The organism is Clostridium sp., from assembly GCF_036569345.1.
Taxonomy (GTDB): domain Bacteria; phylum Bacillota; class Clostridia; order Clostridiales; family Clostridiaceae; genus Clostridium_AD.
This window is the reverse complement of the sequence record NZ_DATCQT010000016.1, coordinates 1-47,805: the sequence shown is the minus strand read 5'-3', so window position 1 is coordinate 47,805 and position 47,805 is coordinate 1. Positions and strand designations below refer to the sequence as shown.

At 30.1% G+C, this 47,805-nt stretch carries 46 protein-coding genes; 10 read left to right on the top strand and 36 right to left on the bottom strand.

Going from position 1 to position 47,805, the window contains the following annotated elements; translation table 11 throughout:
- Positions 1–94: 94 nt before the first annotated feature.
- The 5 genes from VIM70_RS00760 to glyA form a co-directional block, all read right to left on the bottom strand.
- A complete protein-coding gene (locus VIM70_RS00760; RefSeq protein WP_331943123.1) occupies positions 95–865 on the bottom strand; it encodes a histidinol phosphate phosphatase in 771 nt (256 codons plus the stop codon).
- 112 nt (positions 866–977) lie between these two features.
- Positions 978–2,054 (bottom strand): GerMN domain-containing protein, encoded by a 1,077-nt coding sequence (locus tag VIM70_RS00755; RefSeq protein WP_331943121.1) that lies wholly within the window; start codon positions 2,052–2,054, stop codon positions 978–980.
- 197 nt (positions 2,055–2,251) lie between these two features.
- Entirely contained in the window at positions 2,252–2,653 is a 402-nt protein-coding gene (locus VIM70_RS00750) for a hypothetical protein (RefSeq protein ID WP_331943119.1), read from the bottom strand.
- 78 nt (positions 2,654–2,731) lie between these two features.
- Positions 2,732–4,465, bottom strand: a complete 1,734-nt coding sequence (locus tag VIM70_RS00745; RefSeq protein WP_331943117.1) for an ABC transporter ATP-binding protein — start codon at positions 4,463–4,465, stop codon at positions 2,732–2,734.
- Between the two features lie 131 nt (positions 4,466–4,596).
- On the bottom strand, positions 4,597–5,826 hold the full coding sequence (gene glyA, locus VIM70_RS00740; RefSeq protein WP_414648633.1) for a serine hydroxymethyltransferase: 1,230 nt from the start codon (positions 5,824–5,826) through the stop codon (positions 4,597–4,599).
- Positions 5,827–6,251: 425 nt separating this feature from the next.
- On the opposite strand from glyA, the gene VIM70_RS00735 reads away from it, so the two are divergent.
- Together VIM70_RS00735 and VIM70_RS00730 are read left to right on the top strand one after the other, a co-directional pair.
- On the top strand, positions 6,252–7,025 hold the full coding sequence (locus VIM70_RS00735; RefSeq protein ID WP_331943113.1) for a threonine/serine exporter family protein: 774 nt from the start codon (positions 6,252–6,254) through the stop codon (positions 7,023–7,025).
- A complete protein-coding gene (locus tag VIM70_RS00730) occupies positions 7,022–7,447 on the top strand; it encodes a threonine/serine exporter family protein (protein ID WP_331943111.1) in 426 nt (141 codons plus the stop codon). The genes VIM70_RS00735 and VIM70_RS00730 overlap by 4 nt, the downstream gene beginning before the upstream one ends.
- Positions 7,448–7,490: 43 nt before the next feature.
- On the opposite strand, the gene VIM70_RS00725 is transcribed toward VIM70_RS00730, so the two are convergent.
- From VIM70_RS00725 to VIM70_RS00635, 19 genes are all read right to left on the bottom strand, one after another.
- On the bottom strand, positions 7,491–7,778 hold the full coding sequence (locus VIM70_RS00725) for a metal-sensitive transcriptional regulator (RefSeq protein WP_331943109.1): 288 nt from the start codon (positions 7,776–7,778) through the stop codon (positions 7,491–7,493).
- A 44-nt stretch (positions 7,779–7,822) separates the two neighbouring features.
- Positions 7,823–9,604, bottom strand: coding sequence for an aspartate--tRNA ligase (aspS, locus tag VIM70_RS00720; RefSeq protein WP_331943107.1), 1,782 nt, complete (start codon positions 9,602–9,604; stop codon positions 7,823–7,825).
- Positions 9,605–9,696: 92 nt separating this feature from the next.
- Positions 9,697–11,124, bottom strand: a complete 1,428-nt coding sequence (locus VIM70_RS00715; RefSeq protein ID WP_331943105.1) for a coproporphyrinogen III oxidase — start codon at positions 11,122–11,124, stop codon at positions 9,697–9,699.
- A gap of 63 nt (positions 11,125–11,187) precedes the next feature.
- Entirely contained in the window at positions 11,188–11,790 is a 603-nt protein-coding gene (locus VIM70_RS00710) for an MBL fold metallo-hydrolase (protein WP_331943103.1), read from the bottom strand.
- 10 nt (positions 11,791–11,800) lie between these two features.
- Positions 11,801–12,247, bottom strand: coding sequence for a D-aminoacyl-tRNA deacylase (gene dtd / locus VIM70_RS00705; RefSeq protein WP_331943101.1), 447 nt, complete (start codon positions 12,245–12,247; stop codon positions 11,801–11,803).
- Positions 12,248–12,283: 36 nt separating this feature from the next.
- Positions 12,284–14,464 (bottom strand): bifunctional (p)ppGpp synthetase/guanosine-3',5'-bis(diphosphate) 3'-pyrophosphohydrolase, encoded by a 2,181-nt coding sequence (locus VIM70_RS00700; RefSeq protein WP_331943099.1) that lies wholly within the window; start codon positions 14,462–14,464, stop codon positions 12,284–12,286.
- Between the two features lie 129 nt (positions 14,465–14,593).
- Entirely contained in the window at positions 14,594–15,112 is a 519-nt protein-coding gene (locus tag VIM70_RS00695; protein ID WP_331943097.1) for an adenine phosphoribosyltransferase, read from the bottom strand.
- A gap of 75 nt (positions 15,113–15,187) precedes the next feature.
- The gene (locus tag VIM70_RS00690; protein ID WP_331943095.1) at positions 15,188–16,066 is read right to left on the bottom strand and encodes a DHH family phosphoesterase; all 879 of its coding nucleotides are present in this window, start codon (positions 16,064–16,066) and stop codon (positions 15,188–15,190) included.
- Between the two features lie 249 nt (positions 16,067–16,315).
- Positions 16,316–17,185: a protein translocase subunit SecF gene (gene secF, locus VIM70_RS00685; RefSeq protein ID WP_331943093.1), complete on the bottom strand. Its 870-nt coding sequence runs from the start codon at positions 17,183–17,185 to the stop codon at positions 16,316–16,318.
- Between the two features lie 4 nt (positions 17,186–17,189).
- Positions 17,190–18,428: a protein translocase subunit SecD gene (gene secD / locus VIM70_RS00680; protein ID WP_331943091.1), complete on the bottom strand. Its 1,239-nt coding sequence runs from the start codon at positions 18,426–18,428 to the stop codon at positions 17,190–17,192.
- A gap of 79 nt (positions 18,429–18,507) precedes the next feature.
- Positions 18,508–19,872, bottom strand: coding sequence for a thioether cross-link-forming SCIFF peptide maturase (gene scfB, locus VIM70_RS00675; RefSeq protein ID WP_331943089.1), 1,365 nt, complete (start codon positions 19,870–19,872; stop codon positions 18,508–18,510).
- A gap of 59 nt (positions 19,873–19,931) precedes the next feature.
- On the bottom strand, positions 19,932–20,069 hold the full coding sequence (scfA, locus tag VIM70_RS00670; protein WP_071612985.1) for a six-cysteine ranthipeptide SCIFF: 138 nt from the start codon (positions 20,067–20,069) through the stop codon (positions 19,932–19,934).
- Positions 20,070–20,137: 68 nt separating this feature from the next.
- Positions 20,138–20,506, bottom strand: coding sequence for a TIGR04086 family membrane protein (locus VIM70_RS00665; RefSeq protein ID WP_331943073.1), 369 nt, complete (start codon positions 20,504–20,506; stop codon positions 20,138–20,140).
- A 100-nt stretch (positions 20,507–20,606) separates the two neighbouring features.
- Positions 20,607–20,897 carry a preprotein translocase subunit YajC gene (gene yajC, locus VIM70_RS00660; RefSeq protein ID WP_331943071.1) on the bottom strand — a complete coding sequence of 97 codons (291 nt, stop codon included), beginning with the start codon at positions 20,895–20,897 and terminating at the stop codon, positions 20,607–20,609.
- A gap of 135 nt (positions 20,898–21,032) precedes the next feature.
- Positions 21,033–22,157: a tRNA guanosine(34) transglycosylase Tgt gene (gene tgt / locus VIM70_RS00655; RefSeq protein WP_331943069.1), complete on the bottom strand. Its 1,125-nt coding sequence runs from the start codon at positions 22,155–22,157 to the stop codon at positions 21,033–21,035.
- Positions 22,158–22,214: 57 nt separating this feature from the next.
- Positions 22,215–23,240: a tRNA preQ1(34) S-adenosylmethionine ribosyltransferase-isomerase QueA gene (queA, locus tag VIM70_RS00650; RefSeq protein ID WP_331943067.1), complete on the bottom strand. Its 1,026-nt coding sequence runs from the start codon at positions 23,238–23,240 to the stop codon at positions 22,215–22,217.
- Between the two features lie 32 nt (positions 23,241–23,272).
- On the bottom strand, positions 23,273–24,340 hold the full coding sequence (gene ruvB, locus VIM70_RS00645) for a Holliday junction branch migration DNA helicase RuvB (protein WP_414648632.1): 1,068 nt from the start codon (positions 24,338–24,340) through the stop codon (positions 23,273–23,275).
- A 14-nt stretch (positions 24,341–24,354) separates the two neighbouring features.
- The gene (gene ruvA, locus VIM70_RS00640; protein WP_331943065.1) at positions 24,355–24,954 is read right to left on the bottom strand and encodes a Holliday junction branch migration protein RuvA; all 600 of its coding nucleotides are present in this window, start codon (positions 24,952–24,954) and stop codon (positions 24,355–24,357) included.
- 219 nt (positions 24,955–25,173) lie between these two features.
- Positions 25,174–25,941 carry a hypothetical protein gene (locus VIM70_RS00635; protein ID WP_331943063.1) on the bottom strand — a complete coding sequence of 256 codons (768 nt, stop codon included), beginning with the start codon at positions 25,939–25,941 and terminating at the stop codon, positions 25,174–25,176.
- Positions 25,942–26,121: 180 nt separating this feature from the next.
- Between VIM70_RS00635 and aat the strand changes: the two genes are divergently transcribed.
- A complete protein-coding gene (gene aat, locus VIM70_RS00630) occupies positions 26,122–26,790 on the top strand; it encodes a leucyl/phenylalanyl-tRNA--protein transferase (protein ID WP_331943061.1) in 669 nt (222 codons plus the stop codon).
- Positions 26,791–26,862: 72 nt separating this feature from the next.
- On the opposite strand, the gene splB is transcribed toward aat, so the two are convergent.
- The 5 genes from splB to VIM70_RS00605 form a co-directional block, all read right to left on the bottom strand.
- The gene (gene splB / locus VIM70_RS00625) at positions 26,863–27,873 is read right to left on the bottom strand and encodes a spore photoproduct lyase (protein WP_331943059.1); all 1,011 of its coding nucleotides are present in this window, start codon (positions 27,871–27,873) and stop codon (positions 26,863–26,865) included.
- 83 nt (positions 27,874–27,956) lie between these two features.
- Complete coding sequence (locus tag VIM70_RS00620) at positions 27,957–28,190, bottom strand: hypothetical protein (protein WP_331943057.1); 234 nt, start codon at positions 28,188–28,190, stop codon at positions 27,957–27,959.
- A gap of 22 nt (positions 28,191–28,212) precedes the next feature.
- Positions 28,213–29,961 carry a DUF4153 domain-containing protein gene (locus tag VIM70_RS00615; RefSeq protein WP_331943055.1) on the bottom strand — a complete coding sequence of 583 codons (1,749 nt, stop codon included), beginning with the start codon at positions 29,959–29,961 and terminating at the stop codon, positions 28,213–28,215.
- Between the two features lie 83 nt (positions 29,962–30,044).
- Positions 30,045–30,905 (bottom strand): methyltransferase domain-containing protein, encoded by an 861-nt coding sequence (locus VIM70_RS00610; RefSeq protein WP_331943053.1) that lies wholly within the window; start codon positions 30,903–30,905, stop codon positions 30,045–30,047.
- A 66-nt stretch (positions 30,906–30,971) separates the two neighbouring features.
- Positions 30,972–32,012: an AI-2E family transporter gene (locus VIM70_RS00605; protein ID WP_331943051.1), complete on the bottom strand. Its 1,041-nt coding sequence runs from the start codon at positions 32,010–32,012 to the stop codon at positions 30,972–30,974.
- 328 nt (positions 32,013–32,340) lie between these two features.
- On the opposite strand from VIM70_RS00605, the gene VIM70_RS00600 reads away from it, so the two are divergent.
- Positions 32,341–32,601 (top strand): thioredoxin family protein, encoded by a 261-nt coding sequence (locus VIM70_RS00600; RefSeq protein ID WP_331943049.1) that lies wholly within the window; start codon positions 32,341–32,343, stop codon positions 32,599–32,601.
- 103 nt (positions 32,602–32,704) lie between these two features.
- On the opposite strand, the gene VIM70_RS00595 is transcribed toward VIM70_RS00600, so the two are convergent.
- Both VIM70_RS00595 and VIM70_RS00590 read right to left on the bottom strand, forming a co-directional pair.
- Positions 32,705–33,424 carry a hypothetical protein gene (locus VIM70_RS00595; RefSeq protein ID WP_331943047.1) on the bottom strand — a complete coding sequence of 240 codons (720 nt, stop codon included), beginning with the start codon at positions 33,422–33,424 and terminating at the stop codon, positions 32,705–32,707.
- 371 nt (positions 33,425–33,795) lie between these two features.
- On the bottom strand, positions 33,796–35,073 hold the full coding sequence (locus VIM70_RS00590) for a DEAD/DEAH box helicase (RefSeq protein WP_331943045.1): 1,278 nt from the start codon (positions 35,071–35,073) through the stop codon (positions 33,796–33,798).
- 420 nt (positions 35,074–35,493) lie between these two features.
- Between VIM70_RS00590 and VIM70_RS00585 the strand changes: the two genes are divergently transcribed.
- The gene (locus VIM70_RS00585) at positions 35,494–36,363 is read left to right on the top strand and encodes an SDR family oxidoreductase (protein WP_331943043.1); all 870 of its coding nucleotides are present in this window, start codon (positions 35,494–35,496) and stop codon (positions 36,361–36,363) included.
- Between the two features lie 125 nt (positions 36,364–36,488).
- Here VIM70_RS00585 and VIM70_RS00580 read toward each other — a convergent pair whose 3' ends face one another.
- Positions 36,489–37,574 (bottom strand): HD-GYP domain-containing protein, encoded by a 1,086-nt coding sequence (locus VIM70_RS00580; RefSeq protein ID WP_331943041.1) that lies wholly within the window; start codon positions 37,572–37,574, stop codon positions 36,489–36,491.
- A complete protein-coding gene (locus VIM70_RS00575; RefSeq protein WP_331943125.1) occupies positions 37,567–41,070 on the bottom strand; it encodes an ATP-binding protein in 3,504 nt (1,167 codons plus the stop codon). Before VIM70_RS00575 ends, VIM70_RS00580 begins: the two co-directional genes overlap by 8 nt.
- Positions 41,071–41,455: 385 nt before the next feature.
- Between VIM70_RS00575 and VIM70_RS00570 the strand changes: the two genes are divergently transcribed.
- From VIM70_RS00570 to VIM70_RS00550, 5 genes are all read left to right on the top strand, one after another.
- Complete coding sequence (locus VIM70_RS00570) at positions 41,456–42,388, top strand: M15 family metallopeptidase (protein ID WP_331943039.1); 933 nt, start codon at positions 41,456–41,458, stop codon at positions 42,386–42,388.
- Positions 42,389–42,403: 15 nt separating this feature from the next.
- Positions 42,404–43,519 carry an amidase domain-containing protein gene (locus VIM70_RS00565; RefSeq protein WP_331943037.1) on the top strand — a complete coding sequence of 372 codons (1,116 nt, stop codon included), beginning with the start codon at positions 42,404–42,406 and terminating at the stop codon, positions 43,517–43,519.
- A 38-nt stretch (positions 43,520–43,557) separates the two neighbouring features.
- Complete coding sequence (locus VIM70_RS00560) at positions 43,558–43,857, top strand: hypothetical protein (RefSeq protein WP_331943035.1); 300 nt, start codon at positions 43,558–43,560, stop codon at positions 43,855–43,857.
- Between the two features lie 274 nt (positions 43,858–44,131).
- Positions 44,132–44,578, top strand: a complete 447-nt coding sequence (locus tag VIM70_RS00555) for an Rrf2 family transcriptional regulator (protein WP_331943033.1) — start codon at positions 44,132–44,134, stop codon at positions 44,576–44,578.
- A 195-nt stretch (positions 44,579–44,773) separates the two neighbouring features.
- Positions 44,774–45,268 carry a hypothetical protein gene (locus tag VIM70_RS00550; RefSeq protein WP_331943031.1) on the top strand — a complete coding sequence of 165 codons (495 nt, stop codon included), beginning with the start codon at positions 44,774–44,776 and terminating at the stop codon, positions 45,266–45,268.
- Between the two features lie 97 nt (positions 45,269–45,365).
- On the opposite strand, the gene VIM70_RS00545 is transcribed toward VIM70_RS00550, so the two are convergent.
- The 3 genes from VIM70_RS00545 to tnpC all read right to left on the bottom strand — a co-directional run.
- Positions 45,366–45,785, bottom strand: a complete 420-nt coding sequence (locus tag VIM70_RS00545) for a hypothetical protein (protein ID WP_331943029.1) — start codon at positions 45,783–45,785, stop codon at positions 45,366–45,368.
- 383 nt (positions 45,786–46,168) lie between these two features.
- Entirely contained in the window at positions 46,169–46,447 is a 279-nt protein-coding gene (locus VIM70_RS00540; RefSeq protein ID WP_331943027.1) for a hypothetical protein, read from the bottom strand.
- A partial coding sequence (tnpC, locus tag VIM70_RS00535) for an IS66 family transposase (protein ID WP_331943025.1) occupies positions 46,434–47,805 on the bottom strand: 1,372 nt, incomplete at its 5' end. The genes tnpC and VIM70_RS00540, both read right to left, overlap by 14 nt.

Genomic DNA, 47,805 nt, shown 5'->3' with positions numbered 1-47,805 from the left:
AAATAATAATAATAATAATAATAATTACAATAACTTAATATAAAATGGCAGTATTAAGACCTCTTAATACCGCCATTTCACTTAATCAAGCTTTTTAAATGGACATATACTCCATTTTTCTCTTTTTAAAATACACTGGTTTCAGATTACATATCTCACATATTTTAATAGCTTCCGTAAAATAGTTACCAATATTCTGGGCACTATGAGCATCTGAGCCAATTGTTACATATTTCCCACCCATTTGATTATATGCTTTATAAATATTAATTAAATTATTATATGCTTGCTTATTATCTAATCTTCTAGTGTTAATCTCCATTATTTTTCCGTTATGTAATATAGTTTTTATAACTTCATTAATATATTCATCAAATTCATGATAATGTATTTCATTATCCTCAAAAGTAGCATACCGAGATATATAGTCAATATGCCCTAAACTATCAATAAAGTCGTATTGTTTTACGTTATCAATCATACTTGAAAAATATTGCTCAAAGGCTTCTTTTTTAGTTTTACCTTCATAATATTCGGGATAATAAATATCTTCTCCCTTTGCTGCATGTATAGAGCCAATTACATAGTCAAAAGAATATTTTCTCAAGATTTCTCTATTTTCCTCTAAGCAGTTTTGCTGCATTCCAATTTCAATTCCAAGCATAAACTGACTACTCCTATACTTCTCGTAGTCATTAAAATATTTATCCATATCAAATATATTGTCTATTCCCGGCGGAAATTTTAAATCTAGATGTTCTGTAAGCGTCATACCTATGCCTAAATTTCTTGATTGCTTAAGCGCATCCTGAAGTTTCATTTGAGAATCGTCTGAAAACTCTGTATGTACATGTGAGTCTATCATAATTCATCCCCCTAGTATTACTTTATATTATTTAATAACTATATGCACGTTAACGTTTTTAATTATATCAAAATTTAGTATAAAAAGATACAACCATAAATTACTCTTATAATTATTTTGTATTCTTATAATCTACAATAAAAGCTTCACCCTTTTTCATTAAAACATGTCCAGAACTATAAGGCTTGCCTTCAACAGTTATATAAACCTTTTTCACCATATAATAATCACCCAATGTATTCGTAATGCATTGAAGTATTTGGCTTTCATAACCACTGCCAGCATTCATTTCCTCTGTAAATTCTTTTGAAAAATCTACGTGTACCATACCATCTATATTTAAATAAAGACTTTTAATTTTTGTGTTAGGGCTAATTACTTTGCCTACATTTTTATTTGGGACTTCCTTGAAAACTTTTTCAAAAATTGTTTTAGTTATATAATTTGTATTGAATGAAAGTTTTTCATTAGTAATGTAATTAACACCATCATTGCCGTTTGGAAAATAAAATTTAACTATTTGAACAAATGACACATTTTTCTCTATCTTACTCAAAGAAGAACTCACCTTAGTGCCATTGGATTCCAATATGGTTTTAACTAATCCAATATTCGGAGCGTAATAATCTTTTACAATGCCATCCTTTCTCACTGTAGAGACCTCGATACATTTATAATTACCTAATGGTGTAGTAATAACAACATTAACATTGCTTATGCTCCTCACATTACCATCTAGCAATGTCCATGAGTTACCCTTTATAAGAGGTTCCTTTAATAAAATTTCAGGTTTAGCATTATTTTTCAAAGTGAAATTTTCTCTATAATAAATTTCTGATTTTAAAAATATAAGTCTTAATTCACCATCTTTATTTTCAATTACCTTTACAGTTTCTGTACCACCATTGTTAGTTCTTATCTGTTCTCGATTTGCACTTACATAATCTACATTATAATAATAGGTTGCATATTCATTACCATTTCCAACATAACTATATTTCACATTTTTTTCAAAGGGATAATAATTTTCTATCTTAGGTGTAGCAATAGATATTTTTAAATTATTATTTTGCACATTAGAATTACCACTTCTCGCTGGAGTAGTATTTTCAGATGATATTTTTTTATTACAACCAGTAAAAAAAACAAATGTAAATAAAACTAATATAACTAATATGTTTTTTCTCATATTATTATGTACCCCCTATTTTTAATTTCGCTTATATTTAAGTATAATGTAATTTAAATATAATACAATTTAATATTTAAAATTTAGTTTAACTTAAAATAACAGCACTTAGAAAGTATGAATCATTTTCTAAGTGCCGTTAATTATATATAATGTTACTATTTCTGTTTTTAACATTAATAATTTATTTTGATATGTTATGAAATGACCTTATGGTATGTCTTTAGAATATCCCCTCCACCAGATATTGTGGCATCATATGTGCCTGCCATGCTTTCCATGCCAACTATCCAATTAAATGTAGTAACTCCTGTTCGATCTGTAGTTCGCCATTGTACAACATAAATTGTTTTATTACCTGATTTATATGAAGTTTTTATGTTATATAAAGTGTTCGGAACTCCTTGTATTGTTATAACCCCTGTTTGCCCCAGCTTAACGTCAGTTACAGAATTTATGATTTTCAATTGTCTTTGAGCTACTATGTTTTGTTTTTGAGACATATTTATTCCTTCTACCATTGTACTTGCCTCAGCAGTGCGATTGTATCCAATCATACACATACCCAATAATAAAATACATGCTACCTTAATTTTCATAAAACCACCTCTTCTTATATTAAGGTGTCCATAATTATATTAAAATATCACATAATATTAAGTTGCAATTATAATAACTTAAAGTATATCAAACTGCATATTATAGAGCCTTGCATATGTACCATTTTTTTCTAGAAGTTCAAAATGCGTCCCTTCTTCTGCTATTCCTTCCTCTGTCAAAACTAAAATAGTATCCGCATTTTTTATTGTACTAAGTCTGTGGGCTATTATTATAGTGGTGCGATGACGAGAAAGTTTCTCTAAAGAATTTTGTATCAGCCGCTCACTCTCATTGTCTAGAGCAGATGTTGCTTCATCTAATATCAAAATAGGAGGATTTTTTAAAAATACTCTAGCTATGGATATTCTCTGTTTTTGACCTCCAGATAGCTTAACTCCTCTTTCTCCAACATAGGTGTCATAACCTTCTTCAAGCCCCATAATAAATTCATGCGCATTTGCACGTTTTGAAGCCTTTATCATATCCTCATCAGTGGCACTTGGTCTACCGTAAGCTATATTTTCTCTTATTGTTCCTGCGAACATATAAACATCCTGCTGCACTATACCAATATTATTTCTTAATGATTTTAATTTAATATCTTTAATGTCAATATCATCTATTTTTACAGCGCCTTCATCTATTTCATAAAATCTTGGAATTATACTACAGAAAGTAGTCTTACCTCCCCCTGATGGACCTACTATAGCTACTGTCTTTCCAGCCTCTACAGATACATTAATATTACTAAGTATAGTATTCTTATTATCATAACTAAAAGATACATTATTAAAACTAATCTTTCCTTTGATATTATCAAGTTCTATTGCATCCTTCTTGTCTACAATGTCTGGAAGGGTGTTTATTACCTCTAAAAATCTTTCAAACCCTGTTATGCCTCTTTGGTACTGCTCAGTAAAATTCACCAACTTCTCAATTGGATTTAAAAAGATGTTAATATATAAAATATAAACAACTAAGTCTGTTGTATTTAAGCTACCAAAACTTATAAAAACTCCTCCAAATAAAACTACGCAGAGATATAAAATTCCTTGAAAGAAACCATTCATACTAAAGAATCTTCCCATTATTGTATAACCTACTTCCTTTGTATTAAGGAATTCATCATTACCTCTTTTGAATTTGTTTCTCTCAATCTGTTCATTTGAAAATGATTTTACAACTCTTATCCCCGAGAGACTATCTTGAATTTGAGCATTTACATTTGCTATTTTCTCTCTATTCTTTTTAAATATTGATTTCATTTTTTTGTTATAGGTAATTGAAAAATATGCCATGAAGAGAGTAATAAATATTAATATGGCAGTTATATTAACATTAATGCTCATAAGAATAACAAAAGAACCTACTATTTTCAATATAGATATAAAAATGTCCTCAGGTCCATGATGAGCGAGTTCTGATATATCAAACAAGTCGGTGACTATTCTTGACATAAGTTTTCCAGTATTGGTATTGTCATAATAAGAAAAACTTAATCTTTGAAGATGGCTGAATATATCATTTCTCATATCGGCTTCCATTCTTGCCCCCATTATATGTCCCCAGGATGTTATATAATACTGACAAAAATACCTAATAATATACATAACAAGTAACGCACCACCAATCAATGTTATGTATCTTAATATTTGGGCTTTACCCAATGTGTACACATTATTCAACAGAAATCTCACAATTATAGGAAAGACAAGATCTATTGATGATAATATAAATGCACAAAACATGTCCATAAAAAACATGCCCTTATATGGCTTATAGTAACTAATAAATTTTTTTATAATATTCATAACTTAAGTATTACCTTCTTTCATAATTGACCTAAAATAGTAACAATGAAGTATACATCGCACATCTATCATACAAAAAAGGCCGAATGGAATCATTTAGCTATTCCACTCAACCTTTTTTAAATTATGTATTAATATAATGGATACATGCTACATAACTTCACTACTTTCTCTCTAATTGGTTCTAAATTTCCTTCTCTACCTTCTATAGTTTCATTTATAAGCTCAGCTATTTTTTTCATTTCTTCTTCCTTAAATCCTCTCGTAGTTACAGCAGGTGTTCCAATTCTTATACCACTTGTAACAAATGGACTTAAAGTTTCATTCGGTACAGTATTTTTATTCACAGTAATACCCACAAGATCTAATAGCTTTTCAGCTTCTTTACCAGTAATATTTTTATTTGTTAACTCTATAAGTAAAAGGTGATTGTCAGTACCCCCTGATACTAATTTAAAACCATATTTAAGAAGCTCTTCTCCAAGCACCTTTGCATTTTTAACCACTTGTTCAATATAAACTTTAAATTCTGGTCTAAGAGCTTCCCCAAAACAAACTGCCTTAGCTGCTATAGTATGCATTAATGGTCCGCCTTGCATACCTGGGAAAATAGATTTATCTATTTGTTTTGCATATTTTTCTTTACATATAATTGCTCCACCTCTAGGTCCTCTTAGAGTTTTGTGGGTTGTAGTAGTAACAAAATCAGCATATGGCACTGGAGACTGGTGTGCTCCCGTTGCAACAAGCCCTGCTATATGAGCCATGTCTACAAACATATATGCCCCCACTTCATCACAAATTTCTTTAAAACGAGTAAAATCTATAGCTCTTGGGTACGCACTAGCACCAATAACTATCATTTTAGGATTGTGTTTTTTAGCGAGCGATCTAACTTCTTCATAGTCTATAGTCTCTGTTTCTAAATTAACGCCATAAGAAATGAAGTTATATAACATTCCTGAAAAATTCACTGAACTTCCATGAGTTAAGTGTCCACCATGACTTAAATTCATACCGAGTACCGTATCTCCTGGTTTGAGAACTGAGAAGTATACAGCCATATTAGCTTGAGAACCTGAATGAGGTTGCACATTAACATGATCTCCCCCGAAAAGTTCTTTCATTCTATCGCGAGCTAAATTTTCTGCTTTATCAACTACTTCACACCCTCCATAATATCTTTTAGCGGGATACCCTTCTGCATATTTATTAGTTAATATAGACCCATTTGCCTCAAGTACTGCTCTACTAACAAAATTCTCAGAAGCAATTAGTTCAATATGATCCTCTTGTCTTTTATTTTCCTCTTTAATAATTTCATAAATCTCTAAGTCACTGTTTTTTAAATATTCTTTCATATTCATAACCATCCTTTCATCTTTTAAGTTAATTAATCCATTAAAATGATTGCAATAATAATATTATAAATCAATAAAAAAAATATTCTAAAATCTTAAAATATTTATTATGTTTATATTATAAAATTTAATAACAATTTTATCAACTAAAACATGAAAATTCCCCTAAATCTTCCCGATTTTTTATTTATTATTACTAATATTGTTTATTAAAACAAATGAAAACGATTATAATATAATATATTTTAATCTTTAAATAATTATAAATAATTTAATTTTCTAACTAATACAAATCTAACGGATTTATGGTATATACTAATAGAGCAATTTTATTATTTTATGCTTTTCAAAATTTAATGTATAATATTTTTTATTTGTAATAATCAACAAAAATCTAAAAGTGTTTTTTAGCGAAAGGAGACCTAATGCATATTGATGATATTATTCATATAGCTGCTGAAGCTGGTAAAATCATATTAGAAAATGGTGGAGAAACATATAGAGTTGAACAAACAATTACTATGATATGTAGCTCTTATGGCATACCACGAACTGAATGTTTTGTTACTCCTACAGGTATTATGATTTCAATAACTAATAGTGAAAACCAGACCATTTCTATAATTAGAAGAATACACCTTAGAACAGTTAACCTTAGTAAGGTTTCCATGATTAACAATCTATCTAGAGAATTAGTACTCAGCCCAATGTCCATAAGTGATGTAAGAAAAAAAATCGATTATATTAATAATTTGACACCTTATTCTCAGAAGACCACAACTTTTTTTTCTGCTTGTTCTGCAGGATTTTTTACTTTACTTTTTGGTGGGAATTATAAAGATTTTTTTGTGGCCTTTATAATTGGAGCTCTAATAAATTATTTAAGTTTATCTTTAGATAAATTAGGTGTGAATAGTTTCCTGAAAAATATGCTGGGTGGTTCTTTAGCTGCATTCATAGCCCTTTTAGCTACCTCACTAAATGTAGTAGGAAATATGGATACTATAATTATAGGTTCTATAATGCTACTAGTACCTGGCATCGCAATAACTAATGCCATACGCGATACTATTGCGGGTGATTTAGTTTCAGGAATCTCTAGGTCAATAGAAGCTTTATTTATAGCCATTGCAATAGCTGCAGGCACAAGTATAGTTTTCAAAATATGGTTTTTGTTGTTTGGAGGTAATTTTATATGATTCTTAATTCTTTATATGCTTTTTTAAGTTCTTTTGGTTTTGGAATACTGTTTAATATAAGAGGTAAACTCCTAATAATTGCTTCAATTGGAGGAGGACTTTCATGGCTAACCTATCTTATTTCAGGAAGACTACAACCTTCCATTATTTTTTCATTGTTTCTTGCATCTATTGTTGGAAGTATTTACTCAGAAATAATGGCAAGAGTATATAAGAATCCCGTGACAATGTTTATTATCTGTGCAATTATACCCCTTGTGCCTGGTGGTGGAATGTATTACGCTACTCTTGAGGCTGTAAAGGGAAATTTAACTGTGGCTCTAACTAAGGGTACTGAAACATTGTTTAGTGCAGGTGCAATTGCAGTTGGAATAGTTTTCGTAGCTTCCATAAGTACAATTTTTAAAAAAATAAAGAAGTAAAATTTAACATCAAATTTTACTTCTTTATTTTTATTTCTTTTATTTACTTTAAAAACATAAGGAAAGTTGAAACCAATTCTTCTATTTTTTCTTCCTCTACTTTGTTATCTTCATGAATAAGGCAGTTCTTTGTATACCTCTCTAAAACAAGCCCACCAACACTGTTCATAGCAGCTCGTACTGCCGCAACCTGTACCAATATATTTTTGCAACAGGCATCACTGGACACCATTTTCTCTATACCTTTTACCTGCCCCTCAATTTTTCTAAGCCTTACTTGGATGTCTTTCACTAGTTCATCATTTATTGATTTGTCTTTTTCGTTTATCATTTTACCACTCCCAGACATAGTATAGTGGACTTTAACAGCTAATTCTATTTGATCTCTGCTTTTGTAATACTAAGCTCTTTGAGCTGTTTGTCATCAACTATATTTGGAGCTTCACTCATAGGGCAGTAAGCATTTTGATTTTTAGGGAAGGCAATTACGTCTTTAATGTTTTCCGTTCCTGCTAAGAACATTATCATTCTATCGAGTCCAAAAGCAAGTCCGCCGTGTGGTGGTGGTCCATATTTGAACGCTTCGAGAAGGAATCCAAATCTTTCCCATGCTTTCTCCCTCGTAAACCCTAAAACTTTAAACATAGTTTCTTGCAATGAAGAATTATGTATTCTAATACTTCCGCCACCTAATTCTTCTCCGTTTAGCACTATGTCATAGGCCTTAGCACGAACTCTACCTGGCTCTGATTCTAAGTATTGTAGATCCTCATCCATTGGCATTGTGAAAGGATGATGAGCCGCTACATATCTACTTTCTTCTTCACTATAATCAAATAATGGAAACTCTGTTACCCATACAAAGTTAAACTCTGTGCTACCACTTAATATCTCAAGTTCTTTAGCAACTCGTAATCTTAATGCACCTAAAGACTGTAAAACGACGCTATCTTTATCTGCAACAATAAGTACTAAATCCCCTGTTTTTGCATCTACCTTTTTTAAGATAGCTTGCATTTGTGTATCATTAAAAAACTTAGAGATAGGTGATTTAATTCCATCTTCTTTAAATGCAATCCATGCAAGTCCTTTTGCTCTGTAAGTCTTAACAAACTCACCTAATTTATCTAATTTCTTTCTGCCCATATCAGCAGCATTATCAACCTTTATAGCTCTTACTGATCCACCATTTTCAATGGCATTATTAAATACTACAAATTCACTCTCTCTTACCTCACTCGTAATATCTGTTATTGTCATGCCAAATCTTAAATCCGGTTTGTCTGACCCATATTTGTCCAGTGCCTCTTTGTATGTAATTCTTTTTATAGGGAGTTTTACATCTTCATTTACCACTTCTTTAAATACTTTTTTAATCAACTCTTCATTTACAGCTATAACATCGTCTTCCTCGACAAATGACATTTCTATATCTATTTGTGTAAATTCCGGTTGTCTATTAGCTCTTAAGTCTTCATCTCTAAAACACCTTGCTATTTGGTAATACTTATCATATCCAGACACCATCAGTAATTGTTTAAATAATTGTGGTGATTGTGGAAGTGCATAGAACATACCTGGGTAATTTCTACTTGGTACTAAATAATCGCGAGCACCCTCTGGAGTACTTTTTGTAAGCATTGGTGTTTCAATTTCTAAAAAACCATTTTCATCGAGAAAATCTCTAACTACTTTAGATGTTTTATGACGTATCATAAATATTTTTTGCATATCTGGCCTTCTTAAATCAAGGTATCTATACTTTAAACGTATATTTTCTGACGCATCTAATCCTTCTTTTATATATATAGGTGGAGTTTCTGATTCAGACAATATCTTTATGTTTTCCCCTTTAACTTCTACAAGTCCAGTTGGCATATTTTCATTTGGAGATTGTCTTTTAATAAGCTGACCAGTTACAGCAATGCAATATTCAGGTTTAACTAAATCTGCCTTTTCAAAAGCTTCTTTATTTATTTCTTCCCCAAATACTAATTGTAATAAACCTGTTCTATCTCTTAAATCTATAAAAACAAGTCCTCCTAGATTCCTTTTTCTTTGAACCCATCCCATAACGGTTACTTCGTTTGATATATGTGATTCCCTAAGATCGCCACACATATTGGTCCTTTTTAAACCATCTAATGCCTCTGCCATTTTATTTACTTCCTTTCACCTTAATGCGCTTGTCTTAATATTTAATTGTAAGACTTAAGCCCTAATAATATTAAATAAATCCAATTAATTCTTTAACTATATAAAGTCTCGAGCAGAATAATTTTCTTTTCAATCATTTCATCTACTCTTTTTATGTATTCCCGAACATCTTTAACATTTGCAAATCTTTCATGCCTGTTTTCATCTAAAAAAACAACTTTAGATACTGCGTCCGCACCTAGTGCAATAACAGTTTGTTTTTCTTCAATCATTTGAATATTGTATATCCCCTCTTTACCTGGAATCGCATAACCAACATTCTCCATATTACCCACCATATTTTTCTGCTTATACATATAATAAGGTTTCATATTAAGTTTTTTAGATAATTCAACAGTAAGTCCATACATTTTGTTTAATTCCTCTTGAGCTGGAACTTCAAATCTATAATTATTAAGCATATTTTCATGGAGCCTTGATGCCCTTTTTATAGACATACCATGAATTGTAACACTGTCAGGTTTAATTCCAAGTATTTTGTCGCAAGTTCTTATTATATGTGAAATTTTTTCTCCTGGAAGTCCCACTATTAAGTCCATATTTATGTTATCAAAACCTAATTCCCTGGCCATGTCAAATTTCTCATAAACATCATTAACATTATGGTTTCTACCAATCAATTCCAATGTATCATCATTCATAGTTTGTGGATTAATACTTATTCTATGAACTCCATATTTTTTCATAGTAATTAACTTTTGACGTGTAATACTGTCAGGTCTTCCGCACTCTACCGTAAATTCTTTCACCTTGCTATTTTCAATAAATGCCTCATAAACACACTCCATTATCTTCTCAAATTGCTCATCATTTACAGACGTTGGGGTGCCCCCTCCAAAATATATACATTCAATATTTAGATTCTTTTCCTTTATGTAATTACTAATACTTTTAATCTCATGCGATAATGCTTCAAGATACGGTCCTACTATGTTTTTGCAACTTCCAATAGGATTAGATGTAAAAGAACAATATATACAACGCGTAGGACAAAACGGCATATCAATATAGATACTTATATTGTCCTTTTCTTTATTAACAATATTTCTTTCAAACTTTGCAACATCAATACAAAGTCGTGCCTTATCCTCTCTCGTAACATGTTTATCTTTAAAGTATGCTATTATATTATCTTCAGAAACTCCCTTTTGTAAAAGTTCAAGGGCTTTTTTGGAAGGCCTAATTCCTATTACGGTACCCCAAGGAAGCTCAAGGGTTGTATTTTTTGAAAAATATAAAAAAACAGCTTTTTTAACTTCATCCTTAAGTTTATATGACTTATTAATTAAATACTCAAAACTTTCAGATCCCTTTTGCAATTCTATAACATTTTCTTTTACATCAATATTAAAATCATAATTTTCTTCAACAAATTTAATATCAGGAAAGAAAAAGAATAGATTTATAATTTGAAATACATCATAATTAAATTGTGTGTTATTTACTTTTACCTTAATCATCTTAACTCCTTAGTAAAACATAGTATATAAAATTCTTAATGTTATTATAGTTCTATTCTAACCCTATAAAAAAGGATTGTTTAATTTTTCATTATTTATTGTGCTATATGGTCCATGGCCTGGATACACTATTGTATCACCATCTAAACATAAAAGTTTTGCTTTTATACTAGTAATTATAGTATTAAAATCTCCTCCTGCAAAGTCTGTTCGTCCTATTGAACCCGCAAACAGAGTATCTCCAGTGAAAGCGCAGTTTTTTATTAAAAAGCTCATTCCCCCTGGAGTATGGCCTGGGGTATCTATACACGTAAACTCTAAGTTTGAAATTGCTATAATATCCCCATTTTTAAGTAATTTATCTGCCCCACCTTTAATAAGCGGCCCAAATAAATATTCTCCCGCAGTTATCAAATCATTGTCTTTTTTGCTTATACATACTATTGCATTTGTAATGGATTTAAGCTGTTCAACTCCTGATGTATGATCTATGTGACCATGTGTCAAAAGTATATACTTAACCTTCGCATTTATACTTTTTATAACATTGACAATATCATCTACATCTCCACCAGGATCTAATACCACTGCTTCATTTGTATTGTTATCCATTATAATATAACAATTTGCTTCATACATCCCTACAACAATCTTTTTAATTTCCATTCTAAACCTCCTAGAAGTCTTTCTTGCTCTCTAAAATTAAGGTTACTGGTCCATCATTTTGTATATAAACCTGCATGTCTTCTCCGAATATTCCAGTTTTAACTTCGCCTAGCACTTCCGTACATTGCCTAACAAATTCTAAATATAAATTTTCAGCTTGGTGCCCACCAAGTGCTCTCATGAAATTTGGCCTTCTACCTTTTCTGCAATCTCCATACAGTGTAAATTGAGAAACTACAAGAAGTTCACCCTTGACATCTAATAAAGACAAATTCATTTTCTCATCTTCATCAAAAATTCTAAGGTTTAATATTTTATCTTTTAGAAATTTTATATCATCTTCCGTGTCGCCCTCACATATGCCCAAGAGAACATTTAATCCAAAACCAATTTCACTAACTACAGTACCGCGAATTTCAACCTTTGAATATTTAACTCTTTGAACTACCGCCCTCATAATTACATCTCTCCTAATTTAAATAAATGCATTAACTTAGTTTTTTATTCTATAAACTTCTATTACACCAGTCAATTTTGTTATTTTCTTTTGTAAGTCTTTCAGATTTTCTATTCCATCAACCTTTAACTTTATATTTATTAAAGCCACATTATTTTTCAGGGTTTTTGCATTTATTGAGTATAACTGTGTTTTTGTGAGTGTTATTATCTCCATTATATTAGACAATAACCCATACCTATCATCTGCTCTAATTTGAATCTCAGTTATGTAGTCTTTTCCCTCAGAGGCTCCCCAGCTTACATCAATCATTTTATTTATTTCATTATTTATTAAGGCTTCAGCATTTTTACAATCTCGCCTATGAACAGACACTCCGCGTCCCTTTGTTATATAACCTATTATTTCATCACCTGGAACGGGGTTACAACACTTAGCAAAACGTGCAAGTACATTTTCCTCGCCCTTGACTATTAGACCTTGGTACTCCATTCTCTTTTTCTCATCTTTTCCTGTACTCTTGGTTATCTTTTGCTCTATGTCTTCAACGGTCATATTTTCTTTGTTTTTATTTTCAAAAACCTCTTTCAATCTATTAACTATAGTGGACGGCATAATATCTCCTACTCCAACATAAGCAAATAAATCATCTAAAGTTCTAAAATTATATTTCTTGTATATTTTTTCTATTGCTTCACCCTTAGCAATTACTCCAAAATTATATTCTTGCCTTTTAGATTCTCTCTCTAATAGTTCTTTCCCTTTTTCAATACTCTCTTCTCTTTTAGCCTTTTTAAACCAAGCTTTGATTTTACTTTTAGCTTGATTGCTCTTTGTAATATTTAGCCAATCAATACTCGGGCCCTTTGGCACAGTTGAAGTTATAACTTCAACTATTTCTCCAGTTTTTAAGTGATATTCAAGTGGAACCATTCTTCCGTTTACTTTTGCACCCATGCACTTATGCCCAATATCGGTATGAATTCTGTATGCAAAATCAATAGGTGTTGCATCAAGCGGTAAATTAATAACCTCACCCTTAGGCGAGAATACAAAAACTTCGTCTGAAAATAAATCGATTTTAAAACCTTCCATAAACTCTTCTGCATCAAAAGTCTCTCCTTGCCATTCAAGAATATCTTTTAACCAAGAAAATTTAGAATCAATATTTTCATTATCTCCACCTTCTACCCCCTCTTTATACTTCCAATGAGCTGCAATACCATACTCCGCTGTTTTATGCATCTCAAAGGTTCTTATTTGAATTTCAAAGGGCTTCCCTTGTGGTCCAATTACTGTTGAATGTAATGATTGATACATATTAGGTTTTGGCATTGCAATATAGTCTTTAAACCTTCCCGGAATTGGTTTGTAAACCGTGTGCACTATTCCTAAAGCTGCATAGCAATTCCCTATATCCTTAACTAAAATTCGAACTGCAGTTAAATCAAACACTTGATCGAGCGTCTTATTTTTGGTAACCATTTTTCTATAAATGCTGTAAAAGTGTTTTGGTCTTCCATCAATTTCAGATTCTATACCAACAATATTTAAGTTGAACTTTAATTCTTTTATTATATTATTTATATTTTCTTCTCGCTCGACTCTTTTTTCAGCAATTTTCCTTACTAAATTATAGTATTCATTTGGGTTCAAGTACCTAAGTGATAAATCCTCTAGTTCCCATTTAATTTTAGACATTCCAAGCCTATGGGCTAGGGGAGCATAAATATCTAAGGTTTCTTTTGCCTTTTGCTTTTGCTTTGCAACTGGCATATATTTAAGCGTTCGCATATTATGAAGTCTGTCTGCGAGTTTAATAAGGATAACCCTAATATCCTTTGCCATGGCTAAGAGCATTTTTCGAACATTGTCAGCTTGTTCTTCTTCCTTAGTCTTATATTTTATGAGACCAAGTTTAGTGACTCCCTCAACTAAATTTGCTACTTCTATATTAAATTCCCTGCTTACATCTTCAAAAGTATATACAGTGTCTTCAATTACATCATGAAGTAATCCTGCAATAATTGTGCTAGTATCAAGTCCCATATTCGCTAAAATGCAGGCTACTTCTAATGGATGTACGATATAAGGTTCACCTGACTCTCTCTTTTGCTCTTTATGAGCAGCATAAGAAAAATTAAAGGCTTTAATAATAAGATCTTTGTCTACAGCATTACAATTATTTTCAATCCTACGTAACAATTTTTCCAACATTGCTTATACACTCCTAAAATCAAAGGCTGGTTAATTAACCAGCCAATACTTTTTACTAATATTATATAATATTTTGTAGATTTATGCAATTTTAATTTACTAATTGACAATTGTGAATTAAAATACAAATTAAATATTGTACTTTACAAGAGACATAATATCATAACCCTGCAGCCTATCTTTTCCATTAAGCTCTATTAATTCAACGACAAAATTTAAGGAAACAACCTCTCCACCCATTTGCTCTATAAGTTTTGTTACTGCCCCAACCGTACCACCCGTCGCAAGCAAATCGTCTACTATAGCCACCTTTTGTCCAGGTTTTATTGCATCCTTATGAATTTCAAGTTTATCACTACCATATTCAAGATCATACTCAATTTCTATAGTATCATATGGTAATTTACCTGGTTTTCTTACTGGCACAAAACCTGCTCCAAGAGCATAAGCCACTGGTACTCCAAATAAAAATCCTCTTGCCTCAGGACCAACTATAACATCTATTTCTTTATCTTTTAGATATGTTACCATACTATCAATAGTATACTTAAGTACTTCCCCATCTTGTAGTAATGTAGTTATGTCCTTAAAACTAATACCTTCTTTTGGAAAATTTTCTATTATTCTAATGCTATTTTTTAAATTCATAGTTCTTCCCCCCTAAAATAAAATCAAAATACAATGCTGTTTTATATGTTCAATAGGCTATTATGTAATATATCATTAAAATATGAGACTATTTTTTAGTTCCTTATCTAAGTACTTTGATATCTGTAGTGCTCTATTTTTGTCTGAAGTAATAAATAACTCAACAAGAATTTTAGCATTATCCATTCTTCCCACAGCATTAATTGTAGGCATTACCGCAAGTACCAATTTTGAAACTGTTTCTTCATCAATAAACTCAATATTATGGGTTTTTAAGAGTGCACAAATCCCGTAATTATTAGTACAATTTAATGATTTTACACCTTCTTCAGCAAATATTTTATTTTCACCCACAAGTTTTACTTTACTAGAAATAGTACCTATCATTACCAAATCCATATATTTGTTAATGGATTTCATCTTGTAGTAAGATGAAATTGCTTGAGCTAGTTTAAATGTCATTCCTGACGCACATAATCCCTTAAAGGGATAATTGCAACCCTTTTGTTTTGGATTGACAACAATAGTATCAGGTACTTGTTTAATAGGCTCATGGAAATCCGTGATTATAACATCAATACCCATGCTTTTACATAATTCTATTTCATTAAAAGAATTAATCCCGCAACCCAAGGTTATAATAAGTCCTGGTACTAAATATTTTATATGACCTGTAATATCTTTTTCATTTAAATCATAACTTTCACAAGTCTCACCTGGAATAAAATACTCAACATCGGCATTTACAAATTTAAGCACTAACATCAATAAGGAAATTGCTGTAATACTATCTACATTGTAAAAACCATAAAGGATAATCTTCTCTCTATCATTTACAGCTTTGACAATTCTATATAAAGCATCCTCCATTCCTTTTAATAAAAACGGATTATACATATTATAATCTATAAAGTCATTATTATTCTTTTTCATATTTTTAAGATAATCCATCATAAAAGCTCCTCAATGTTAATAGAAAACATATTAATTATAATTCAAATTTTCCATTTCTACAATTGTTTTTTCAATATTTACAAAAGTATTTATCTTCCAATGACTTCATACTCAATAATTGATTAATATTTTTTAATTTCCTATACCATAAAATAAAAAAGACAAAGAAGTACATAATACATCATACTTCTTTGTCTTTGGTTTTTATTTGTTTGGTCTAAGATGTAGTTTAAGCATGATATAATTTACTTATTTAGCTGTTATTTTCTTTTTTCTTTTTTTAAGCAAAACCCACATTGGGCTTGCTATAAAAATTGAAGAATAACACCCAACTCCTATACCAAATAATAATGGGAAACTAAGTTCTCTTATAGAGGGTACAAATACATATACCGAAAATATACAAATTAAAACTGTAGCAACTGTATTTATTGATCTAGCCATTGTTTGTGTAACACTGGTATTAGTAATATCCTCTATAGAAGCTTTTCTCATAATCTTTTGATTTTCTCTTATTCTATCAAATATAACAATAGTATCGTTAATAGAATAACCAACTACAGTAAGAATAGCAGCAATAAAAGTTGCATTTACTGTTATTTGAAACACTGCATATACTGTAATAGTTATTAAAATATCGTGTATTAATGCAATTATGGCTGCAGCTGCAAATTTGAATTCAAATCTAAAGCCAACATAAACCAGCATAAAAATCATAGCAACAATTAAAGCAGTTATTGCTTTTGACTTTAATTCTGTACCAATAGATGCACCAATTGTATTTTCTGAAATTAAACTACTAGATTTAAACTGAGTTTTAATTTCTTTTAACATGGTTGCTGTTTGATCAGCAGTAAGCGCATCGCTTTTTACAGTTATATCGATTTCCTTACCATCATTTAATGATTTTGATACATATTCACCTTTTGCATGTTTATCAATTATTTTATCTACATCTGCTTTATTATATTTTTGATTCATATTTATGGTGAGTGAAGTTCCACCTTTAAAATCTATACCGAAATTAAGACCTTTTGTTGCTATAAATCCCATTCCTATTATAATTATGATAAGAGACATAGCAAACCATATTTTAGTTTTTTCAACTATCTTTAGCATATGTTTACCCCCTCTTCACGCCAAAATGAGATGTTTTACTTATTAGTCCCATTCCAACTGCTAATTTTAATAAAAATTCAGTGCATGTAAGTGCTGTAAATAAACTTATACTTACACCAATTACTAGTGTTAGTGCAAATCCTTTAACTGTTCCTGTTCCCATTGAATAAAGAACCAAACCTGCCATTATAGTTGTAATGTTTGAATCTAATATTGATGGCAATGCTCTGTGAAACCCAGCAGCTACTGAAGACTTTACTGATTTTCCTGTTTTAAGTTCTTCTCTTGTTCTTTCGAATATTAACACATTAGCATCTACTGCCATACCAATTGTAAGTAGGAATCCAGCAATACCTGAAAGTGTTAAAGTAGCATTAATGGCTACGAATACTCCAAGAACTAAAACCATATATAAAATTAAAGATATACATGCAATCATACCTGGTGCTCTATAATATAAAAGCATAAATAAGAATACAAATAATAGTGCTATAGCTCCAGCCTTAATACTTTGTGACAATGCTTCTGCACCTAAAGTAGCACCAACTGTTTGAACTGAAACAGCTTTTAAAGCTACAGGCAATGCTCCTGATTTAATGATTTGAGCTTGAGAAGTAGCTTCTTGTAAAGTCTTACTTCCTGTAATAACAGCATTACCGTCTGTTATTACTGCCTGTACTGTAGGAGCAGTTAATTCATCAGCATCCATATAAATAGTTATTGGCTTTCCTATGAATTTCTGCGTTGCTACTGCAAACTTTGTCTTTCCTGTAGCATTAAGTACAAGCCCTATAGTAGGTTGATTATCTTGATTCATGTAAGCAGTTGCATCTTTTACATCTTTACCTGTAAGAATTGTTACTTTATCAGGGCCGACAAATTTAAGCTCTCCCGATTTTGCAACTGTATCAAGAATTTCTTTAGAATCGAATTTACCTGGTATGTCAATTCTAATTCTATTATTACCTTCTTTGGCAACTAGTGTCTCACTAACTCCCATTTTGTTGACTCTCATAGAAATAAGTTCAATCGTTCTGTCTAAGGTTGTTGCATCAACAACTCCACCTTTAACTTCTTCTAATACAGATATTCCACCCTGTATGTCTAACCCTTTATTTATTGTTTCACTAAATGGTTTAATCCTATAATCTCCCATTTGCACTCCATGGAAGCCTGCAAATGCCAATATTCCAATAACTAAAACACTGGCTAAAAAAAGTATTATACTTTTTTTCTTTTTCATCTTTATCCCCCTCGCTGCTTATTCATAAGTATAATTATATTATGCTTTACAATATTAGTCAATAATAAGTGTATGTACTTTACTTATTCATAGTTATTGCTTTTAGAGCTATTGCACATTCTATCCTTTTCTTTTGCATTTTACAGCCAATTTCATAAGGAATATGCATATCTCCATTAAAGTTGAAGTTATTTGCTTGACATCCACCACTACAATAAAATTTAGCCCAACATTCTACGCATTTAGGTTTATTGTAAATGTGTGCTTCTTTAAACTCTTTCACCATTTTTTTATTATTAATTCCATTATATATATCTCCCATTAGGAAATCCTTATTACCAACAAATTGATGGCAAGGGTATATATCACCCTCTGGAGTAACCGCTATATATTCATGACCTGCTCCACATCCTGCAATTCTTTTATAAACACAAGGTCCACCTTGCAAATCTATATTAAAGTGATAAAATTTGAATTCATTTCCATCCTTATATCTCTGAATCATGTCCTTATATAATTTATCATATTGCTCAAAAATAACTGGAAGATCTTCCTCTCTAATTGAAAGTTTATGATCATTTGGTAAAACTACTGGTTCTATAGATATTTCTTTAAAACCTAAATCAGCCATATGTTTTATATCTTCATAAAAATCAGTATTTTCTCTAGTGAAGGTTCCCCTAACATAGTATTGTTTTGACTTATCTCTCATATCTACCATCTTTTTAATGTTTGGAAGTATCCTCTCATAAGATCCACTACCATCTACTTTTACTCTAACCTTATCATTTACAGATTTTCTACCATCTATGCTAAGGACTATATTACCCATGTTTTCATCTAAATACTTCATAATTTCATCATTAAGTAATGTAGCATTAGTTGTCATTGTAAATCTTATAGCTTTATTATAGAGTTTTTCTTGTTCTTTTCCATACTCTACTATTTCCTTTATCATATCAAAAGCCATAAGTGGTTCTCCACCAAATAAATCTATCTCAATATTTTTTCTTGGTCCAGAATTTTTTATAACAAAATCAATCGCTTTCATGCCAACTTCTACGGGCATTGCCTTTCTAGTACCATGGTATTTACCCTCATCAGCAAAACAGTATTTACATCTTAGATTACAATCTTGTATTATATTAAGGCACAATGCCTTTATGTATGGTTCTGATTGTCCACCATTCATGGCAATGTCTTCATATAAATCTTCTGTGTATAGAGTTCCTCCCTGAATTAAACTCTGAACCTCACTATACACTTCCTCGATATCCTCTACCTTATATTTACCTTTAAACTTTTCAATTAAATCTTCTTTCTCTCTAAGGGAACTATCATCCAAAAGATCATAAACTATTTCATCAACCACATGTAGTGCTCCAGAATTTACATCAATCACATAATATTCGCTATCTTGTATAAATTTATGAATTAGCGACATTTATTTTCCTCCTGACCAAATTTAAAGCAGTAACCCTAAGTTACTGCCCCGTTAAAATGTTAGTTTTCACAAGCTAAGTTAGCTACGGTGCAAGAAGTTTTGCATGCTGATTGACATGAATTAGCACATTCCTTGCATCCTGGTTTTTTTAAGCTTTCTTTGATTGTTGCTGCATTTATAGTTTTTATATGTTTCATTATTATTCCTCCATATCATAAAGTTTCCGCATCATTATATCATAATAATCTAGCTATATAAAGTATTTCTATAGATTTATTCCTAGCATTCCAGATAAAGAGCCTATGCCTAGAGCTAAAGTCGCTCTTACTACTTCCCGCATGCCAATAGCAGCACTTCCACCACCAAAAACCTTAACTAGATATAAAACTAACATGTAGGTAGCTGCGACGATAATACCCATTAGCCAACCTTTTTCGCCTGCTTTTTTTGCTGCAAATATTGATCCATAGAGTACACTAACTAATGTTATTACAATATAAAAAACAGATGTTACTTTCAAGCTAGCTGGTAAATAGGTTGTTATTATAGAATAAATAACCAATATAATTAAGGTTAAAATTGCAGCCCTAAATACTCCTTCGCCAGCGTAAGAATATCTTTTTTTATTTTCCATATAAATTCCCCCTTTTCCTTTGATTCCAATAAAAAATTTTTCTTTATTGGAATCTATAATATTAATTATGATTAGAAAAGGGGTTTTATTACTTAATTTTCTACTTTGCTTCTACTACTTCAGCACTGTTTAGGTTTGTAACTGTACCTATTCCACTTTTTGATAATTTAATTCTAGTTCTGTCTGGACCACTTTCTAATATAATGTATTCATCTTGAATGTTGATGATTTTTCCCATTATACCGCCTTTAGTCAATACTTCATCGTTTACTTTTAAATTGTTTAAAAGTGCAGCGTATTTTTTCTTTCTTTTGTTTTCTGGTATAAATATTACTAGGTAAAATACTGCTAGCATTAATATTAAAGGTAATAAAGTTCCTATTTGTCCCATTTTTATTCCCCTCCTTTCAATAATGTTTTTTCTAACTTATAATAAAACAATTTTCCTATAAAAATTAATTTCTAAAGAATTTAATCCATTATTGTTACTTTTATAGGTTAATCATATTATAGCAAATAATTATGTTTACTCATTCCACAGGGCAAGTTTTTCTGCCTTAAATTCTTCAAAACAATCATTATCAATTGCAGATCGTATATCTTCCATAAGTTTATTATAAAAATACAGATTATGAAGTACACAAAGCCTCATGGCAAGCATTTCTTTTGCCTTAAATAAGTGTCTTATATAGGCTCTTGTATAATTTTTACATGTAGGGCATTGACATCCTTCATCTATAGGAGCTGCATCTAGTTCAAATTTAGCATTCATTATATTTATTCTACCATCACTCGTAAACACATTCCCATGCCTTCCATTTCTGGCTGGTAATACACAATCGAAAAAATCTACACCTCTTGATACAGCTTCTAAAATATTGCTTGGATAACCCACTCCCATAAGATATATTGGTTTATCCTGGGGCAAGTATGGAACAACTGCATCAATAATCCTATACATCTCTTCGTGAGTCTCTCCAACTGCAAGGCCACCTATAGCATAGCCATCCAGGTTCATTTTGCTAATTGTTTTAGCATGTTCTATTCTAATATCTTCGTAAGTTCCACCTTGATTTATCCCAAATAACATCTGTTTGTTATTTATAGTATCCTCAAGAGAATTCAATCTATCCATTTCAACTTTACATCTTTCTAGCCATCTTGTAGTTCTTGCTACTGACTCTACTACATACTCTCTGGTAGAAGGATTTGGTATACATTCATCAAACGCCATAGCAATAGTAGATGCTAAGTTGCTTTGTATCTGCATACTTTCTTCTGGTCCCATAAATATCTTTTTTCCATCAATATGTGAATTAAAGTAAACTCCCTCTTCTTTAATCTTTCTCATTTTTGATAATGAAAACACTTGATAACCACCTGAATCTGTAAGAATAGGCCTATCCCAATTCATAAATTTATGTAATCCACCCATTTTCTTTATTACTTTGTCTGAGGGCCTTAAGTGCAAGTGATATGTATTAGATAATTCTACTTGACAATTAATTTCTTTTAAATCCATAGTGGAAACGGCACCTTTAATAACTGCCAAAGTTCCTACGTTCATAAATACGGGAGTTTGAATTGTGCCATGAGGTGTTGTAAACTCACCTCGTCTTACTTTACCACTTTTTTTAAGTAATTTATACATTTTCACCCTTCTTTCTATACAATAATTAAAAGTAAGCTCTTTACTCAAAATTATTCACTAGTATAAAAACATTGCATCTCCAAAACTGAAGAATCTATATTTTTCTTTTACTGCTATGTCATATGCGCTCATAACTAACTCTTTACCTGCAAAAGCACTAACTAACATTATTAGTGTGGATTCTGGTAAATGAAAATTTGTTATTAAGGCATTAACAATTTTAAATTTATATCCTGGATAAATAAAAATGTCTGTCCAGCCTGACTTTTCACATACTTTTCCGTTTTCATCAGCTATACTTTCTAATGTCCTATTAGATGTAGTACCTACAGCAATTATTCTACCACCCTTTTCTTTTGCTTCATTTATAACCTCTGCTGCGTCACTACTTAACATATAATGCTCTGAATGCATTTCATGTTCTTCCACAACTTCAGCTTTTACAGGTCTAAAAGTGCCTAATCCTACATGTAATGTTACAAAGGCAATTTTAACACCCTTAGCTTTAATTTGATCTATTAATTCAGTTGTAAAATGTAGTCCTGCAGTAGGAGCTGCTGCCGATCCTACTTCTCTTGAGAAAACAGTCTGATATCTTTCTTTATCTTGTAATTTTTCTGTTATATATGGTGGTAGTGGCATCTCTCCTAATTTGTCTAAAATCTCTTCGAAAATTCCGTCATATTCAAATCTTACTATTCTACTTCCGCCTTCAGAAATACTTATAACATTTGCCTTTAGCTCACCATTTCCAAAAACAAACCACGTCCCAATCTTTGCTTTTTTTCCAGGTTTAACTAAGGTTTCCCAATGGTTAATATCTATCCTCTTAAGGAGTAAAAATTCCATTTTACCACCTGTTCCTTCTTTTATACCTAGAAGCCTTGCTGGTAATACTCTAGTATCATTTAATACTAAACAATCACCTGGATTTAAATAATCTATTATATTTTTAAAATGTTTATGCTCTATTTCTTTTTTAGTTTTATTAATTACCATAAGCCTCGACTCATCCCTTTTCTCAAGTGGATGTTGCGCTATAAGTTCCTTCGGTAACTCAAAATAAAAATCCTTAACTTTCAAAAAAATTACACCCCTTCTTTATCAAAAATCATCTAAAGTTCATTGTTTTCATCATCAAATACTGTGAATTGTTTTATATCTTTATGATTATTAGACTTTTTTAAAGGCCTATTTAAATGCTCATAGGCTTTTTCAGACGCCATTCTTCCCCTTGGTGTTCTAATTATGAATCCCTTTTGAATTAAATAAGGTTCATATACATCTTGTAGCGTCCCTAATTCTTCTCCTATAAAATAGGATAACGTTTCTATACCCACAGGTCCACCATTAAAATTGTCTATAATAGCTTCAAGCATTTTATTATCTATTCTATCAAAGCCTTCATCATCTATTTCAAGAAGTTCTGACGCTGACTTTGCTAAATTCAAATCAATAATTCCGTCTCCCTTAACATCACAATAATCTCTAACCCTCTTAAGCAAACGATTAGCAATTCTTGGCGTACCTCTTGAACGTCTTGCAATTTCTACTGCTGCATTTTCAGTAATATCTACTTTCAAAATAGAAGCAGAGCGTATTACTATTTCTTTTAACTCATCCTGAGTATAATATTCCATAGCACTAAGCACTCCAAATCTATCACGAAGTGGTGCCGTTAATAACCCAATCCTAGTGGTTGCACCAATAAGTGTAAACTTAGGCAAATCTAATCTTATAGATTTTGCTGAAGCTCCCTTTCCAATTACAATGTCTAGTGCATAGTCCTCCATAGCTGGATATAATATTTCTTCGACAGATCTGTTAAGCCTATGTATTTCATCAATAAAAAGCACATCATAATCGCTAAGACTTGTTAAAATAGCTGCAAGATCACCTGCTCTTTCTATAGCTGGTCCAGAAGTTACTTTTAAGTTACCCTTCATTTCCCTAGCAATAATGTTAGCAAGCGTTGTCTTACCAAGCCCAGGTGGTCCATATAAAAGTACATGATCCAGAGCTTCTTGTCTATTTTGAGCTGCTTTTATAAATATATTCAATTTTTCTTTTATTTTGGATTGACCAATATACTCTCTAAGTTTTTGAGGTCTTAAGGAATATTCAGCTTCCATATCTTCTTCAATGATAGAAGACGTAATAATTCTTTCTTCAATATCATCCATAATATACTCCCACCTTAGTTCATTAAGTATTTTAAACAGTCTTTAATCATATTTTCCAGTGATTGTTCCTTATTTATAGCTTTTAAGGCCTTTTCTGCTTCACTTTCAGAATATCCAAGAGAAATAAGAGCTCCTAAAACCTCTATAAGTTTTCTATCCTCTATTAAATCACTTCCAGAAATTTGTGATAAATTATTAATGGAAGACTGTTCAATATGAATTTTCTCTCTAAGTTCCAGTATTATTCTTTGAGCAATTTTTTTTCCTATACCAGGCGCCCGAATTAATGTTTTTTCATCTCCAGATACAATAGCGTATTTTAAATTTGAAACACTACAAATAGAAAGCAGTGATAATCCAGCTTTTGACCCAACTCCATTTATACTAATTACTAGGCTAAACATATCTATCTCATCTTTTGTTAGAAATCCATATAGTCCAATAAAATCTTCTCTAACAATTTGTTTTATATATAATAATACACTCTCGCTTGTTTTAGGCATCTTTGCCATAGTACTTCCAGATGTATATATCTTATATCCAATACCATTATTATCTACTACAATGTAGTCTTTACTAATGCCTACAAAGATTCCTTTTATATATTCGTACATAATATTTCCTCCTTGCTACTTACCCATCGATAATATTAATTGTTATTCTCTTATTTTATAGCAACATATAATACTTTACCACCTAAACAGTATTAATTCAATAATTATGGTGCATGAAAATAAAAAATAAGGCAAAAATCCTTAAAAAATGTATTTCCTAAGGTTTTACCTTGAAAAATGTATTTTTTAATATCTTACCTTATTTTTTTTATGAAAATATTAAGACTTCAATAAACCTCTTGCATAATCAAAAGCCTTTTCTGGAGTTTTAAATTCACCTTTTTCATACTCACTTTCTTCGTCAATATTATTGACACCAACAACATCTTTGCTATACTTTCTACCTTTAATTAAGTCATCCACCAATCCGTCTTTTTCTTTAAGGTCGGCTATTTTTATATATTGTAAATCATTTTTATCTACAGCTTCAAAATCATATTTCTGCTGTTTACCATCTATTGCATATACATTAGAATTAAACAATTTATGAGCTACTATATTTCCATTTTTATCAGTTTTATAAATCGTTACCAAATCATCATATACACCTAAAAAATACATATTACCTTTATAACTGAACCTATCACTATTATTAACGAAAACTATTTCATCATTACTCATACTAAAAACAGAGTAACCTTGGTTTTTAAAAAACTCAGTAAGCTCTGGTTGTGTTTTACTAATTAATAACTGTGAACCATTAAAATGTTTTTCTAACACCATATTTCTAACTTCTTTATCTTTATATTTTATTTTAAAAATAAATTTAGTATCCTTAGACACCATAGCCAATTTATTAGTCACCGACGTTTGCATTAAATCATTATCACTAATGATTTTATCTGTGAATTTCAAAAATGGTAATGAAGCATTCGTTTCAAGCTTTAAATTATTTTTATCCATATAATGAACAAGCGAATAGTTTCCACCAATAAAAGCAATTAAAATTATTGTTAAAATTGTATATAGAATTTTTGTATTTCTCATATCACCCCTCCTTATTTGAAATTATGTCCAAATATAGGGGATTCATTCAATAAGCTAAAAATACAGTCTAGATATGAAAATAATAATTTATCATTTTATATTATAAAATAGAACGATTAATTCCTTTTCCTATTTGTGTTATACTTTTATAACTACTAAAATATCTTGAAAGGAGTTATTATGCCGATTTATAGATTATCAAATGATTTAGCATTCCCTGATCCATCTCTTTCAGAAGAGGATGGTCTATTAGCTATAGAGGGCGACCTATCTGCAGAGAGATTATTACTTGCGTATTCTAATGGAATATTTCCATGGTTCTCGGAAGATGAGCCAATACTTTGGTGGTCACCTGATCCAAGGTTTGTTGTTTATCCAAAGGATATTAATATTTCACACTCTATGAAAAAGCTGTTGAAAAAAAGCACTTATAAAGTTACCTATGACACATGTTTCAGAGACGTTATATCTAATTGCTCTAATTTGAGAAAAGAAACAGGCACATGGATTACAAATGAAATGATTGAAGCTTACTGTAAACTTAATGAACTCGGTTACGCTCATTCAGTGGAAACCTGGCACCAAGGTAAATTAGTTGGTGGATTATACGGTGTAAGTATAGGAAAATGTTTTTTTGGGGAATCAATGTTTTCAATTATGGATAATGCTTCAAAGACAGCCTTTATTACCTTCGGCAAATTACTTGAAGAAAAAGGTTTTTCTATAATTGACTCCCAAGTCTATACAACCCATTTGGAAAGTTTAGGAGCAGTTTATATTTCAAGAAAAAAATTTTTAGCACTTGTGAAAGAAGGAATCTCAATATCTCCCTTGAAATTGTGCTTATAATAAAAAAAAATAAACGTAAATGCCTTTTCATTTATGGGGATTTATAGTTCAAGTATTTAAATAATTGAACTATTAAGTAAAATATTCAATTATAGCTTTATCAAAATTATTATTTATCAGTTCTGAGATATATTTTTTTATATCCTCACTGTCTGGTTTCGTATAGACATACTTAAACTTTCCATATGGTCCCCATTTTAATAATCTTCTTTCTTCATTCATATCAAGTTTAGTGTTAATAAACCTCTGAACTATAAGTTTTTTTGCAGCTTTTGTAAATCTATATTGGATAAGTTCAAAACTTAATTCCTCATGATAATCATGCAACGCTTTTTTTAGTGTTTCAATTAATTCCTTATACTCATCTTTCCAATTATCATATATCATAATAGGTGCAATTATAAATCCTATTGGATATCCAGCAGCAGCAATTTTCTTAACTGCGTCTATTCTCTCATAAAAACTGGAAGTATTATGTTCAAAGTTATCTATAACATAGCGAGAGTTTAAAGTAAATCTAAACTTTGTGTGCTTATTATGTTTTATATTTAAAAATGGATCAACATCATCAAATTTCGTTACAAGCCTAAGTCTCCCATTAGAACTAACACCAAAAAACTCTATGCACCTTTTTAAATTACCACTTAGGTGTTCAAGAGCAATGGGATCAGTTATACTTGCGCATTCGAAAAAAGTAATATTTGGCATGTTAGCATCTATATATGTTTGTATATTTTCTAAGATTTCTTCAATATTTAGGAATATTTTCATAAAAGGTTTTTCACCTTGAGTAGTCTGAAGATAGCAATATTCACAATTGGCTGGACACGAACTAGACAGAGAAAATTGAAAATCTGCAGATGGTTTGCAGCTTACTAATTTTTTTTGACCATTTGTTGTAAAAAGAATAGTTTTTTTAGCAGTTGCATAGTTTTTCTCAGGCGATCCGGTATCTATCACTACTTTTTTAGAATTAACTATAGGAACCTTTAATTTTTCTAAATATTCTATTATTTTTTTTGATTTTTCATATTTTAATATTTTCGGGTCTATATATGCAATATCTGGTATAAACAACTTCATTTTTTTCACCTCATAGTATTGTTTTATTAAATAAAGTTATTTATACACTTATCCTGTTTATAAAATTAGCTTGTTTGAATTCCTTATCTATTATTATATTTATTAATTACCTTGTTTTTTAATTTTTTACCTAATGTTTCGCCTAAAAATCTATCAATCATATCTTCCTTAGTAGCTTTACCCTCTACAAATATATTAAATTTCTTGCATAGTTTACTTAAATCACCTTTACTTATATCATAAGTTTCAATAAAACTTTTCGCAGTTTTAATACTAGTCATAGCAATTATACGTTTATACATTTCATCATTAGTCATAAATGCACCTCTAATCTCTTATTTATTTCATTTTAACTAGAACATAAAATTCAAAATTCTTTGATTCTATTTTATCGCTTATAGTGGTCTTATTTCCTGATATATTAGAAAATTGAATTTTAATTTTCACTTTATCATTTTCATCTTCAAAGGACATCTCTTCTTGAGATAAACTCTGTCCCTTTTGGTTGTTAACACCATATTTAGCAATAAGTTTGTTTGCAAAATACATTATATCTTTTTTATAAATATTATTTTTATCTTTAGTTACTTTTAATATGCTTGATTCATTATCAAAGTTCATACCAAATGATGTAGCTCCTTGGGTCTGCTGTCCATTATTCCTCCAAACAAAGAGATAGTCATACGCGCTTATATTTATTGGCTCCATAGGGCCACTAGAATTAAAATAGAAATACTCGTTATTGTTTTGAAAATTTTGGCCACTATATTTTACTCCCAGTGTTCTCTCTATTTCGGATATTTTGAAGCCCTGTGGTAATCCTTTAACATCTCGTAGGCTATGAAATGTATCAAAGTAACTAAGTATACTAGTTATTTGCCCTGCATCCTCATCAGATACCTTAGCACTAGCTTTAGTTATCTTGTTATCCAAGATCATATTGTTTTTAACAAATATTTTGTTGATTCTCTTGTTTTGGCTGTATTTTGAAATTGAATAACTACTAAGAGGTCCAAATACAGATATAGCGGTTATTACTGCAAGTGATATTGGAAGTATAATATTTGTTAGTTTCTTTGTAGTTGAAAAGTAAATCATAACTAAAAATGTCCATATCCCAAGTGCTACAACAAAATATCTATTTTCAGTTACCCCATATGCATTAATTCTTATCCCTATAGAAATAAACATCATAATTATAAGTGGTAGAATTACCTTTGGAAAATACTTCATAAATCTCCTTGTCCAAGCATTTTCATTGAGTAGTTGTGATATGAAAAATAACACCGCGGCAGTTAATGCAGAATACCAAAGCACGAGATTAGATACAAGCCCTTCTGGCCACTGCCTCGTGATAATTATCTTACCAAAATATATATATAGTATTATTGTATATACGCAAATAAGTGGCATTATAATATATAATACAAGTACCATAAGAAGGCGCGAATATTCTTTTAAATTTAATATTTCATTTTTTGCTTTAATCCCTGCAAGAAAAAATGCTGGTGCAAATATTCCGGCAACAACAAGGAAAGTATAGTAGTAAAGTTCACTATTAATATTAACTCCTAGAAGCCTATCAATTGTAAAAAGAATTGCCGCTAGTCCAAGATATAAAACAAGTGAATATAAAATCGTGGTGAAAAATCTAGTGAAAACCCTAATAACATAAAGTTCAAAATCATCACGTTTTGGCAAATATGATATAAATAGGAAAATTAAATAAAGAATAAAGTTAGAACCAATATATCTTGACATTGAAACCATTTGCACATCTTGTAGAAAAAAGTAATAATAGAGAATTAGTAATAAAATACCTCCGAAGTAAGATGCTTGTAGCACAGTATTCGTATATTGCTTAAGCCTTTCAAAAAAAAGTTTAATACATAATGAAAGTGGAATTCCAAGGGCAAGTATCATGGTCACTCTTCCAAGTAATTCTATAAAATCACTATTAGCTCCTTGTTTTACTTCTGATATATAAATAAGAAGTAAAACACAGGAGGTGGAAACACCAATAGTCAGTGGAAACCTTTTGACACTATTTATAATCCCTATTATTATTGCTTTGAATAAATTTTCCATATCAACCTTCCTTCTTGTATTCAGAAATTTAATCAAAACAAATATGGATAATTATATTACCAGAATTAAAGCCAAAGAGATTGCTAACTTTTCTCATATACACTTATATTAAAATCAAGCTTGGTTGAAAGTTTAGAAGTAACACTTGCCTTTTCTCTCATAGCATTGTCAATATTCCAATAATAAGGAGTCATAGAAATAAGACTCTTTATATCTTCGCCATTTTCCACATCAATATTATATTTAACTTTTAATCTCTGAGTCAACTTAAATCCCTCAAATGTTGTTATTTTTTCCTCATGTTCTCTGGCGTTTACATATAATATTTCTTTTAATCCATATAAATGTTGAATCCCAGGTGTTACAACAATTAGTTTACCATTATCCTTTAAAACTCTATTAAGCTCGGCCTCATCAGATGGAGCAAAGTTTCTAATAATAATATCTATAGTGCTAGTCATTATTGGTAAATTGAAATTACTGCTTACTATGAAGTTTATTTTTTTATCTCTTTTAGTAGCATATGTAACTGCAGCTTTTGAAATGTCTACACCAAAAAAATGAAATTCTTTATTTAGAGTAATGTTCAATCCTTTTTTATATATGGCTTCCTTAAGTCTAAATAAAAAGTATCCTTCTCCACATCCAACATCAAGTATATTTACATTTTTTCCACTTATCTTTGATATTATTAAATCGTTCAATTTTTCAGAAAAAGTGTGATAATATCCTTTGTTTAAAAATTCTCTACGTCCTTCCATCATTTCTTTACTGTCACCAGGTTCTTTTGTATTCTTTTGATTAGCCAGCAGAAGATTAATATGTCCTTTGCTCGATATATCATAACTATGGTTATTTAAACATACATATTGTTTTTCAAGTTTTTTTAAACTTAAATTGCATACAGGGCATTTTAATATAGACTCCATATTTTCTACTGTCACATAATCACTGCCTTTCTTAAAGCTAGCTCTAAGGCCATTTTTTCATTGTATAGTATAATTTTATCGTTAGTTTTCTTTAGTTTTAGAGTCGCTTTTTTCGTTCACATCCACTCCAAGTAAATCTAGTATAAATATAAATATTGGTATACCCAGTAAAAGACCCCAAGTTCCCATAAAATGATCCGATACTATTAATATAGAAAAAGTAAAAAATATTGGGAGATGGGTGGTGTCAGACATAAACTTTGGATTTAAAATATAAGTTTCAACAGAATGAATTACAAAAATCATAATAAGCACGAAAAACACTTTAATTAATCCACCTATTTTAAGAGCAATTAAACATAGTGGGATTAATGAAATAAATACACCTGCAACAGGTACAAGACTTAAAATAAATATCATAAATGCAAGAGCGAATAATTGAGGAAACCCCATTATAGTAAGTCCTATAATTGATAATATTGTGTTTGTAATTGCTATCATTATTTGAGCCTGAATTACTTTACCAAATGAATTCAAAAAATTAGTACCAAAATAACTTAAATAATTGTATAACACAGATACTTTACTATATTTAAACTTATTTACGAATTTTAAGACACTATCCTTTTGTAATGTAAATACTAGACTTAGTAAAAGTGCCATGAAAAAATTCAAGCTCCATTTTCCTAAATTAGTTACGAAAAGCAAAATACTTTGAATACTGGACTTAGCATAACTTGCTATATCAATTCTACTTGATATTGGTGTTAAATATGACATAATGCCTTTTGTATCTTTCGTAAATTTTATATACTCCATTTTATCCAACATTATTAATATTTGAGAAATAGCAATTGGTATATATTTCACTGCCAGAATACCTATAGATATTGTCATAAACATATATATAATTATGGTAATAATAGTTGAATTCACTTTTATTACTTTGTTAATTTGATCAGTTAATAAAGTTTGCAAGCTATTCACTAAATAAGTAATCATAAAAGTTAATAAAATTAAATTGAAAATAGATCTTATTAAAAATGCAAATATTATTAATGCTATTAATATTATTATCTTAACTATGGATTCCCTCTTACTTAATTGTTTTATTGTTTGCATTTAGCATGCTCCTTATTTTATCTTATTATTTAATTATCAAAATTCATTTAATTTTTGCTATAATAAGTTATTTTTCGACTAGTTCATTATATCAAATTATTCAAATTATTTCTATTATTTTTTATCAATAATTGTTTTATTTTTAGTAAAAATACAATTATATATTTCTAAATATATATTTTCTTTGATTTAGTGCTTTTTTTATTTAAGGTTTAATATTTTATTATAGTACACTAAGCTTTACTAAAATGGTGTATAATATTAATACATATGACATTATAAATTTATTAATATATGTTTTAATGAGAAAGTTTGGTGGTGATAATAAATGAAACCAGTAATTATGTTTGTAACTGAATGGTGTCCATACTGCAAAAAAGCACTTGCATGGATGGAAACTATAAAAATCCAAAATCCAGAATACACTGGTATTGATATTAAAATAATTGATGAAGAACTTAAGCCCGATATAGCAAAACAATATAATTATTACTATGTTCCTACCTACTATGTTGATGGAGTTAAAGTTCATGAGGGCGTTACTTCTAAAAATATTATTCTTGGTATATTTGAAAAGGCATTAAAATAATATTTTTTCTAATCTAATAAAATAATTATGTAAAGAGAAAATTTTAAATTGTCTTTTTACATTTTTTATATTTCTCCTTCTTCTATGTTCTTTTATTTTTATTTTAATTTAACTTATCATACTTCAAAATTTCTTCTCTAAATTTTTTCTCTATTTTTATGTATTCATTTATATTATCAATTTTTACAATAAGCAACTCAATACATTTTTTCATATATACTATTTTTTTCCTCATTTCTGAAAGTGTTATTTTATCGCTATTTATTTTTTTATTATTTTTTTCTTTTTCATAATAAAAATTTTGTTTCTCCTTTCGTAGTTTTTCTTTTCTTTTATTACATTCATATATTTTTGTCTTTATACCCAATTTATTAGAATATTTATTAAAAACCTTTATATACTTTTTAATAAATATTTTTTTTATAAATTTGAATTTTTCTCTTTTAACAAAAATCTCAAGAGATTCGCGCAATTCTCTACCTTCTTGCTGTTCTTTATTAATAGTATCCTCCAATTTATTTAGATAAAATTTTATTACTTTAATCTCACTTTTACAAGTTTTAATTTTGTTTCTTAATCCTATTTGTTTTTCTTCGTAATTTTCTATACTAGATTTTTTCATATTTATAATCATAATAATTTCTTTTTTATTTAAGTCTATTATTTCAGCCTTAAATTTTTGTATTTTTAATAGTTTGCATATATCCACTCTGGATTTGCTTAAAACTTCAACTGATATTTTCATTCTTTCTAAATTAGAACTACTTAGCTGAAATTCTTTTAAAATAGAATTGTATATTTCATTGTATTCTACTATACACATTAGTATTGATCCCCTCCTTAAATCTAAAAATTCTTTAGTATTTCTTATGTAAAATTAAATTTTATTATTTTTTCATGTATACCTTTTTAAGCATGGGATATACTATTGTTGTAGTCGACAAGCAAACATTAAACTTAAATAAGGGAGATGTTAGTTATGTTAATTGATAAATTATCTATATTTTTAAGCGTAGAAAATTTTGCAAGGGCTAAAAACGGTGACTACTAACTAATTCTGTATGAAATTTAAAATACAGAGTAATAAAGCCAATGATTATTTATATAATCATTGGCTTTATACTTTTTAAACATATAAAATAAATATGAAGTCAAAAATAATAATGCACTGACCATAATTAACTTAAATGTTATTTATCTTGATGATCTAGAATTTTTACCTTGTTGATTTCTATCTTGACTACCACCTTGAGTTCTTCCATTTCTCCTAGCATAACCATTTGTTCGAGACTTCACAGAAGTGACCTTCTTAACATCATTTACAATTGGTGCATTACTAGCAGGAAAAGGATGATCTTCGACTATTGGTATTTTTTTTGAAATAACCTTCTCAATATCTTTAAGAAAAGGTTTTTCTTCCACATCACAAAATGATATTGCAATTCCGCCAAGTCCAGCTCTTCCAGTTCTTCCTATTCTATGTACATAGGTCTCTGGAATATTTGGCAAATCAAAATTAATTACGTGAGATAATTCCTCAACATCAATCCCTCTTGCTGCTATATCTGTCGCAACTAAAACTCTAGTTATTCCCGTTTTAAAATTATTTAAGGCAAGTTGCCTTGCGCTTTGAGATTTATTACCATGAATAGCTTGAGCCTCTATTCCTACCATATTAAGGTCCTTAGTTATCTTATTTGCGCCATGTTTCGTTCTTGAGAATACTAGGGCAGAGACTATAGATTTATCTTGTAGTAAATGAATAAGTAATGGTTTCTTATCTTTTTTATCCACAAAATATACTGATTGTTCAATAAGTTCAATAGTAGATGAAACAGGTGTGACTGCTACTTTTACTGGATCTATTAGAATAGAATCCACTAGTTTTGATATTTCCTGTGGCATCGTTGCTGAAAATAACATAGTTTGCCTGATTTTAGGTAGTTGCGCTATAATTTTTTTTACGTCACGCAAAAATCCCATATCAAGCATACGGTCTGCCTCATCGAGTACAAACATTTCTACATGATGTATGTTAATGTATTTCTGTTGCATTAAGTCAAGCAGTCTACCAGTAGTTGCAATTAAAATATCTACTCCATCTCTTAAAGCATCAGTTTGTTTTTTTTGAGATACCCCACCAAAAATAACTGTACTAGTTAGATTCATGTGTGTTCCATAAGCCGTAAAGCTTTCTCCAATTTGAATTGCTAGTTCTCTCGTAGGTGCAAGTATTAAGGCCTTTATATTTTTAGGACCATTTATAACTTTTTGTCTTCCACAAAGAATTTGCAATATGGGAATAGCGAACGCTGCGGTCTTTCCAGTGCCTGTCTGTGCACAGCCTAGAAAGTCTTTTCCATCCAATATAGTAGGAATTGCAGCTTCTTGTATAGGCGTAGGTTCCACATAACCTTCAATTTTTAAAGCTTTTTTTATTGGTGTAATGAGATTTAAATCTTCAAATAACATTTTTTCTCCTCTGTAAGTGGTCGTCTTGAACTTTAAATGTCACAAATCACTCATATCCTGTTATGAATTTTCTTGAAAATTGGAAACAACAACTTTCTTACATGATTATATTGCATCTAAGAAACCACCCTTTATTAGTGATATGAGTATATTTAGGCTGATTTATCTTCATTTAGCTCTGACTTTATAGGTCACTTATATATAAATAAATATGTTTCAATTATATCAACTTCAATTTTATAACTATTTTATTTTAATGTTCGTTGCACTCATATTTTTTAATTATAACATATTTCAAGTCTTCTTGCTATTCGTCCAATTTATATATAATTTAGAGAATAGACTCAAAGTGAATATAAATGATAATTTACCATAAACTAAAAACAGAAAAAATATTATATTTACAAAAGGAGATATTTTATGAATGAGAACTTTAATTTCCCTAAAAGCGTACCTGAACAAAAACAAGATAAACAACCAGGTTTCGAAGCATTAATGAATCCAAAACCTATTTTTGAAAATCCAAATTGTAAAGGTTCTAATAAATTAATAAATAAAGTAGCCTTAATTACAGGTGGTGATAGTGGAATTGGAAAAGCAATTGCGCTCTCTTATGCCAGAGAAGGTGCCGATATAATAATAGTATATCTAGATGAACATGAAGATGCCGAGGAGACAAAAAAACTTATTGAGGCGAAAGGTAGAAAGTGTATTTTAATATCTGGTGATATAGGAGATGATGTTTTCTGCAATGATGTTATAAAAAAGGCAATAAAAGAATTTGGTAATATAGATATCCTTGTCAACAATGCTGGGGAGCAACATCCCCAAAATAGTATTGAAGATATTACAAAGGAGCAACTAGAGAGAACCTTTAAAACTAATATTTTTGGTATGTTTTATTTGGTCAAAGCAACATTACCACATTTAAAAGAGGGTGCTACAATTATAAATACTTCTTCAATTACGGCCTATAAAGGACATGAGACTTTAATTGATTACTCTTCAACTAAGGGAGCAATAGTTACCTTTACCCGTTCTTTATCTCTTTCACTTGCAAGTAGAAAGATACGTGTTAATGCTGTGGCTCCAGGGCCGATATGGACACCTCTTATACCCTCTTCCTTCAGTGCATCTGAGGTTGGTAAATTTGGAAGCAATACCCCTATAGGAAGGCCAGGTCAACCTGTGGAACTCGCCGAAACTTATGTGTTTTTAGCCTCAGAGGGGGCATCATATATAAGTGGTGAAACTATTCATGTCAATGGTGGATTTGTTATAAACGGTTAATTCAGGTTCCCCCCATCAGAAAAGTTGCATATTTCTTGTTATTGTAACTTTTTAAAATTGCTATAACAAATTAAAAAAACTCAAAGTAGGCACCAGATTTATGATGCCTATTTTTTTAGGTACTACTACTTAGAGTTATCTTTAAATTCTTCCATTATTTGAATAAATACATCTTCCCTTCTTATAAACGCATCCACTATATCTGGATCAAAATGAGTTTCTCTACCTTCTAATATAATTTTCTTCGCCTCATCATGAGTAAAGGCTTCCTTATAAACCCTTTTACTAATAAGTGCATCATATACATCACTAAGTGCCATAAGTCGTCCCGATATTGGAATCTCTTCTTTGCATAATCCCTTTGGATATCCAGTACCATCCCATTTTTCATGATGCGTTAATGCGATTTCTTTCGCTAATGTCAAGAATGAATCCTCTCCTAATTCGGTTATTCCCACCATTAATGATTGTTCACCATATATTGTGTGATTCTTCATTTCTTCAAACTCTTCTTTTGTAAGTTTACCTGGTTTAAGCAAAATACTATCTTTCACACCAACTTTGCCAATATCATGCAAAGGTGCTGACTTATATAAGAGGTCGATATATTCTTTTGTAAGAATCTCTTTATATTTATCAGTGTTTTGTAATTCAAGTGCCAACTCTCTAATATATTTCTGTGTCCTTTTGATATGTTCACCTGTATCAGGGTCCCTTGTCTCAGATAGAGCAGCAAGGCAGTAGATTGCTGCAGAGTTAGTTCTTTCAAGAAGTTTTGTTCTTTCTTTCACCATTTCTTCTAAAACAAACTTCTGATTTTCTAAAACTAGACGTGCTTCTTCTAACCTTAGTTGTGTCCTAACTCTAGCCTTTACTTCAACAATCTCAAAAGGCTTAGTTATATAATCTACTGCACCTAATGTAAACCCTTTGGTTTTGGAGTCACTATCAGTAATTGCGGAAAGCAAAATAACTGGTATATTTACTAAATTAAGTTTTTTATTCAAAACATTTAAAACCTCATATCCATTCATTTCTGGCATCATGATATCCAAAAGAATTAAATCAGGTATTTCTTCTTGAAGTATCTCAATTGCTTCTACCCCATTAATAGCAACAATTAAATCATATTCTTCCTGAAGCGCATCCACAAGAATATCAATATTCATTTCTATGTCGTCAACTATCATTATTGTCTTTTGTCTATCCATTATTATCCTCCAATGTATTCTCTTTAAACATATCCTCTTTCAATGCTTCCTCCATCAGTTTTTCTACCATAACTTTAGCTTCCTTAAAACGATAACTATCTACAAGTTTTTTTATTTCGTTTATGTTCGCCACAAAAGCTGTTTCCGTAGTATTTGTTACTAAGTAGTCCATTCTTTCTTTAATTTCTTTAGTTCGTGCTTTCTTTAAAACTATAAGCAATTGTTCTAATTCACTATAAACATCGCAATTAGCACTTACTTTTTTCTCTATTGAATTTAATGAAAAAACTTTTTTTATATTCTTTAAAAGTTCCTCATTTAAAGAAAAAAATATCTCAAGATGTTCTTTTATAACTTCTTCGTCGTATGACTCATATTCCTTTTCAAACTGTATTATAAAATTATTAAGTTTCATAGCTCCAATATTTCCTGTTACACTTTTCAAACTATGAATAAATCGCTTTGTTTCATCATATTTCTTGTTTCTCATCAAATCTGAAAGTTCTTTTACTAAATCACTATAATTATTCACATATATATTTAATAAATCCTTATAAAGATCCTTCTTATTTCCAAGTCTAAGTAAAGTATTTTCCATGTCTAATGTCTCATTCCTTATATTGGAAATTAAATCAATGGTCTTATCAGCTTTTTCTGCTTTCTTATCGAATAAACATTTTATAAGGCTTTCAAACAAAACCTCCGAGTTTATTGGTTTTGTAATGTAATCATTCATACCTGCCTTTATGCTTATTTCGCGATCAACCCTTAATGCATTTGCAGTCATGGCTATAATTGGTAGTTCTAATTTGGAATAAAATTTTCTAATAATTTTTGTAGCTTCATATCCCCCCATAATTGGCATTTGCACATCCATAAGAACGACATCAAATTTATTTGAGCGAACATTATTAATTGCTTCCTCACCATTACTTGCAATACTTACATGAATACCAGCGCCCTCTAAAATATCTTTGGCAACCAGTTGGTTAATCTCATTATCTTCAACAAGAAGTATATTCTTATTAATCAATTTAGATTGGTATTTTATTTGTCCATCTTCATTATCCTCTTTGCTACTAATCCCTTTTGGCATTAGTGAGGTTTTATTATGATCTACCACAATAACTCTTTCCCCTTGTAAATCTGAATATTCTAAATATCTTGATTTCAAATCATTGATATCTTTATCAAATTCCATATTGAATTGGAATGATGACCCTTTACCATACTCACTTTCTACCCATATTACACCATTCATGAGCTCAACCAATTGTTTTGAAATTGCTAGGCCTAGCCCCGTACCACCATACTTCCTTGTCATTGAACCATCAGCCTGAGTAAAAGCTGTAAACAATCTTCCAATTTGCTCATTTGTTAATCCAATTCCTGTATCCTTAACACTGAAATGTAACTTTATTTTATTTTTTGATTCATGAATAGCTCTTACCGAAACATTTACCTCACCATGTTTCGTGAACTTTATAGCATTAGTAGTCAAGTTGCATATAACTTGTTCTAATCTTAGTGAATCTCCTATAAGTATGTCTGGCACGACTTCTTCCGTATAAAAATTAATATCAATACCTTTATTAGTAGCAGATATGGAATATAGGTTTGATATGTTTTCTAGCACCTTATCAAGACTAAATTTTATATGCTCTATTTCGATTTTACCAGCTTCAATTTTCGAAAAATCTAATATATCATTTATAATTCTAAGTAATGAATTTGATGATCCCTCTATTTTCGAAATATAATTTTTCTGAGTATTATTTAAATTAGATTGTCCTATTAAATGGGTAAGTCCCATAATTGCATTCATCGGTGTTCTAATTTCATGACTCATATTTGCTAGAAACTGACTTTTTGCAAGACTTGCTTCCTCTGCTTCTTCTTTTGCACTTTTTAATTGTACCTCATTACTTTTTCTTTCAGATATATTTTGAAGCACTCCTATAAATCGAACTATTTTTCCAGCCTCATCTTTTTTAACTACTTGTCCACTTAATGAAAGCCAAATATTAGTGTCTTCCTTTAATCGAAACTCAGCATAAAAGTCTTCTTGTATCCCTGGCAAATTGTCCTCTACCAATTGTTTCACCTTTAATATGTCGTCTTCATAAATAAAATTTGTAAGTTTATCATCAAACTTTACCCAATCACTCTCTTTAATGTATCCATTCTTATACTCAAATGAATTAATTAGTTTTAGGAAAACACCATTTACCACTATCCCATTATTTACGAAATCCGAATCATATAATCCAATATGTGCAGCTTCTAGCGCTATTCTAAATCTATCTTCTGAAATTGATAAATTATTAGTAACCCTTGTTAATGCCAGTGTCCTCTCTTCTACACGGAACTCTAATTCATTATTCAAAATTAGCAAGTTTTCTTCTGCGTTTTGACGTTCTTTAATCTCAGCATTAAGATCATTCACATTATTGCGAATATTTCTAGCCATTTCATCGATTGTATTTGCAAGTATCCCAATTTCATCTTTGCTCTCTTTAAGATCCTTCGGAATTTCAATAAAATTAGTACCATCAGAATTTTGAATAATTTTAACCATGCGTGTCAAAGGTTTTGTAACAAAAGCAGATAATTTATTTGCAAATAAAAAGATGAAAACACTGGCAAGTGTTGCACCAGTTAAAATTATAAACATTAAAAATTGCATAGCCTGTGAAAAGTCTTTATGCTCTATTCCCATTGCTAAATATAACCCTTCTGTATTTGGTATTTTAGAGTATGTTAAATAACTGGAATCCCCTTTTGCATTAATAATTTTTACTTCTCCAGAGGTTTTGTTCTTAATTTGTTTTTTAAAACCTTGAACATCATAAATTTTCATTTCCTTTTTATTTGGATCTATAATTACATTACCAAATGAATCAAAAATCCACATTTCGCCTAATTCACTTAATTTAGTTTCTTGAACAGGTAAAATTAATTTTTTAACTTCTGCATTAATGATTAACGTTCCCCGTATATTTCCCTTATTATCAGTTACTTTAATTCCTGTAGTTGAGATATATTCAGAAAGCTTGGCATTATATGTAGTTTGAGTTATACGCATTAACTCATACCCATCTAATAACGCCTTTTCATAATTAGCAGATATAATAATATTCCTCGGGTTATTATTATATTCCTTTCCATTTATCGCCCTAAACTTCATAGATATCAATACATCGCCATATCTAACCATTTGATTATCTATCTCTTTTTTAATACCAACAAAATCACCATTTTTAAATACTTCTGTATTTGAAATTAATTCCAATATATTTCTTTGATTATAAAACTGCTGGCCAAAATATTGTGCTTCATTGTCAATAACATGTACTCCTATTTCACCAATAATCGGCTGAACGGTTTTATTCATTTGATAATATAAAAGAGCACTTAATAAAATTAAAACTAGAAACATAAGTAAAGTATAAGTTGCCCTTAGTTTATCTTTATAGGATTTATTAATAAAATTCATTCTAGACACAATATCACTCCTTTACTTGTTATTGCAAATAAACCATACCACAATTGTTATTTTAATTATCACATAATATAACATTTTTCACAATATTAATGTACATTTATAAAAATCATAAAATCTTATACAATGTAATATTAATACAGTCATTTATTAAGTGTATTGTTACCTTGGAATAAGTTATGATTTTTTAAAATTAAAATTATGATTTGTTTATTTATATTGGAAATAACTTCACTAAATTTGTTAATATATCCACACATATAATAATAGTTCATAGGAAATTATATATATCAAAAGCATTATTAAAAAATGATTAGAACTTCATAAATTTATGAAATTCCCGTAAAAATTTAATTTTTTATAAGGAGGAACTATTATCGTGAGGAAATTTTCTGTTTTTATGCTTCTTGTTAGTCTTCTTCTTAATATGGGAAATATAACAACCTCAGCTATTAATGCTACCTTAACAAATGAAACCGCTAATAAATATAATTTAACAATGAAACAAGACTTGTTATGCCTAATGATTGCTTATCCTGAATACATTACAAATATTGAAACAAATAATGGATATGTTTATCTAATAATGAAGTCTGGAAAAAAGCTATGCTATGATGACAAGAAAGCTAAAAACGTGCAAGAAAAGCTATCAAATCCTGACCTGCAAGATACTCTAGAGCAAATTTATCCTCTTTCGCCTGTTAAAAGTATTCGAGATGGTGACTTTGACCCTGGTCGCTTTAGGTCTTATGAATTACTGTCCGAAGTTTATGGTAGTTCAAAACAAAGCATAGAATCTAAACTTATAGCAGTTAAAAATGGCTATAGCAATTATCAATTCAATAAGAGCAACAATGCAACTAATTCACTGAACGCTGTTATGAATGAATTAATACCTCTTTCAGAATCAAACCAGAATGTGAGAAAATGTCTATTTCCTTGTAATGGTACTTACAATTACCGCGTAATTTCAGGTACAGGAAGATTAAGTCCCCATTCTTATGGAATTGCTATTGATCTTGCCAGTGACAAAAGGGATTATTGGAAATGGTCCTCTAAAGAAGCTGGCGAAAAAAGATTAGCATCCTATTCTCAAGAACTAGTAAAAGTTTTTGAAAATAATAATTTTGTTTGGGGAGGTAAATGGTCTCATTTTGATATTCTACATTTTGAGTATAGACCGGAAATAATTTTGAAAGCCCGCTATTTTGCAATTCTCACGGATTCAAAAAAAACATGGTATGAAGGTATACCGTTACAACAAGTAAATGTAAAAAATGCAATAAATAAAATCAATGCATTAATAAAATAATAGGAGTCTAATATTATGAATTTTTGTAAAAACAAAAAATTACAATCATCTCAGCTTAACTTATTTATATTTATTCTGTTTCTTTTGTCAATACAATTATTTAATAATAGATATGCATATGCTGTTACTGATGAATCTAAAAAAGAAGTTACCAGTTATATAGAACAAATTTTTCAAAATAGAAACAGAGCTATGTTAAGCGGTGATTTAGCCTTAATACAATCATTTTATAATATGGATACAAAATATGGTACTTGGGCATATGAGTATGAAAAAAGAAAGATGGATTACATTAATAATTGGGCTGAAAAACAAGGTATTAAATTTACAGATATATTACCTACTGTAATTGTAAAAAAAATAAAAGGTGTTAACGATAATTTTTCAGTTTACTTACTATGCTCCACAGAATACAAATATATATATAAAGATAGACCCCTAATAAAAAACATTTCTAAAATTGGAACTTATCATAACTTACAACTTATGAGTAAAGATGGTTCTTGGGTTATTTCAAAAGAGTGGTATAAAGATCCTTTTGCTAACTCCTTAGATTTAGAAAATATAAAAGCAGATTCTATTAAAGAATTTATACTATCTCAAGATGCAAGAGATTTAACTACAATAGATAAACGACGTATACAGGCTGTAGAATATGCTGATAAATTTTGTGGTGCTGCAAGTGCCTTAGAATATGATTTTAAGTATAATAAAAAATATAGAGACTATAATCCTGAGGGTGGTGATTGTGCGAATTTTGCATCTCAGATTCTTTTCGAAGGTGGGAAATTCAGAAAAAATTATGCTTGGAGTTATGACAAAAATGGAGCAACAAAAGCTTGGCTAAATGCAGATGGATTTAAAAATTACATGATTTATAGCGGTAGAGCATCAATAATTGCCTATGGTAGATATGACAAAGTATATAAGGCAAGTTATAAATTACTCCCTGGAGATTTTGTTGCTTATGAGAAAAAAAATGACATAACTCACATATCTGTTGTAACCGGGGCTGATTCAAGAGGCTATTCCTTAGTTAGCTGTCATAATTCAGATAGAAGCAAAGTGCCTTGGGACCTTGGGTGGAGTGATAAAAATATTAAATTTTGGTTAATTAGAGTTCATTATTAATAACAGTAAAAATTAAATTAAAAGGAGATGAAATTTGTATGAAAACTGAAGAACAAATTAAATCAGAAGTGTCTAGGCAGGTTATTGATAGTATGAAAACAACTTTGAATGAAGAATTAACTGAGGTAGAAAAGGAATTTGAAGAGACTTATAAAAATAAGCTTGAGCAAGAAATACAATATACTTTAGAACTTGCAGAATCTGGGCTTCAACACAATTCAAGCAAAACAATAAAAGTAGAAAATAAAAAATTACTACAACAATTAGATAATATAAGAAGTGAGAAAATTAAAGTTGAGAATAAATTAAAAACATTAAATGAATTTGAAAATATATAACACTCAACTATCTTTAAATCTAATTAGGTAAAAAGTTCGTGCATGTCATGAACTTTTTATCATTTCCTTTTATATGATTTATTGCATAATCATGATTTCTGCACAAATATTTAAGTAAAGTTAATATCAAATATAATCATTATTTATATGTATTTCTTTGGCATTGCCTAAGTTGACTTATTCAAATCTATATAGTATGATTTAATTTGGAGAATAAATATTATTTTATGCAGTTTTTGTATAATTTAGTATTAATAAGGAGACATAACTTACCATGAATATTTCAACTAAAGGAAGATACGGTTTAAGATCAATGGTTGATATCGCTGTGCACTCATTAGGTGAATATATACCATTAAAAATCATTGCTGAAAGACAGGTAATTTCAGAAAATTATTTAGAGCAAGTTTTCTCAATACTTAGAAAAGCTAACCTTGTAAAAAGTGCAAGAGGATCACAAGGTGGTTATACACTGTCAAGAGAAGCCTCAAAAATTACAGTAGGTGAAGTTTTAAGAATACTTGAAGGTGATTTAAATATTTCCGGAGATGATGACGGAACCTTAAGTGTAGATAATAACATAAAAATTTGTATAGACACTATAGTATGGCAGGAAGTTAATGAACAAATTAATAAAGTTATGGATTCGGTAACTCTACAGGATCTTGTAGAAAAGTATAAAAGTCTTAATGCAGAATATACCCTAGATTTTATAATATAAAAGAAGAATAATGATGCCTGGATTTTTCAAGCATTATTATTCTTCTTTTGTTTTTACATAAATGAAATTACTTCACTTTATAATAAAAGATTAGAAAATAAATTTATTATAACTATTTAAAGTGTAGATAATTATTCTTATAAAGAGTAAAATGGGAAATATACACTTTATTCTTTTAAAAAAGGAGGAATAGTTTTGGAGATTAATCAAATGTCACAACTTTTAAAACTTATGGGCACCGGATCATCACAATCAACAACAGGAATTTCAGAAAATGATTCAAGTGCGAATGCAAGTTCTAGCTTTGAAGCTTTACTTAAGCAAATATTAGAAAATTCACAAAATCAAACTTCTACTAATGTTGGGACAAGCGTTGCTAATAATGCTAGTACAGTTAATGGACTAGATAGCTTATCGTTGCAGTCGCAAAAAGCTCAGCAACTTCAACAAATGGTCATGCAACAAATGATGCAAATTATGACAACTCAAGATACAAGTAATAGTTCAAGTATTGGTAGCGTTGAAAATGCTGATAGTTCGGACAGTCTTTTTCCAAGTACAAATAGCAATAATGACTTAACGCAACTTTTACAAACTGTTGTGCAAGAGCAAGCTAATACTAGTTCAACCACTAATGGTCAAAATAATTCTAATCAACCTAATGCTGTTCTAAGTAATAGTGTTCTTTAGACTCAATTTAAAAATGCGGTACTTTATGTACACGCATTTTTAGGTTTATTACATAACTAAAATCATCCAAACTCTGGATGATGATAAGTATTTATTGCTATTTTATAGTTATTGCTTCTTCATTTAATTCAAATAAATCTTGAAGAATTCCATCAATAATATTTTCATCAATAAATGCTTTCAATTTTGGATTACGTTCTTCTGTATTAATATACTGAAGGAAATAACCCCCTACTTTTTTAGCAATACTTAATTTAATAGATATATTTTGCTGGATTCCTTCATTATTAAATAAACTAAAAACAACGTTACTCTCCGCATATTCTATTTTAACTTTTTTATAATACTTTATCTCTATATATTCATTTAAATCTGTTGTTGCTCGAATATTTTTTATATTATATTTATCTAAATTACTATTAAATACATTAACAAAGTTTTGCATTGCTTTACTAATAATATTTTTATCAATAGTCATATTTCTGAATTGTAATACTAATTCTTCCTTCCAATTCATCTCATTCACCTCCCCTATTAAACATATATTGTGCTAAATAAAGGTAATTACTTCTATCCTTTTATTGGTTTTTATCTTTGTACCTTTAAATATATACAGGCATCTACATTATATATCCTTATATTAACCTATTCGGGCCAAATAAAAAAGATACCCTATGTATCTATTAAACTATTACATTTTTACATAAATTATTAACACAAAGAACCATTGAGGCTACATGAGATTCGACATAAAAACACTGTAAATTCAGTTATGAATAATATGATGTTTTTATGGATTATTCGGTTTTAATTTTAACTTTTTAAAATATAAGCTGTAAGCGATGGAACACATACCGTTACCTAAAAAAACAGCTCCACATTAATCTGTGAAGCTGTTTTTTAATAAAATCCTTCTTTTGCAATTTTCTTTATGTAGTTATACTGTTTTCGAATAAGTTTCTTAAACTCAGGGTCTGATAGCTCATTATATATAGCTATACCTTCTTCATAAAGACATTCATATATCAATTCACAATAATCATCATCTTCTCGATGCATTTTTTTGTATCGTTGTTCCAGCTCATATGGAAAATCAAGAGTATAAGCTATTCCATCAATTTCCCCGCTAAGAAACTCCTTTGTCATATTCATCATATAGTCAATATTAGGCTGACTCACTGCAAGGTTCCTCCTTTTTGTTTATTTCTGTTTCCGTTGTATTTATACTACATTCAAGCTGTACTTTATCTGACCATGGCAAGTATTCATCAAGCACAGAAAAATTTGATGCAAAATTACTATTTGGTAGCCTTCGGAAGAGATATTCAAGATATTTATAAGCATCCAAATTATTGGCTGCTGCTGTATTTATAATGCTAAATACAGTAGCTGACGCTTCTGCTCCCTCTGGCGAATCGGAAAACAGTGAGTTTTTTCGTGTGATTGCCACGGGTTTCACTGAGATTTCCGATAGATTGTTCGATAAAGGTATTCTTCCGTCAAGCAGAAAATTGGTAAAATATTTTTTATGATTTAGTGTATATCCCAAAGCTTTCTTCAAGTAGTCTTGATTAGTGAAGGTATTTTCTACCCATGCAAAAAAGGCATCCAGTATAGGGACACTATATATAAGTCTGTTCTTTTTTCTTTCCTCAGGCAATAACTCTTTCCATTTTCTTTCTAGTCTAAAGAGTTTATCACAATAAGCTCGTCCAATGGCTCCGCCTGATCCTAAAATTTCTTTTTTTCTAGAATCCAACGGAATGGCTTCTAGATAATATCGTCTTAAATGGCTGAAACAAAGACACCGTGTAATTCCTTCAACCTTTTCATACCCAGCATATGCATCTGAAACATGATAACCATGAAAACCTTCAAGGAACTTCTTTGCATGATCACCAGAACGTGTGCTGGTATATTTGTATAAAACTATTGGTGGACCTTCACAGTTACCACTTCTATGTACCCAAATATAAGATTTACTTGACGCCTTCTTTCCACTTTCGTGGTTTACCTGCCAGGTTGTTTCATCACTCATGATAACACTACATTTCAACAATTGCTCATGCATCCTCTCATATAGAGGCTTCAGCCAATATTCAGAACTGCGTATTACCCAGTTTGCCATCATGTCTCTCTTAAGTTCAGCACCCATTCTTTTAAAGTCCTTTTCCTGGCGGTACAGTGGTACTGACATCATATACTTTTGATACATTACCCATGCCACACATGAAGGCGACACAAAAGAATGCGTAAGCACAGGCGCTGGTACAGGTGCGCAGGATATAGAATCATATGGATTCGTATCATTTTTCCCACATTCAACACATTTATATACATATTGGACGTAGTCCTTCATTATTAGCTTTGCTGGGATATATTCCATTTCAGATCTGACTTTTTTCTTTCCGATTATATTAAGTTCACTGCCGCATATTTTACACATAGCTTCTTCGGCATTAAGTACACATTCAATTACCTCATGTGGCAGTGATTTAATCAAGTTTTCTCTGTCACCTTTTGTCCTTACAGGTCTT

Coding starts and splice junctions, on each gene's coding strand:
- VIM70_RS00755 (WP_331943121.1), bottom strand. CDS start 2,054: ATGAGAAAAAACATATTAGTTATATTAGTTTTATTTACATTTGTTTTT.
- VIM70_RS00615 (WP_331943055.1), bottom strand. CDS start 29,961: ATGGAAAATTTATTCAAAGCAATAATAATAGGGATTATAAATAGTGTC.
- dtd (WP_331943101.1), bottom strand. CDS start 12,247: ATGAGGGCGGTAGTTCAAAGAGTTAAATATTCAAAGGTTGAAATTCGC.
- VIM70_RS00635 (WP_331943063.1), bottom strand. CDS start 25,941: ATGAGAAATACAAAAATTCTATATACAATTTTAACAATAATTTTAATT.
- VIM70_RS00590 (WP_331943045.1), bottom strand. CDS start 35,073: ATGTTATTTGAAGATTTAAATCTCATTACACCAATAAAAAAAGCTTTA.
- VIM70_RS00760 (WP_331943123.1), bottom strand. CDS start 865: ATGATAGACTCACATGTACATACAGAGTTTTCAGACGATTCTCAAATG.
- glyA (WP_414648633.1), bottom strand. CDS start 5,826: ATGAAAGAATATTTAAAAAACAGTGACTTAGAGATTTATGAAATTATT.
- VIM70_RS00710 (WP_331943103.1), bottom strand. CDS start 11,790: ATGGAAATTAAAAAGATTGTTGTAGGGATGTATGAAGCAAATTGTTAT.
- splB (WP_331943059.1), bottom strand. CDS start 27,873: ATGAAGTTGTTTATACCAGATATTGCATATATAGACCCGAAAATATTA.
- VIM70_RS00715 (WP_331943105.1), bottom strand. CDS start 11,124: ATGATTAAGGTAAAAGTAAATAACACACAATTTAATTATGATGTATTT.
- ruvA (WP_331943065.1), bottom strand. CDS start 24,954: ATGTACGAATATATAAAAGGAATCTTTGTAGGCATTAGTAAAGACTAC.
- VIM70_RS00730 (WP_331943111.1), top strand. CDS start 7,022: ATGATTCTTAATTCTTTATATGCTTTTTTAAGTTCTTTTGGTTTTGGA.
- VIM70_RS00745 (WP_331943117.1), bottom strand. CDS start 4,465: ATGAATATTATAAAAAAATTTATTAGTTACTATAAGCCATATAAGGGC.
- secD (WP_331943091.1), bottom strand. CDS start 18,428: ATGAAAAAGAAAAAAAGTATAATACTTTTTTTAGCCAGTGTTTTAGTT.
- VIM70_RS00585 (WP_331943043.1), top strand. CDS start 35,494: ATGAATGAGAACTTTAATTTCCCTAAAAGCGTACCTGAACAAAAACAA.
- scfB (WP_331943089.1), bottom strand. CDS start 19,872: ATGTCGCTAATTCATAAATTTATACAAGATAGCGAATATTATGTGATT.
- ruvB (WP_414648632.1), bottom strand. CDS start 24,340: ATGGATGATATTGAAGAAAGAATTATTACGTCTTCTATCATTGAAGAA.
- VIM70_RS00560 (WP_331943035.1), top strand. CDS start 43,558: ATGAAAACTGAAGAACAAATTAAATCAGAAGTGTCTAGGCAGGTTATT.
- VIM70_RS00555 (WP_331943033.1), top strand. CDS start 44,132: ATGAATATTTCAACTAAAGGAAGATACGGTTTAAGATCAATGGTTGAT.
- VIM70_RS00750 (WP_331943119.1), bottom strand. CDS start 2,653: ATGAAAATTAAGGTAGCATGTATTTTATTATTGGGTATGTGTATGATT.
- VIM70_RS00695 (WP_331943097.1), bottom strand. CDS start 15,112: ATGAATTTAAAAAATAGCATTAGAATAATAGAAAATTTTCCAAAAGAA.
- VIM70_RS00600 (WP_331943049.1), top strand. CDS start 32,341: ATGAAACCAGTAATTATGTTTGTAACTGAATGGTGTCCATACTGCAAA.
- aspS (WP_331943107.1), bottom strand. CDS start 9,604: ATGGCAGAGGCATTAGATGGTTTAAAAAGGACCAATATGTGTGGCGAT.
- VIM70_RS00725 (WP_331943109.1), bottom strand. CDS start 7,778: ATGATAAACGAAAAAGACAAATCAATAAATGATGAACTAGTGAAAGAC.
- yajC (WP_331943071.1), bottom strand. CDS start 20,897: ATGGGACAAATAGGAACTTTATTACCTTTAATATTAATGCTAGCAGTA.
- VIM70_RS00565 (WP_331943037.1), top strand. CDS start 42,404: ATGAATTTTTGTAAAAACAAAAAATTACAATCATCTCAGCTTAACTTA.
- VIM70_RS00575 (WP_331943125.1), bottom strand. CDS start 41,070: ATGAATTTTATTAATAAATCCTATAAAGATAAACTAAGGGCAACTTAT.
- tgt (WP_331943069.1), bottom strand. CDS start 22,157: ATGTATAAATTACTTAAAAAAAGTGGTAAAGTAAGACGAGGTGAGTTT.
- VIM70_RS00620 (WP_331943057.1), bottom strand. CDS start 28,190: ATGACTAATGATGAAATGTATAAACGTATAATTGCTATGACTAGTATT.
- VIM70_RS00545 (WP_331943029.1), bottom strand. CDS start 45,785: ATGAATTGGAAGGAAGAATTAGTATTACAATTCAGAAATATGACTATT.
- VIM70_RS00700 (WP_331943099.1), bottom strand. CDS start 14,464: ATGTTGGAAAAATTGTTACGTAGGATTGAAAATAATTGTAATGCTGTA.
- VIM70_RS00690 (WP_331943095.1), bottom strand. CDS start 16,066: ATGATGGATTATCTTAAAAATATGAAAAAGAATAATAATGACTTTATA.
- VIM70_RS00595 (WP_331943047.1), bottom strand. CDS start 33,424: ATGTGTATAGTAGAATACAATGAAATATACAATTCTATTTTAAAAGAA.
- VIM70_RS00580 (WP_331943041.1), bottom strand. CDS start 37,574: ATGGATAGACAAAAGACAATAATGATAGTTGACGACATAGAAATGAAT.
- scfA (WP_071612985.1), bottom strand. CDS start 20,069: ATGAAACATATAAAAACTATAAATGCAGCAACAATCAAAGAAAGCTTA.
- aat (WP_331943061.1), top strand. CDS start 26,122: ATGCCGATTTATAGATTATCAAATGATTTAGCATTCCCTGATCCATCT.
- VIM70_RS00735 (WP_331943113.1), top strand. CDS start 6,252: ATGCATATTGATGATATTATTCATATAGCTGCTGAAGCTGGTAAAATC.
- VIM70_RS00605 (WP_331943051.1), bottom strand. CDS start 32,012: ATGCAAACAATAAAACAATTAAGTAAGAGGGAATCCATAGTTAAGATA.
- secF (WP_331943093.1), bottom strand. CDS start 17,185: ATGCTAAAGATAGTTGAAAAAACTAAAATATGGTTTGCTATGTCTCTT.
- VIM70_RS00665 (WP_331943073.1), bottom strand. CDS start 20,506: ATGGAAAATAAAAAAAGATATTCTTACGCTGGCGAAGGAGTATTTAGG.